Genomic DNA, 56,768 nt, shown 5'->3' with positions numbered 1-56,768 from the left:
CGGGTCGGGGCTCGGCAGAATGCGCGGGAAGGCGGCGCCGCGCAGCGGCCCACCCTCGACGGACGCATGCTTGTAGTGAATCGGCATGCGTTTGCTGGACGGCGTATAGACGACATCATCGCCGGTCCAGCGCAGCGCCAGGGCACGCCGGCGCCGCTCGCGCGAGGCGTTGCCGTAGGAACCATGCAGGGTCAGGGGATGAAAGGCCAGGATGTCGCCAGGCTCCATGTCCCAGTCGAGCAGCTCATACTGGTCCGGGTTGGCGTTGATATCGGGAATGTCTTCCATGTCCTCGTCGATGATGCTGGCCACATAGTCCGGTGAAATGGCTTTGAAGCGCTGTGGCCACCGATGCGAGCCCTTGACGTAAAGCAGCCCGCTGTTTTCCCGGTTGACCGGGTCGCAGGGGATCCAGAAGGAGCAGATCTGCTCACCGCGAATCGGCCAGAAGCTCAGATCCTGATGCCAGGGTGTAGGCGCATCGGTGCCGGGTTCCTTGACGAACATCTGGTCGTAAAAGAAGCGCACTTCCTCCGACTTCATCAGTTGCCGGGCCAACTCTGCGCAGGGGCTGTAGTAAATCAGGTCGCGCAGGATATCGATGCGCTTCCAGAGAAAGATATCCATCTGGTAGCCCTCGACCTTGCGCGACATGAACCTGCCGAGCAGGGAGCTTTTGTTGCGCGCCTCGTCAATACCGGCTTCGACCATGGCCATCCAGTTAGGGTCCAGGGCCCGCTTCAGCATGATGACGCCGTCTTCCTGGTACGTCCTGATCTCTTCTGCCGTCAGTTCACGGCGTGGCTGGGCAACAAACGTCATCGTGCGGCTCTCCTGTTCCTGGCCTGTTCCTGGCCTGTGCTGGACCTGTCATTCAATATTTATGAGATTTAATTCAATATTGAAACAAATGTCAATAAAGAGTAGAAAGGTCATCGTTTCCCTATCCAACGAGACTGCTAGCGAGACTGCGATGACGAACGGATCTGATGGGCTGCCCCGGACGACGGATGTACTGGTGATTGGCTTCGGGCCAGTGGGCGCGGCGCTGTGTGCATTACTGGGCCGCTACGGCGTGACCACTCTGGCGGTGGATAAAGTGGCAGGGGTGATGCTGGCGCCACGCGCCATCGCGCTGGACAACGAGGCGCTGCGTATCCTGCAGATGGCCGGGCTGGGGGAGGGGGCGTTCGAGCGACTCGCCATTCCCGAGGTGCGCATGCATTGCCCCTATCTCGGTCAATTCGGCCAGGCCAATACCAGCGGCACCATCGACGGGCACCCCAAGCTGGTGACCTTTTATCAGCCGGACCTGGAGCATGCCCTGAGGCGACAGGTGGCGGCTTACCCCTGCGTGGCGTTTCACAGCGGCTATGAGCTGGTCAGTTTCACCCAGTCCGACGCGGGGGTGACGGCACAATTGAAGGACGGCGCTGGCGAGCTGCACGAGGTGGCGGCGCGCTATTTGATAGGCGCCGACGGTGCGAGCTCAACCGTGCGCGGTTTGATTGGCCAGGGCTTTGAGGGGCAGACCTACCCGGAAGACTGGCTGATTGTGGATGCGATACGCCGGGAGGAGAAGGCCATCGACCATGTCGAATTCCTCTGTCATCCCGACCGGCCGACGCCGCATATGCCCGCGCCGGGCGGCCGCGAGCGCTGGGAATTCATGCTCAAGCCCGGCGAGACCAAGGAAGAGATGGAGCGGCCGGAAAAAGTCGCCGAGCTGCTCGCTCCCTGGATTGCACCGGAAGACCTGGTGATCGAGCGCAAGGCGGTGTATCGCTTCCATGCCCGCTGCTGCGAAAAATTTCAGCAGGGGCGAGTATTTCTGGTGGGAGATGCCGCGCATATCACGCCGCCCTTCGTCGGCCAGGGGCTGGTGGCCGGGCTGCGCGACGTGGCCAATCTGGGCTGGAAGCTGGCCTGGGTAGTCCGGGGGCAGGCATCGCCCGCGCTGCTGGACAGCTATGACACCGAACGCCGCCCGCATGCCAGGAAGATGATCGGCCTGGCCAAGCTTATGGGGCATCTGGTGATGCCCCGCAATATCTTCAAGGCGCTGGCGGTGCATGGCGCCATGCGCCTGTGCCGGTTCATACCGCTGTTGCGTCGGCAGCTTGAGGAACTGGAAATCAAACCCCCCAACCGCTTCCGCGAGGGTTGCCTGATCAAGGGCCGCGCACGCCAGGGCGTCTGCCGTGGTGCACTGCTGCCCCAGGGGTTTGTGCGGCATCAGGGCCAGATCCGCCCCAGCGACGAGGTACTCGGCGATCATCTGACGCTGGTCGGCTTCGGTATTGATCCGCGCCAGTATCTGGATGGGGCCACCCAGGCCCGCTGGGAAGCCCGCGGCGGCGCCTTCCTGCAGGTCGGCTTGCACGGGCAACGCCCGGGTGCCGACACGGCGTTTGCCGAGGACCTGTCGGACGTGCTGGCGAATAACCGGTCCCGGGGCACCGTGATGGTCAGCCGCCCCGACCGCGTCATCATGCACGATGGCCCGGCACAGACGGCGCAGCGCCTGGTGGACGAATGCCTGCAAGCGCTTTAATGAAGCACTCTCAATATTGATATTTTCCCAGTATGATGAACCCGGTACGAGGAGGTCCACATTCCGTCTGACGGGGCAGTTCATGGCAAAGAAAGCAGCGGCAAATACACTGACGCGTGGTCACAAGAAGAAGGCGCGCACCCGGCAGCAACTTCTGGACGCGGCCCTGCGCATCTATGCCCGCACCGGCGTGGCCGGTCTGGCGCTCAATACGCTGGCGGAGGAAGCAGGGGTGTCCAACGGCACCGTCTACAACTACTTCCGCACGCGCGAGGAGGTGCTGGAAGCGGTGGGCCTGGAACTGGCGGTTCAGCTCTCGCAGCAGATACTGGTCTTCAGTGAGGGCGTCAGCAGCGGTGCCGAGCGCCTGAGCATCGGCGTGCGCACCTTTATGGGCAAGGCCCTGGATGACCCCGAATGGACACGGGCCCTCATCACCGTGGTGCGTTACGCCGAGGGCATGCGTTCTGCCCTGGCCAACTACTTGCGCGCCGATTTGCAGGCCGGGCGCGAGCAGGGCGATTTCGTCTATGCCAACGAAGAAATGGCCATGGCCATGGTGGTGTCCGCCACCACGGGTGCCATGAACCTGGTTGTGGAAGGCTTTGACGTTGAGCACCCGGATCGCATCGCCGCTGAAATGATCCTTCAGTCGCTGGGGGTGAGTGCCAGCAAGGCCAGGAAGATCGCCAGCCTGCCGCTACCCCGGGCTGCGGACTAGCAGCCATTGGATGTTTGCCCATGAGCCGATTAAACGGCAGCGCCTCCCAACTGATCCCCGACACTGGCCGCAAACCACGCCAGAATATCGTTACGCTGATCCGCGCTGTGCGGGTGCGCCAGCAGCCCCTCCACCAGAAAGGTGGCCACCGTCGCCAGGGTGGCGCAGCGTGACGCTTCGATGCCGGCGGTTTTCAGGGCGCAGATCAGCGCGGTTTCCACGAAGTGATGGAACTGGTCATGCCAGGCGCGAATGACCGGTGACTGATCCAGGCGGCCATGGACCGTGGCCACCATCTCGCGGCTCTGTTCGAGTTCGTCCAGTATCCAGGCCATCTGCGCTGTCAACGGCAGGCCCCGCACCGCAGGCAGGCGTTGCAGATTCTGCGACAGCAAACGGTTGAGCACACCGACCAGCAGCTCATCCTTGCTGGCGTAGTACCAGTAGAGCGTATTGGGGGCGACATCCAGTTCGCGGGCGATTTGCTGCATGGAGGTGGCGTCGAAACCCTGTTCCATAAACAGGCGCGCCGCGGTCTCTTCCAGCGCAGCCTTCTTTACCTTTGCCTCCACATCCCGCTTGTTCTTGGCCATAGCGCCAGCTCCAGGAGTAATTCGGGTCATCTTGTATGGCATTCAAGAATGCTAATCTCGCGCCTTGAATAGCATACAAGACAACTCATGCAAGACAACCCCGTCTGGAGAAATGATCCATGGAATCATTGCGATACAGCCCTGCGGATATGACCTGCCACAGCGAACGCACTGGCTTTTATTATCAGGGGACCTGGTGCGCCGTAACGCTGTACCGGCCCGCCGATGCAGGCGACGCCGTGTTGCCTGCGATCCTCATGGTGCATGGCTGGGGCGGCACCCAGGATACGCTGACGCTGCCGTTCTATGAGGAATTTACCCGGGCAGGGTTTGCGGTGATGACCTTCGACTATATCGGTTGGGGCGACAGCGCCGGGCTGCCTCGGCATACCATCTCGGCCCGTGGACGCGTCAGGGAGGCCGATGCCGCGCTGGCGTTTCTGAAATCCCGGCCGGGCGTCAACAAGAACCAGATCGTGGTGTGGGGCTCCTCATTCGGTGGCGGCCACGCAGTGGAACTGGCGGCCGAGCACCCGGAGCTGCTTGGCGCCATTGCCCAGGTGCCGATGCTGGACGGGCTGGCAGCAGTGCGGGCGGTGCCGCTGACACGGTTGTTGCGGTTCGGGCTCTACTATCTGGCCGATCTGATCAAGCCGGGGCAGCCGGTTTATATCCCGGTGGTGAGTGAGCCGGGCGCGTTTTCCACCATGGATCGCGATGATGCGAGCAAGGCGCTGGCCCTGGCCGAGCAGAGTGTCGGGCGGGTTTACGACAACCGCGTGGCCGCCCGCTCCTTGATGACAATGGGGCCGTATCGTCCCTTCAAGCGCCTCAAGGATATCCGCATTCCCACGCTGCTGCTGGGGGCCACCGGCGATACCGTGGCGCCCTTTGTCGCGGATAAAATCCGCCGTGTGGACAATCCGCATCTGACGCTGGATACCGTGGACGCCAATCATTTCGAGCCCTACTTCGAACCGGTGTTCAGCCGTGTCATCAGCAAGCAGTTGGCGTTTCTGAAAAGCCTCGCGCTCTGAGGCTGCGAGGCGTGCGGGGCGGAAAAAGTTTACGGAAAGTACTGCGCCCGCAGTTGCCCCAGTGCCTGCTCGTACTGCTGCTGCCATGCCTGATCCGACAACGTCTCCCGCACGGCAGCCATATCCTGCTGCAAGGCCGCCACGGCCTGCTGATAGTCCAGCACACGCTGGTCGTTCAGTTGCTGCTGGCGGTCGCGCTGTTCCCGTTGTGCCACCACATCCGCGGGATAATAGTGTTGCCGCAGATCGCGGGTGATCTGCGCGCGCGTCGATGCATCGTCGATGCCCGCCAACAGCAAGGCCAGTTCGCGCTGGTAGCGGCCATCAATCCCTTCCACCTGCTGCAGCGCGTCGGCGTAGTCACCGAAGCTGCTGTCACGCAACGCGTTCAGCGCAGCAATGCGATCGGCCGCCGATAACGCGTCGGCGGCCTCCATCAGATCGCCATAGCGAAACTGGTACTCCGCCCAAGCGGCTTCCTGGCCGAACAGGGCTTCCGTGACATCCCGGCCAAGTGTCTGTTCCCGCAGGGCATGAATCGCATCGTAGCGCTCGCGCGGCGGCGTGCTCATCGACATCACCACGTCCTGCATGGCGAGCTCATACAACGGCAGGCGTGTCAGCGCCTGCTCGGCCAGCGCGGCGAATTCGGCATCCGGGTAGCCGGCCAGAGCCGCGCGGATCAGCGCATCGCAATCTTCATCCGGCAGACAATGCTGGCGCAGCTGCTGCAAGGTCATGGCGAGATTGCCCGGCTGGGCTTGTGCTGCCGCCAGCAGGGACTGCATCGCTTCAACACGGACTGTGCGGCGCGCCAGAATACCCATAGCCGCTTCATTTGCGGAGGCATCAGCGGCCCGGTCAGCTGGTGAAAATGCAGTCGTGGCGGGGTTGGAGGCGGGGGGCGGATACAACGATTGCTGAACGCCATCGCCAGCAGGGGAGACCATAAAGACCACGGCTGCCAGGGCAGCCGTGATCAGTAGTGCGGAAGCAGCACGCTTCACGGCGCGAACTCGAACTCACCCATGACCGGGAAGTGATCCGACAGATCCCGGGTGTGGAACAACGGCGCGGTGGCGGCGCGCTTGATGCGCACATCGTTGCGCGACTGCACCGGCTGGCGGTGGTCGTTGGCATAGACCACGTAATCCAGATACTCCACCGTGTCGCCGCCGGACCCGGCCGCCCCGGCCAGCACGTTGATGCGCGGGTCGAACGTGGATGCGGTATAGCCGGTACTTACCGGATCGGTGGCGTTCAGGTTGGTCAGCATGTCGGCGTAATCCTGCGGCCAGATCAGCTTGTTCACATTGAAGTCGCCGCCCATCAGCACCGCATCAAAGGCCGGAATGTTCTGGTTGTCCACCAGCGCGCGAATCTGCTGGAACTGCACCTGGCGCAAGGCGCGGGCCGCTGCGGTATCAAACGATGCCGTATGCGTGGAGGTCAGGTGGTACGCCTTGCCGTCCTTGATCACCTCGGCATAGATCACGCCTTTATCGGCGAAGCAATCGGTGCCGGTGCAGTCGGGGTAGATAAAGTCATCCGTATTCACAATCGGGTAACGGCTGATGATCAGCACGCCGCTGTCGAACACGTTGATGCCACTGTAAGGAATTTTCGGCACATGCGTCTGGTACGGGTATTCCGACGCCAGCGCCAACAGCATGCTGTCGCGGGTGGACGAGAAGGCCTCCTGGAACAGGATGACATCATAGCCGCTCAGGTGGTTCGGCAGTTCGGCCAGACGCTCGCTGATCTTGCTGGCCACCAGGGGCAGGGCATAGATGTTGTAGCTGAGCACTTTCAACGCGTCATCGCCGGACAGCGGTTCCGCCAGTGTGTCGTTGGTAATCACATAATAAAAGTCATCGTAGCCACCGGTGAGCTCCGCCTTGAACGCGGTGCTGGACGGCCGCGTGTCATAACTGTGGCTGTAGGTGTGCACGTTGCGATCGCTGAACCAGGGAGAGGAAAACCCGGGGCCACTGGCGCCGTGCTGGATATTGCTGCCGGTCCAGGTGCCCACCATGGTCTGCTTGAGCACGACGGACGAGGTGCCGGAAGACACGGTGGTGTCGAAATTGAAGATCCTGTTGCGCGTCACGCCCCAGAAGCGGTTATAGCGCAGCACTCTTTTGGTCTCGTAGGGGCCGATGCTGGTGGCTTCCTGTTCCCACTGGCTGCCTTGCGTCAGCGTGGCGGTGCCGTGGTGGTTGACGGAGACCGTGACGGTGTCCGGCGTGCTGTTGGTGACAAAGATATAAGTGTCTGCCACCGCCTGGCTGCCAAGCAGCGCCAGGCACAGCGTCAGCAGAATGCGTAGATTGCGCATGGCTAGGTTGCGCATAGAGAGTCCCCTGATGTTGTTTTTTTAGTTGCCGTTTATTTACATGAACGAGCGTGCCAGATAAAGCGCTATCGGATGACCGGCGGGCCAGTGGACTGTTGTTCACTCGGTGACGGTTGATCGGGGTGAAGAGTAAACGGGGATCGGATAGTTGTGGATTTTCCCGATCGGGTGTGGGCGTGGCCAGAACGAAAGTGCTAGGTTTGCCGCATAATCTCAAGATCCGGTCGGCGACACTTTACCTGTCAGGTCTTTCTGTCAGGCCTTTCTTGTCAGGTTATGGAGGAATCATGCAAGCACCACCCACCCGAGCCATGCCCTGGAAGGCCGTGCAGCGACCGCGTCTGTTGACGCTGGCGGGCAGGTTATTGATGGGCCGCGCCCTGACTCCGTCCCCGGACGAGTGGCAAGCCGTGCTGGCTGCGCTGCAACGCGGCGATCCCGCCATGGATGCCGTGGTCGAGTGGTTGTGCCGCGGCGCCACGGCAGAGAAACGACGCCAGTTCGAGCAGGCCCTCACACAGGGTATCGAGACACTGACCGACCCGCCTGCGGTGTTGCGGGATTTTTTTGCCGGCGTGGAGCAGCCACCTGCCTGGCTGGATCGGGACCTGCTGGCGCAGGGCGCCCAGGCGGCGCATATAGGTGGACAGGTGGGTTTTTACGTGTTGCGAGACATGGCGCTGATGGGCGGCTATGTCTACTTCAACAGCATGAATCAGGTGCTGGCGCCCGCGGGGGAGCTCAGTCGGCATACCTCCCGTCGCCTGGGGGAAACCGGAACCTGGCTTTATGATGTCACCGAACCGGACGGGATGTCGCGCTTCGGCCAGGGCTTTATCACCACCCTGCGTGTACGTCTGGTACACGCGCTGATACGTCGCCATCTCAGCGCCCGCGATGACTGGGATCAGCCGCGCTGGGGCGTGCCGATCAATCAGGTGGACATGCAATCGACGTATCTGGCGTTCGGGCCTGTCGCGCTCAGCGGCGGTCGCCTGTTCGGGGTGTTGCCCAGCCGCCAGGCGTCGGCCGCGTCCATGCACCTGTGGCGCTATATCGGCTGGCTCATGGGGGTGGATGAAGCGCGTCTTGCCGTCACCGAGCGCGACGGCCTGCGCAAGCTGTACCACACCTTCCTGACGCATCGGTGTCCCGATGACAAGATCCATCTGCTCGGCAGTGCCTTGCGGGATGAGCCGTTAGAGCGCCTTCCACCGCCCGCCAGCCGCTGGCCGCGTTTGCTGGCCTGGTGGCGCTACCAGGTGCATCTGAGCAATTCGTCGTTGATTCTGGGCCTGCGCGAGCGGCGCCTGCTGGGCCTGCCCTGGTGGATACTGCCCTGGTTCCCGGCGATTACGGCTCCGTGGCGTTTCCTGCGCGTGCTGATCTGCCGTGTGCGCGGCGCCAAAGCCATCGAGGCGCTGGCTCAGCGGGATCGCTTGCGGCAGCGGCAGCAGTTGCAGGAGTACTTCGGCGACCGGCAGGCGACCATCATTCAGCCGTCGCCGGAGCATCCTGCGCATATCAAATGAAGCGGCGTCAGTAAGGCGGTTTTGACCCTGACCTGACGCAGTGCAATAGGTGCACGCGCGCACACAAAATCCATGTTGTTGTTTCTCTTGCTGTGATCCGGCTTGACCCGCCAGGGGATCTTGCTCAATCATCTGGTACTTCCATGTACCAGAATTGAAAGACAACGATAACCTGATGAGAGGATCTAGCAAGATGGCCAATGTCACCGCAGCGAAAGAGGGCCTGGCGGCGCCCGCCCCCGGGCAGTTTCAGGGCAATGCGCAACGTTTGAGCGCCCTTCGGCGATTGGCGGAAGACCGCCCCGCCGAGGCTGAGGCGCAAGTCTGGGAGTGGCTGAGCGAGTTCAGGTCGCTGGACACCCACCACGCGCTGGGCTGGCTGTTTGCCCAGGGCTATACCCCGGCAGTGGACAGTGTGCAGGGTGATTGCGAGGGCATGGTGCTCGGGCTTTACGGCACCCTGTGGCTGGATGCGGTGGACCGGCTGGTGCGTGTCGGGCGGCTTGCCGGCGGCATCGGCTGGGCGGGCAAGACCTTCGATATGCAGACCCGCCGGGGCTATAACCGGCTCACCCGGGGCGCCAGGCTGCCGATGTTGGCAGTGATGCCCGGCTACCGCTTCGAAAGCAAGGGCGGTGAGCTGATCGGTTTTCATTTTGATATCGCCATCGAGCCTTCGCCGGTCTCGCCGGAGCAGGAGGTGATGTCTATCGCCTATGACAATCCCGCCGACAAGAACCCGATTGTGTTGCCGCGCACGCGGGATGAAATGGTGGAGATCGTGCCTGGTGTCTGCCTGGGCAGAGCCATTCTGCGAGAGAAGAACGGTTTTCGTGTGGTGGGTTACTTCGCCAGTCGTCGGCCACGGGGGTAAGCAATATGGCCATTGATCTGAAGGGCGCCGTGGCATGTGTGACCGGCGGTGCGCGCGGGATTGGCTATGCAACAGCGGAAGCGCTGGCGCAGCGTGGCGCGACGGTGTGGATCGGCGACATCGATGCCGCGGCCGTCAACAAGGCAGCCAAAAGACTGGGCAAACAGGTCAAACCCTGCCAGCTGGATGTCACCCGGGTCGAGGATTTCGAGCGCTTCCTGGCGCAAGCGCGGGAAGACGGCCCGGTGAGAGTGCTGGTCAATAATGCCGGCATCATGCGCACCGGGCGATTTTACGAGCAGGATCTTGCCGGGCTGCATCAGGAAATAGCGGTGAACCTGGTTGGCGTGGTGAATGGCATGCATCTGGTGCTGCCCGAGATGCTCGCACAGGGGCAGGGGCATATCGTCAACCTGTCCTCCATGGCGGGCAAGATCAGTGTGCCGGGGGCGGCGGTGTATTCGGGAACCAAGTTCGCCGTTGCCGCGCTGTCACGGGCCGTCCGCGCAGAAATCCTCGACAGTGATATCACCATCAGCAGCATTTTCCCGGCGGCCGTGCATACGCACATCACACAGCAACTCGATATTCGTGGCGTGCCGACACTGGATGCGGCAGCGGTAGCGGCGGAAATCGTTGCCTCCTGCAAGCACGGCCAGGCGGAAGTTACTTTGCCGCGCTGGGTGAAGCCGGTCGGCGCGCTGGAAGCGTTGATACCTGACCGGTTGGCGGCGCGTATCAAACGCGTGGTCGGCGCCGAGAGGCGGATCACCGCAGGCCTGCGCAAAACCCTGGCATCCGGGTCCGCAACCGACTGAAGCGGTGGCGCGGGCGGGCCTGTCGGCTCGGGATGGCAGCTTGTATCATGCTGTTGTTTCGGGCTCACAGGTCTTGCCATGCCATCAGATACCCGCGCCAACCCGAAAGGGAACGCCATGCAGAGCGATGCCGTACCGGCGCGTGCCTATCAGGGCGCTTCAGCAAAAGAGCGGGCCAGAGGGCGGCGACAGCGCTTGCTGGACGCCGCGTTTGTCATGCTGGCGGATGACGGCTGGCGGCAGATGACCATCGACAAACTGTGCCGGCATGCGGGCCTGAACAAACGTTATTTCTATGAGAGCTTCGCCACCCTGGATGATCTGGCGGCGGCAGTCGTGGACGACATCTGTGAGCAACTGGTCGCCATCGCCTTTGACGCGGCCCGCCGAGCCAACGAGGCAGGGCGCAACGTCAATGAGCTGGCCCACGAGACACTGGATGTGGTGGTGGGCTTCCTGCTTGACGACCCGCGCCGGGCGCGCGTCCTGTTTACCGAAGTGTCCGACAGCCCCCGCGCTGCCGCGCATCGCAAGAATGCGATCAAGGGCCTCGCCAGCGCGCTGGCCGCCTACGGCCATGAGCATCATCAGGCATCCGGCGCACACCCGGTGGCGGACGTGGCGTCCGCCTTGCTGGTGGGCGGCAGCATCGAGGTCATTCTGTCCTGGCTGGATGGCGGCGTGGCGCTGACCCGCCAGGCATTGATCGAAGACCTGGCTGCGCTGTGGGTGTGTGTCGGCGAAGGCGCGGTACTGGCGGGCAAGGCGCGCGCACCACAGGAGTAGCGCAACGGCGACAGCAATGCCGGCGCCATGTCACATCAATAGAGATAACCCAAGCCGCGTGGTTTGACCGGTGGCGGTAGTTCGGTTTCGCCGAGCATTTCACGCAGGTCGATTTCCACCGTGCGCGAGAGATAGTCCATGGGCACATCGTTGACCTGGTTTTCAAACGGTGTCTCGATATAGCGGCCCACGTATTCCAGCATGATGTAGGCGCAGCCGATGATCAGCGAAAATGGCAGGCTCCAGTAGCCCAGATGCCCCGCCAGACTGATCGGCAGCAGGAACAGAAACACCACCAGCGTGTAGCGCATGAACCAGGTGTACTGCATCGGGAAGGGGGTTTTCTTCAGTCGCTCGCAGCTGCCGAGCGCTTCATTGAAGCGGGTCAGCCGTTCGGTCAACGTCACCAGCCGGTAGCTGTCCAGCTGGCCGTCGGCAGCCAGTTGTCGCAGGGTCTGGTTTTGCAGGTCGAGGATCGCCAGCGGCGGGTTCTGCCGGGTTTCGATCTGTGTCGCTTCCTCCTTACCCAGCAGGCCCGCTTCCTCGGCGCCGGCGGGCAGCCGGCGCAGAAAGCGGTTCAGGCGCCAGGCGAAGGCCGCCTGGCGATGCAGCAGTTGCCGTTGGGTGATCGCATCGGCCTGGCTCAGGCTCTGTACCAGCAGGCCGAAGTTGCGGGTTTCATATTTCAGGGCAGACCAGATCTTGTGCGCCTCCCACCAGCGGCCATAGGCGGTGTTGTTGCGAAAGCCGATCAGAAACGCCAGTGCCGTACCCAGAAAGCCGGTGGCAAACGACAGTGCCTTGAGCAGCTCCTGCGGCACCAGCCGGATAGCGCTGCACGCCAGCACGGTAAACACCAGCAGGATCAGCAGTTGCGGCCAGGTAAAGCCGACCAGCTTGCGCAGCGAGATACGGTTGGTGACGATCATGCGGCGCCCACTCCACCAAAGGCCACCCCGGCGAGGTCAGCCATGTCCCGCTTCCAGGTGGTCAGGTCCTCGGCATTGAAGTCGGCCACATGGCGATGACCGCAAGCGCGGGCCATCACCTGCATCAGCTCCGTCGAGGCGTGCAGGAAATTGGCCAGGCGACGGGCGGAGCGTTCCACTTCCAGACGCTGACGCAGGTCGGCTTTCTGGGTGGCGATGCCCACCGGGCAGTTGTTGCTGTTGCAGGCGCGCATGCCCAGGCAGCCGATGGCTTGCAGGGCCGAGTTGGACAGCGCCACCACATCAGCGCCCAGTGCCAGCGCCTTGATGAAGTCTGCGGGCAGTCGCAGGCCGCCGGTGATAATCAGCGTGACGTCCGGGCGCTGGCAGCGGTCCAGATGGCGCCGGGCACGGGCCAGGGCCGGAACGGTGGGGACGGAAATGTTGTCGCGGAACAGTGTCGGCGCCGCACCGGTGCCGCCACCACGGCCATCCAGAATAATGTAGTCCGCCGTGGCTTCCAGGGCCGCGTCGATATCGCGCTCGATATGCTGGGCCGAGAGCTTGAAGCCGATGGGAATGCCGCCGGTGGCCTCGCGCACCTGGTCGGCGAAGTCGCGGTAATCCGCCGGTGTGGTCCAGTCTGGAAAACGCGCCGGGGACACGGCGGCTTCGCCGGGTTGCAGGCCGCGTACCTCAGCGATGCGATCCACTACCTTGTTGCCGGGCAGGTGCCCGCCGGTGCCGGTCTTGGCCGCCTGGCCGCCCTTGAAGTGAAATGCCTGGCAACGCTGCACCTTGTCCATGCTGAAGCCGAAGCGGGCTGAGGCCAGTTCATAAAAGTACCGGCTGTTGGCGGCCTGTTCGCCGTCCAGCATGCCGCCTTCGCCGGAACAGATGCCGGTGCCGGCCAACTCGGCGCCCATGGCGAGGGCCAGCTTGGCTTCCTCTGACAGCGCACCAAAGCTCATGTCAGACACCATCAGCGGTGTCGCCAGGCGCAGGGGCTTGCGACTGTTCGGCCCGATCACCACGTCGGTGCCCACCGGTTCGTCGTCCAGCAGCGGAGGCCGTTGCAACTGGGCGGTGAGCAGTTGCAGATCGTCCCAGCGGGGCAGGGTGTGGGCGGGTACGCCCATGGCCGCCATGGGGCCATGGTGGCCCACTTTTTCCAGGCCGTGCTCGGCCAGGCTCTGAATCATCTTTACATGGGGCTCGTCTTCGGTGCCCTTGAAGTCGGCGTAGTCGCCCAGGTAGGCATCGCGATCATATTTTTGCGGGTTCTTTTGCTCCCAGGCTGCAATTTCCTCTTCATCTACCCAGACCGCGCCGCCCTCGATCCAGGCCTGGAAGCGTTGCAGATCAACGCCCGGATAATGCACATTGCGGCCGCTGCGATAGCGGTAAGTGGAGCCGTGCAAGGTGCATTGCACGGTGTCGCCGCTCACCGCGCCATCCGCCATCAGGGCGCCGCGATGGCGGCAGCGGCCAAACAGCACGGAGACCTCTTCGGCGTCCGGCCAGCGAATCACGATCAGGTCGACATTGGCAACACGGGCACGAAACGGGACTTCCGGTTGCAGTTGCGCCCAGTCGGCGACTTTGACTTTATTCATGGTAGCGATCCTTCCCGGGGTTCAAGCGCAAGCGCCATCGTAAGCCCAGTGCAGCCGGCCGCATGCGCGGCCGGTGCAGGGCATAACGTATAACCTGTCAGCCTTCCAGGTCAGTGGCATGTCAGTCGATACGACCGAAGGCGCCACGTTGGTAATCGTGAATGGCCTGGTTAATTTCCTCAACGCTGTTCATCACGAAGGGGCCGTGACCCACCACAGGTTCGTCCAGCGGCGCGCCGGTCATCACCAGCAGTTTGGCGTCGTTATTGGCTTCCAGCCGTACCGCATCACCGTCACGGCTGAGCTCGATCAGCGACACCTCGCGGGCCAGCTCGCTGTTCACCTGCACGGTGCCTTTGAGCAGGGCGATCATGCTGGTGTGGCCAGCGGGCAGATCGAGCGTGACGTCAGTGCCGGCGGCCAGCGACAGATCCCACAGATTGACCGGCGTAAAGGTGCGTGCCGGACCACGGTGGCCGCTGTACTCCCCGGCAATGATGCGTAGCCGGGCCTGACCTTCGGCCAGCGCCACGCGCGGGATGTCCGCATCCAGCAGGCCCTGATAACCCGCTGGCGTGAGTTTGTCCCGGGCGGGCAGGTTGACCCACAGCTGCACCATTTCCAGATCACCGCCGCTGGCGGTGAAGGCCGGGGAATGGAACTCCTCGTGAACAATGCCGTGGCCGGCGGTCATCCACTGCACATCGCCGGGGCCGATAATGCCGCCCTCGCCAGTGGAGTCGCGATGCGCCACTTCGCCGGCATAGACCACCGTCACCGTCTCGAAACCCCGGTGCGGGTGCTGGCCGACGCCGCGCGGCCGCTCCGCCGCCGGAAACTGCGCCGGGCCCGCATAGTCCAGCAGCAGAAACGGACTTCTGCTGTCGGCGCGCCCCTGATAGTCGAACAGCGAACGCACCGGGAAACCGTCGCCCACCCAATGGCGGCCGGGGGCGGAATAGATACCTTGCACGCGTTTCATGGTGCCCTCCTGGTGAGCAAGTGTGTTGAGAGTCATCCTATTTGCGTTGGTAAAGCCCGTGTAGTATTCGATTTCGGGTATCAGCGTTTCATTTATAGAACAGTGAAAATAGAACAGTGAGTACAGAATGGTGAGCGGCCATGCAGGACCTTAACGACCTCTATTATTACGTACAGGTAGTGGATCACGGGGGCTTTGCGCCCGCCTCAAGGGCGATCTGCGTGCCCAAGTCGAAGTTGAGCCGCCGTATTGCCGCCCTGGAGGAACGCCTGGGTGTGCGCCTGATCCGGCGTTCTACGCGCCACTTTTCCATGACCGATGTCGGGCAGACCTATTATGCCCATTGCAAGGCCATGCTGGTGGAGGCCGAGGCGGCGCAGGAATCCATCGAGGCGGTGCGCGCCGAGCCGCGCGGCGTGATTCGCGTGACCTGCCCGACGAGCTTGCTGCATGTGCATATCAGCGACCTGCTGGCGGCGTTCATGCAGCAGTATCCGCAGGTGACGGTGCATCTGGAGGCCACCAACCGGCGCGTGGATGTGCTGGGTGAAGGCGTGGATGTGGCCCTGCGGGCCCGCCCCGAACTGGAGGACAGCGAGCTGGTGACCCGGGTGCTGTCTGACCGCGGACGTTGCCTGGTGGCCAGTCCGGCACTGGTGTCGCAGTACGGCCCCCTGGTGTCGCCGGATGAGCTGGATCGCTGGCCGACGCTCGGCTGGGGCGTGCCGCAGCAGGAGCATGTCTGGGTGCTGCACGGTCCCGGTGGTGCGCGCGTCGAGGTGCCGCTGCGGCCACGCCTGGTGACCACGGACATGATGGCCTTGTGTCGTGCCGCCGAGGCGGGTCTCGGGCTGATTCACCTGCCGATACTCATCGTTCAGGAGCAACTGCAGCGCGGCAGCCTGCTGCGGGTCATGCCTGACTGGATGCCACAGCGGGATATCATCCACGCCGTTTACCCGTCGCGCCGTGGTCTGTTGCCGTCCGTGCGGGCCTTTCTTGACCAGCTGGTAACGTTCTACGCGTCTTTCGATGAGGATTAATGTCTTCTCACAGGGCACGTATGGAAAGTATGGCAGGCAAATAGCGGAACGCTTACAGGACAACAGGCTGATTTCCTGCATACGCCTCGTGTGGCGCGCGTTATGCTTCAACCCTGTTCGCATCAATGAGGCGTGACGTGTCATGCAACAAGACCTGGCCCGGCGAACCGGGCTTGCACTGAAGACGGCGGGCTGGACAATGGCTACGGCGGAGTCCTGCACCGGCGGCGGTATCGCTGCGGCAATGACGGACATTGCCGGCAGTTCCGAATGGCTTGATTCCGGCTTTGTGACCTATTCCAATGCGGCGAAAATGCGCCTGCTGGGCGTGCCGGCATCTGTGCTGGCTGAGCACGGTGCGGTCAGCGAGGCCACGGTACGGGCCATGGCCGAGGGCGTGCTGGCCCGTAGCCCGGTGAATATTGCCGTGGCGGTCAGCGGCATTGCCGGGCCGGATGGCGGCAGTACCGACAAGCCGGTGGGCACGGTCTGGTTCGCCTGGGCCCGGCGTGAGCAGGGCAGCGATGCTGTGGTGACCGATGTTGCCCGGCATGTGCTTGGCGGCGATCGTGCAGCGGTGCGCGCAGCGACGGTCAAGACGGCTTTGGAAGGCATCCTGGAACGGGTACCCGGGGTGTCACAAGCGTGATTTCAGCAGGGGGGTTGCAGCGCTCCCTGCACACAGGCAGAATACTGTTCATCAGGCCAGTGCTGTCGTTACGGTCAGCGTTACGACCAACCTTACGGTAAGCGTTCCGCACTACGGCCCTGCCTTTCACAGCAGACATTCAGATCAGATGAGGATTCGGAAATGGAAGATAACAAGGCCAAGGCACTCGGCGCCGCACTGTCCCAGATCGAGCGGCAGTTCGGCAAAGGCTCTGTCATGCGTATGGGCGATCAGAAGCGCGAGCGCATGCCGTCCATTTCCACAGGCTCCCTGGGGCTGGATGTGGCACTGGGCATTGGCGGCCTGCCCAAAGGCCGGATCGTCGAGATCTACGGCCCTGAATCCTCCGGTAAAACCACACTGACGCTCTCCACCATTGCCCAGGCCCAGAAGCAGGGTGCCACCTGTGCCTTTATTGATGCCGAGCACGCTCTGGACCCGGATTACGCCGAGAAGCTGGGCGTCAACGTGGCCGATCTGATCGTGTCCCAGCCGGATACCGGTGAGCAGGCTCTGGAAATCACCGACATGCTGGTGCGCTCCGGCGCCGTGGACATGGTGGTGGTGGATTCCGTAGCCGCCCTGGTGCCGAAAGCAGAAATCGAAGGCGAGATGGGCGACCATCACGTCGGCGTGCAGGCCCGTCTGATGAGCCAGGCGCTGCGCAAGATCACCGGCTCGGTGAAGAACGCCAACTGTCTGGTGGTGTTCATCAACCAGATCCGTATGAAGATCGGCGTCATGTTCGGCAACCCCGAAACCACCACCGGCGGTAACGCCCTCAAGTTCTACTCGTCTGTGCGTCTGGACATCCGTCGTATCGGCGCGGTCAAGCAGGGCGACGAAGTGGTTGGCAACGAGACCCGGGTCAAAGTGGTCAAGAACAAGGTGTCGCCCCCGTTCAAGCAAGCCGAATTCCAGATTCTCTACGGCAGCGGCATCAACAATCTGGGTGAAATCCTCGATATGGGCGTGCAGCTGGGCATGATCGACAAATCCGGTGCCTGGTACGCCTACAACGGCGACAAGATCGGCCAGGGCAAGCAGAACGCCTGCGACTTCCTGCGCGAAAACCCGGCCATCACCAACGAAGTCGAAAGCCAGATCCGCGCCAAGCTGTTGCCGCCGCTCGCACCGCGTGAGCCGGCAGCGGAAGCGGCCGAGACTGAAGCCACCGAAGAGTAATATCGGTGGCGGGCTGGCGGGGCGGCAGGGCCGCAGGGCAGGACGAGGCGGCACGCGAGCCGCCCTCTGAAGCCGATCTCCGCAGCACCGCGCTCAATATGCTGGGTCGGCGCGAGTTCGCGCGCGCCGAGCTGGCTCAGCGATTGCGGCGCAAGTTCGGTGACGGTGCTCCGGTGGAGCCCGTGCTGGACTGGCTGGAAGACATGAATTTCCTCAACGATGAACGCTATGCCGGCATGCTGGTGCGCAGCCGCATCGAGCGTGGCCACGGCGCATTGCGCATCCGGCAGACGCTCCAGCAGCAGGGTATTGCCACCGTGCTGGCAGAGCAGGCCATCAGCGAGGCGGAGCAGGGCGGTTGTGACTGGTTCGCCCTGGCCGCCGATCTGCGTCGCCGTCGCTTCGGCGATGCCCCCCCCGCAGACATCAAGGACAAGGCCCGCCAGTTGCGCTTTCTGCAATATCGGGGCTTTACCGGTGACCAATGTTTCGCCGCGCTGGATGCATCCGGTGCCGAGTATGACGAGGACGACGGTCATATCAACTGATCTGGGCACCGAGCCAGACACACAGCCCCAGAAAATCGCCCCAGACAATCCGCACCAGACAATCCGCACCAGACAATCCGCACCAGACAATCGAATCATGGGCCGGTCCCCGGTATACTGCCGGTCCCTGAATCCTTGACACTGTGCTGCGAGACTTATGAAGAGCGCCGACATCCGCCAGGCCTTTCTGGATTACTTCGCCCGCCAGGGCCACGCTATCGTGCCATCCAGCTCGCTGGTGCCCGCTGACGATCCCACCCTGTTGTTCACCAATGCGGGCATGAACCAGTTCAAGGATGTATTCCTCGGCCGTGAGAAGCGGGATTACACCCGCGCGACCAGCAGCCAGCGTTGCGTCCGTGCCGGGGGCAAGCACAACGACCTGGAGAACGTCGGCTACACCGCCCGTCACCACACCTTCTTCGAGATGCTGGGTAACTTCAGCTTCGGCGACTACTTCAAGCGCGAAGCGATAAAGTTTGCCTGGGAATTCCTGACGGTCGAAATGAAGCTGCCGGCGGAACGGCTGTGGGTCACGGTGCACGTGTCCGACGATGAAGCGGCGGATATCTGGCTGAAGGAGATGGGCGTCAGCGCCGAACGCTTCTCGCGCCTGGACGAAGACAACTTCTGGCAGATGGGCGATACCGGCCCCTGCGGTCCCTGCTCCGAAATATTCTATGACCACGGGGCGGACGTGCCCGGTGGCCCGCCGGGTTCCGAGGGCGATGATCTGGATCGCTACATCGAGATCTGGAACCTGGTCTTCATGCAATACGATCGCCAGCCCGACGGCGAGCTCAAGCCGCTGCCGAAACCATCGGTGGACACCGGCATGGGCCTGGAGCGCATCGCAGCGGTATTGCAGGGCGTGCATTCCAACTACGAGATCGACCTGTTCCAGGCGCTGCTCAAAGCGGCTGCGAAAGCGACGGGAACAGACGACCTTGAAGAAAAATCCCTGCGCGTTATCGCCGACCATATCCGCTCATCCAGTTTCCTGATTTGCGACGGCGTGATTCCGTCCAATGAAGGTCGCGGTTATGTATTGCGCCGCATCATTCGCCGCGCACTGCGCCACGGGCACAAACTCGGTTGCGAAAGCCTGTTTTTCCATACGCTGGTTGCTGCACTGGTAGAACAGATGGGTGATGCCTACCCGACACTGCGCGCAGAACAGGCGCGCATCGAGAAAGCACTGAAAGCCGAAGAAGAGCAGTTTGGTCGCACCCTAGCCCAGGGCATGAAAGTGCTGGAGCAGGCCGTGGCCACGCTGGACGGCGATGTGATCCCCGGCGATGTGGTGTTCACCTTGTACGACACCCACGGCTTCCCGCCGGATCTCACCGCCGATGTCGCGCGGGAGAAAAACCTGCGCATCGACCAAGCCGGTTTCGATGTCGCCATGGCAGCACAGCGCGAGCGTGCCCGCGGCGCCGATTCGTTTGCCAGTGATTACAACGACCGTTTGCAGATTGATGCCAGCACCGAGTTTTCCGGTTATGAATTGCTGGATGATCAGGCAGCTGTTGTCGGGCTGTACCGGAACGGCGAGGCTGTTGACCAGTTGAACGCCGGCGAAGATGGCATGGTGGTGCTGGAACGCACACCGTTTTACGCCGAGTCCGGTGGCCAGGTGGGCGACACCGGTGTGCTGTCCGTCGGCGATGCCCGGTTTGTTGTCAGTGATACACGCAAACGCCAGGCGGCTCATGTGCATCTGGGCAAACTCGAAGCCGGCACGCTGAAGACCGGCGACAAGGTCGCAGCCCGCGTAGACACCCGTCGCCGCCAGGCGGTCATGCGCAATCACTCGGCTACGCACTTGATGCACGCCGCACTGCGCAAGGTGCTGGGCAATCACGTTGCACAAAAAGGCTCGCTGGTCGGCCCGGACTATTTGCGTTTCGATTTTTCCCATGGCGGCAGTGTGACGGCCGAGCAGATTGCCGAGATCGAGGGCATCGTCAACGCGCATATTCTGGCGAACCTGCCGGTCAGCACGGAACTGATGGATATTGATGCCGCCCGCGCGGCCGGCGCCATGGCGTTGTTTGGTGAAAAATACGATGACGAAGTGCGCGTATTGACCATGGGCGAAGCGGCATTTTCCAAAGAACTGTGTGGCGGCACCCATGTGGCGCGCACCGGTGACATCGGTCTGTTCCGCATTACGCTGGAAGGCGCCTCGTCGGCGGGCGTACGCCGGATCGAAGCGGTGACCGGCGACAATGCACTGGCGGAGGTGAAGCGCCTTGCCGACACCGTGTCCCGCGTTGCCGCGACGGTCAAGGCATCGCCGGAGCAGGCGGCCGCTCGCGTTGAACAGCTGGTCAGCCGCGCCCGCGAACTGGAAAAGGAAATCGAACGCCTCAAGCAGAAGCTGGCCTCCGGCACCGGCAACGACCTCTCTGCCCAGGCGCAGAACATCGACGGCGTCAATATTGTCGCCAGCCAACTGGACGGCGCCGATGCCAAGACCCTGCGCACGGCCATCGACAAGCTCAAGGACAAGCTCGGTTCTGCGGTTGTCCTGCTGGCAGCGGTGGAGGGCGACAAGATCAGCCTGGTCGCCGGCGTCACCAAAGACCTGGCAGGCGACTATCCGGCTGGTGACCTGGTGCGGTATGTGGCCAGCCAGATCGGCGGCAAAGGCGGTGGCCGGGGCGATATGGCCCAGGGCGGCGGCAGCGACGTGGCGGCACTGCCGGCGGCGCTGGAGAGTGTTGCGGACTGGGCGCGCGCCCGTCAGAAGGGCTGAATCGCCCCCGGCGCGCGTGACATCTGCGCGCGCCCTCATGCAACCTTGCCGGCGAGATGGTAAAGTACGCCGTTCTTTTTTGCGGATTGGTTCCCTTTATGGCCCTTATTGTGCAGAAGTACGGCGGCACCTCCGTGGGTTCCGCCGAGCGTATTCAGGCCGTTGCCGAGAAGGTAGCGGGCTTCCGTGAGCGCGGCGACGACGTTGTCGTGGTCGTCTCCGCCATGAGCGGCGAGACCAACCGCCTGCTCGAGCTGGCATCCAGCATTTCCCAGCAGCCCACCCCGCGCGAGCTCGACGTGCTCGTGTCTACCGGTGAGCAGGTGACCATTGCCCTGTTGAGCATGGCCCTGAACGAGCGCGGCCAGAAAGCGCGCTCCTACACCGGCGCGCAGGTGCGCATCCTCACCGACAGCTACCACAACAAGGCGCGTATCGAGGACATCGATGCTCACCGCATGCGTGCGGATCTGGACGCCGGGCGCGTGGTTGTCGTGGCCGGTTTCCAGGGCGTGGATGCCGAAGGCAACATCACGACCCTCGGCCGTGGTGGCTCCGACACCACCGCCGTGGCCCTCGCGGCTGCCCTGAAAGCGGATGAGTGCCAGATCTACACCGACGTGGACGGGGTCTACACCACCGACCCCCGTGTCGTGGATAACGCCCGTCGCCTGGACACCATCACCTTCGAAGAAATGCTGGAGATGGCCAGCCAGGGTTCCAAGGTGCTGCAAATCCGCTCGGTGGAGTTTGCGGGCAAATACAATGTGCCGTTGCGCGTCCTGTCCAGCTTCAAGGATGGCCCTGGCACGCTGATTACCGTCGAAGACGAGGTTGATATGGAAAAGCCGGTTATTTCCGGGATTGCCTTTACCCGTGATGAAGCCAAGATCATCGTACGTGGCGCGCCGGATACCCCGGGCATCGCTTACAAGATCCTCGGCCCGGTCAGCGCGGCGAATATCGAAGTGGACATGATCGTGCAGAACGTGGGTAAAGACGGCGCTGCCGACTTCACTTTCACCGTACACCGCAATGACTTCAAGCGCGCCCAGGAAGCCCTGCGCAACGCCTCTGAAGAGCTGGGCAACCCCGAGATCATTGGCGATGACAAGATCGCCAAGGTGTCGCTGGTGGGTGTCGGCATGCGTTCCCACGCCGGTGTCGCCAGCAAGATGTTCGAAGCTCTGGCGGTGGAAGGCATCAATATCGAGATGATCTCCACCTCTGAAATCAAGGTGTCTGTGGTCATCGCTGAAAAGTACCTGGAGCTGGCAGTGCGCGCCCTGCACTCCGCCTTTGAGCTGGACAAGGACCCGACAGCCAACGCTTGATTCTCCCTGTCAGTACTGGCTGTCAATACTGGCAGCGAGACATCAGGGGTGGCATATTGCATACTATGCCTCCCGTCCAGAAGGTTTGATGCGGGAACGCCATGCCAAGGAACAAGCATGGCAGCATCAGACCTTCCGGAAACGGATTTGCGCTCATTATTGACCGAAAGGACCCAGGAGGGATTGTTATGCTTATTCTTACCCGGCGAGTAGGTGAGACCCTGATGGTGGGTGACGATGTCACCGTGACCGTCCTCGGGGTAAAAGGAAACCAGGTACGTATTGGTGTCAACGCACCGAAAGAAGTCGCTGTACACCGCGAAGAAATCTACATGCGCATCCAGCATGAAAAGACAACGGATGGCGATCCTGTCTGATTTTCAGGCGGCCCCCTGACCACATTAATGCGGAATGGCATTATTGCTGCTCAGGGGCTGGGATTTCATCACGAAAGTGTTATCATGCGCGCCGTACGACAGCGACACAAAATACGGTGAGGTGGCCGAGTGGCTGAAGGCGCTCCCCTGCTAAGGGAGTATACGTTAATAGCGTATCGAGGGTTCGAATCCCTCCCTCACCGCCAGACACAAAAGAGCCCGCATATTGCGGGCTTTTTTGTGTCTGGCGGTGAGGGAGGGATTCGAACCCTCCGTTCGACAAGCCGCGCAGCGGCGCAGGACGCACACAGTGCGCCCCGAAGGGGTGAGCCCGCAAGCGGGCGAATCAATCCCTCCCTCAGGGGCGCAACGCGCCCCCAAAGCCCTCAGTCTTGCTCACCACTACCCATCACTACCCACCAGCAATCCACCTAACGCCCCCCGCAACCCCTCAGGCATCGCCACCGGCCGCCGCGTCCCACGATCCACAAACACATGGGTAAAATGCCCCTCAGCCGCCGCCGTATCCTCACCTTCCCGAAACACCGCCACGCCATATTCCACCGACGAATTACCCAGCCGATTGACCCGCAGCGCGCCTTCCAGACGGTCCGGATAGGCAAGGGCCGCATGGTAATTGCAGCCCGAACTGACCACCATGCCGATCACCGCACCTTCGTGGATATCCAGCTCGCCCTCGTGGATCAGGAAGTGGTTGGCGACAGAATCGAAGTAACTGTAATAGGTCACATTGTTGATGTGGCCGTAAATGTCGTTGTCATGCCAGCGCGTGGTGATCGGCGTGAAATAGCCGTAGTCCTCGCGGCGGCCGACAGGTTTGCGGGCGGCCGGGCCGTTGTTTGCTGCCGTCATCACCAGGCCGCCTTGTAGATAGCGATGGCATCCGCCTCGCTGACGTCACGGGGATTATTCACCAGCAGCCGTTGCTGCAGCATGGCGTCAGCCGCCAGGCGAGCAATGGCGTCTTCGGGGACGTTCACATCCCGCAGGCGCGGTGGCAGGCCGACCTTGGCGGCCAGCGCCACCAGGTAATCGATCAACTGCTCCACCGGATCATCCGACACCGGCGCGCCTGCCGGCAGGATCAACGGCGCCAGCTCACTGTAGGCTTCCCGGGCGGCAGGGGCGTTGAAGCGCATGACATGGGGCAGCACCAGCGCATTACTCAGGCCGTGGGGGATGTGATAAATCCCGCCAAGCGGGTAGGCCAGCGCGTGTACCGCCGCCACCGGCGCATTGGCGAACGCCTGGCCTGCGAGCATGGCGCCCAGCAGCATGTTCGAGCGCGCGGCGACATTGCTGCCGTCATGCACCGCGATTTCGATGTTGGCAGACAGCAGGCGCAGCGCTTCCCGCGCCAGCATGTCGGAATAGGGGTTCTTGCGATGGCGGCTGGTGTAGGCCTCGATGGCATGCACCATGGCATCTATGCCGGTGGCGGCGGTGACCGGCGCCGGCAAGCCGAGGGTCAGGTTGGCATCCAGTACCGCCAGATCCGGCAGCAGCTGCGGCGCCACGACCCCCTGCTTGGTGGTTTCGCCGGTGGTGACGATGGCGATGGGCGTGACTTCCGAGCCGGTGCCTGCGGTCGTCGGCACCTGGATCAACGGCAGCCGCTGGCCTTTGGCATTGCCCACACCATAGACCTCGGCCAGCGTCTGCTCGCCGGTCAGCAGCAGGGCCACCAGCTTGGCAGTGTCCATCGCGCTGCCGCCGCCGAAGCCGATCACGCCATCGCAATCACCGTCACGGGCGGCGGCCAGCGCCGCCTGCACCACCGATTCCGGCGGATCAGCCACCACGTCCGAAAACAGCGAGACCGGCATGCCGGCGTCCTTGAACGCGGCGTCGATAGGCGTCAGCAGGCCGCTGCCCAGAATGCCCCCGTCCGTGACGATGCAGGGGCGCTGCATGCCCAGTTCAGCGGCCAGCGCTGGCAGGCGCATGCTGGACCCGGGTTCGCAGATCAGGCTGCGCGTGGTGGTAAAACTGAAGGCTGTCATAGCGTGCTCTCTTGTTGTCGCGGCGTGTAGCGGTTGGTCGCAGTTACTCTTCCCGGCGATATTCGCCCTCTATCACGTCGCCCCGGTTGTCCGGGCTGCCGGGGCGCTGAGTGTACGGGCCGCCGCCCTGACTGCCGCCCTGACGCTGCCGCATGGCCTCATGGGCGGCGATCAGTTTACGGCGTATCCACCATACCCGCGCCATCAGCACCAGACCCAGGACCAGGCCCAGCCCCAACAGCACGAGAAAGATCATGGCCCCGAGAAACAGTGACAGGGCCAGCATCACCGTGGCGCCGACGAACATCAGCAGGCGCACGATCGGGTTGGCGGGGGCGGGGTTTTGCAGGTGAGGGCGGTTCATGGGCTGTCCGATACTGGTTGCGGCGGCGTGTCAGTCTGTCCTGTTCAGTCTATCCAACCTGATCATGGAGCGCTAACAGCGGCCAGCAGTGTATGAAACGCCCGGGTGTCGTTCCCGGGCCGTGAGTCCCTCTTACCCAGAGGTGACACTACAACGGCGGCACTATAACGGTGACGCTACCAGCGTAATGGGGGCGACGAATGGATAAGACAACACGCATCGGACGGATACGCGCCGGATCGCTGAACGGACCGTGGCTGAACAGACAGTGGCTGGGCATACCACTGCTGATGCTCAGCGCAGGCGCGGTGTCGGCGCCATCGGACCTGATGGGGTTCTGCCCCGATGGCACCCTGGTGGTCAACGGCACCCTGCACGCCGGGGTGGACGAGCAGGCGCTGCGGCAGGACGAACAGCTGCTGCTGGACGCCTTTGCCGCAGCCGGTATCCGCTTGCCCGGCGATCGCATCTCGGATGACACCCTGCAAGCGGCAGTAACCGGCATCGCCATCAAGGCAGATGGCGTGGAGACCCTGCAGGGCAAAGAGGGCGCCGGCGGCACCCTTACGCTGAGCACACACTGGCGCCACGACGCCCTGGCGTCCGGTAACGCTGACAACCTGCGCCTGTCTTCATTCAGCGTCTCGTTCCAGAACTCGGCGCTCTCCAGCGACGATATCTCCGACCACGCCCAGCTGTCACTGGGCGACATGCCACTGTCTCGCTGGCCGCAGCGGCTGGTCGGCGGCCCACCAACCTGGGGATATGCGGACTGCTACCTGGAGCGGCAATGCCGCAATGAAGCGAAATCAGACAGCGGCCGGGCGGCGCTGGACCTTGTGACAGAACAACTGGCAGACGATCGCGGCCTGATGCTGTCCGATCCGGTGACCGGGCAATTTGCTGTGCTGCACACGGGCAGGCTGGGTGAGCGCATTCGGCAGATGATGGTGACCTGTGGACTGGTGGTGCTGGATTGATTCGCTGGACTAATGCACTGGATCGATAGCGCTGCATCGCAGGTGCGACCTTTGAAGAAATAGTAGTACCCTTGTCAGGTTCCGATGGTATGGATTTGCCGGGAGTTTCAGCATGAAAAGCAGATGGCTTGGTCGGGTAGTGTTGAGCGGCGCGCTCGTGGCAGGCGGCCTGTCATGGCAGGCCCCTGCGCTGGCCTATGATGATGAGGCAGAGCACCCCGAGCGCCTGATCTTTGTGGATGCCGACGTGTTTCTGACGCAGCTGAACACGCAGCTGCATCGCGGCGGCGATTACGAAGTGCTGTTTGTGGGCGGCAAAGTCAGTGCCAATGCCCTGCCGGATCGTATCAATCGCATGCTGAACAGCGTGCGCGATGCCGGTGGCGATATTCGCGTCATGGTCACGGCACCAGAGCCTGATGTGCGGGACCGCGGCCTGGATGCCGTGGTCGGCGGTGTGCGCGATTTCAGCCGCGCCGTGGACGGCCTGGAGCAACTGCTCACCAGCCGCGGCACCGTATCGCGCATGATGCGCGGCAATCCCTACCGCGGCTACGACGTGGAAATGCGCGTGGACCCGGACACCGCAGGCGTGGTGCAACTGCTGTTGGTAGAACGGCAATGAACCGGCTGGCCCTGATCCCGCTGTTGTGCCTGCTGCTGGCAGGTTGTGCTGCCTGGCCCGGGTCCTCATCACACACGCCGCCAGAGGCATCCCCGGAAACCGCCGCAACAGAAGGCCCGGCACGCATCACCTATCTTTTCGCTGGCGACTTCAATGCAGAGTTTTACCGCACACTGCGCCAGCAACCGGACCGATTACTGATCGACTTCCCCGGCCAGGACACCAGCATCAACAAACTCCCCGCCGATATCGCCGCACTGGTAGATGGCGCCGCAGAGCGGGGCAGTGGGGTGAAACTGGTGGCCTGGGATGATTCCGTGCAGATGCGCTCACTGGGCATGCTGGAGATCAAGGCGGTGATCGAAGGCGCGCGCTATCTGAGAGCGCTGGGACAACTGAGCCAGCGCGAAATGCAGCGGCTGCGTCAGCGCCAGCTGGGAGATTACGATATTGATCTACTGTTCGACCCGGAAAGCGGCCGCTTGCTGTACCTGCACCTCAAGCGACATAGCGAATCAGCGCCACCCCGGGCGTAACCCGGGGCCTCTCTGCGAGTATGGCGCGTCGGCGTACGTGTTATCTCGTACATGCCCTGAAGCACTGGCTCCACATGTAATGATCATCACGATGGCGCAGGTTGCACTGGTAGGAACACTGACTGGCACTGCTGCGGCCGCGCATCCGCACGTCGTCGTTTTCCAGCAGTTTCTGGTTTGAAATGTGCTCCTGGTACTCGGCCTTCTTGATCAGCAGCTGTTCTTCCAGTGTGCGGATCTCACTGGCGAGTTGCTGGGCTGTGGGGTCAACAGGTGCCGGGGCGTCGGCCATGCCGGTGGACGCGAGCAGCAGGGAAATCACGGCAAGCAGAATGCTCTGGGTGAGACGTTTCATCGCTAGACTCCTTTTGTGTTGTCAATGCGCCACGAAAATCATGGCCCAACACCTTGGAGGGAGCGATATCACGGATTGAACACTTCGTTGAACGTCAGCGCCCGCTGATGTTGAGAAACAACGCCTCAGCCAGCGGCTGCTCCCGGTGATACCGGGCGATATGCTGCACCGCGCTGAGCCAGTATGACGGCCCGCCGCGCTGCAACAGATACAGCGCCTGATCCGTGGCGGCGATGCCGTCCCCGGGCGCCGCATCCGGCGCCCCCGGCGGCAGCGACGGCGCCTCGGTAAACAGCACCGGATGGCGGCGGCAGTCATCACCGAAGCAGATGGTCAGCGCATACTCACCGGGCGTCACCGGTGGCAACGGCAACAGCGCCAGCTGCAACGCGGGCAGCATGAAGTGCTCGGCGATCAGTGTGCCGTCCTGGTGCAAGCGAATCACATCGGGCGGTGCCGCCCCGCGCCAGACAAAAAACAGCATGTCACCGATCGCCACCTGGCTCGGCTCTGCCGTGGGCAGCCACGGCATCGGGGTATGTTGCGTTGACCGAGACACCGCGCCCACGCTGCGCAATACATCCTCGTCGCGGCCCAGCAGCGACATGGCCCAGCTCACCAGATTACCGCCCACCCCGGGGTTGCTGTCCGGTTCACTGATCAATAACGGGCTGTTGTCCGCACTGACAACCTGCCGGGTGCCGTTGAGATCCAGCGTTGCGCGCGCCTGCCCCGGCGCCACCGTGATGCGCATTCCCGGATACAAGGGCTCCAGTGCCTGCAGCGCCCGCGTCTGGCCCTCATGCACCACCTGCACGGCAGCCGCATTACCCTGAATATCCAGCACATAACCGGCCACCGATGCCGCACTGGCTAATGGCGCTACGCAACACAGCAGCAGCGCCATTAGCCCGCGCCGATACCCGGCGGGATAGCGCTTGCGCCGAGACGTTTCATGCAGGATGGTCATGTTCTTCTCCGTTGACGGTAGTGCTTTGTCACCGACCCAGGCGGAAACGCATTCGCGGTCTTATCGGCGCCGACGGAAGATAAATCCCGGTTGCCGCCAGCCCCCGGAGTCAGGCAGATAAAAGCGCGGCTTCTACTGTTGGATGCAGGATAAAGGTTGGATCAGGCTACTATTGATTCAACACGTTGGAAACGACTTCTTGATAGGGCGTTGTTTTGCGCCCTGTCAAACGGCTCAACTGATGCCCATCGTCAAACAAGGCACCGCGAGACGCTTCTACGTCGCTGTCAGCCAATATGCTCGCCAAGCCCTCAGGTAAGCCCAGGCTGACCAGTACTCCGGCGTATTCAGCTTCTTCCAGGTTCTGATACCGGAAGGGGCGGCCGGACTGACGGCTGACTTCTTCTGCCAGTTCAGACAGCGTAAAAGCGTCATCACCTGCAAGCTCATAAGTACGCCCAGCCTGCTGTTCGGTAGACGTCAGCACAGCGACGGCCGCTTCGGCGTAGTCTGCGCGGGGCGCTGCGGCAATCCGACCGTCCCCGGCGGCGCCCACCAATGCGCCGTGGTCCAGCGATGGAAGGATGTTTTCTGCGTAGTTTTCCGTGTACCAGCCATTTCGCAAAATCACTGACGGCACGCCAGACTTCCGCAGATATGCTTCGGTCTCCTGGTGCTCCTGCGCCAATTGCATAGGGTTGGTATCGGCATGCAATATACTGGTATACGCCAACAAGGAAACCTTTGCCCGAAGTGCAGCATCAATAACATTCTTGTGTTGGCCGGTTCTCTGGCCCACTTCACTGGAGGATATCAACAACAGCTTGTTGACCCCTTCCAAACCGCTATCCAGAGTGTCTGGTTGTGCGTAGTCGAACCGCCGGACCACAACACCCAGCCCGGAAAGCTCTGTCGCTTTTTCAGGGTTCCGGACCCCGGCGATAATTCGAGAAGGGTCCAGGGTTTTTATCAAGTGCTGAATGACCAGACGACCCAGTTGACCAGTCGCACCTGTTATCAGTATCCGCGTAGTAGATTGAGTCATGATTATGATTTCCTGACATTGCACACTATTTTGAAGGTCTTTATCTGGAGCATGGTCTATTATGGAGACCATTAATCGAATCCGGAAGGAGGCAGTTTTTTGTGACCAGGTTACCTCTGAGTAACTCCCCTGCGCGGGAAGCTATTGCTGATCGCCTGAATCGGTGGAGTAGCGCGCCTTTTGACGCCTCGAAGTGTCCGGTGAGGGATGTTCTCGATCATCTCGGCGACAAGTGGACCACATTGATCTTGATGACCCTGGCCGAACAACCCAGGCGCTTCAGCCAGGTTCAGCGTAGGGTGCCTGACATTTCAAAACGGATGCTGACGCAAACATTGCGTCAGCTGGAAAGAGACGGCCTGGCTTTTCGAGAGGTGTTTCCAACCAAACCGCCCAGTGTGGAGTACCAGTTGTCTCCCTTGGGTGAATCCTTGCTGGGGCCCTTGTCGCAACTGGTGGATTGGGCAGAAGCCGCCCATGACAATATCCGGCAAGCGCGCTCGGCGTTTGATGCGTCAAATTGAGTCTGATCAGACGGGTAAGGAACTCATTTTTACCAGAACGGTTAGTCAGGATATCCAGCTAGCCCGGGTCAAACTCTCTTTCGGCCGACTCTATTTCGCCAGGGTGGAAGCGGAACGAGACGATTTCAGCCTGTGTTGTTTTTGCAGGTGCCGGACGCGGCTCACCCAACGGAAGAGCGTTACCGCCACCAGCGGCAACGCGAAATCAAGCCAGACGCCGGCGCGGAACCAGAGCATGCTCAGCGGCACGATAATCGCGACGACAACCAGCAGCGGCAGCACATTGGCCATCATCGGCGGCAGATATACCAGACAAGCCGACAGCACCAGCACCAGCAGCGTCGTCACCAGTAGCGTTTGCCACCACGCGGGCGGACGCGCCTGGCCGAAACGCTCCAGCGAGTGCATGGCATTGATCAGAATCAGCGGCCCGGGCATTTCTCCCAGTGGCGTGACATGCAAATCGCCGGATTCCACATGGCTGGCGCCGATTACCACCGTGCGCGCCCGCGCCAGATGATCGCCCAGCGGCGCTGTGTCCCCCAACAGGCTTTGCAGCGGAATGCGGATCAGGAACGGGCTTTGCTGGCCCAGATGATCATGCCGGAACCAGCCGTCATCAGGTGCGGCGGGCAAGGTATAAAGAATGCGTTCGGAGAGCTTGTCGTCGGCCAGATGCAGCGTCTGTGCGCCCAGCACCAGCGTCGGCAATGCCGGCTGGCGTGCCGCGTCACAGGCTGCCCCCGGCCAGGCAGCCAGCTGCGTGTGCAGCGCCGCGAGCTGCGATTGCTGCCGCGCCAGCGATACCAGTTGCACCGAAGGCAGTAACGCCGTGCGCCCGCCCTGGCAGATGATTTCCACCAGCCGCCAGTGGCGCACCCGGTGATCCGCATCCAGCGCAAAGAAGGGCGCCGCCCAGGTGACCGCGTTGCCCCCTGCGGGCAGGTCCCGGAACAGATCATCCAGCACCGTATCGCGGGGCATGCCGTAATGCGCAGCGCCCCGGGGCGGCGACACTGTGCGCATCAGCGTCAACGGCGGCGCATGCTCCGTCGCCTGCCAACGTGCCAGCACGGCCGCCAGGGGCGCCAGATCACGCAAACTGCGCCGGCTGAAATCAAAATCCACCACCACTTGCCGCGCCTGGCTGTCGATCAGGCGGGAGAGCACCTGCGCCAGCGTATCCGCCGGCGTTAACAACGGCTCGCCCAGTGCCTGCCAGGACGGCGTATCCAGATCAATCAGCAAATAAGGCGTGGCATGCTCGGCGGTGCCGGTGTTGGCGGTGATGCGCATCAGCCAGTCCAGCCCGGCAGATTGCTGGCGCGCCAACAGCGGATGGGACTGGAAAAGATGCAACGCCAACAACACCAGCATGGCAATCAGCAAATTGCCGGAGAACTGGCGCGACAAGGGCGACAGCGCATGCCAGCGCCGCTGCAGCGCTGCCGCTGTCCTGCTCACTCCGGCGTTGAGGCCTTGCCCGGCACGCGTGAACGCACGCTGCAAGCGTCGGCGCTTGGGCGAGGGGGGCGGTGAAGGCGGCGAATTGGCGGTCAAGAGAGCGTTACCATACGCGGGACAAATACCATGCTGGGCACTTACCATTGATAGTACGGGCCATGATAGTACAGGCCATGATAGTACAGGGTGGCCGGATGAGCTTGTTATAACATAAGGGCGTCAAGTCGGTGCCGAAAGTTCGGCGCCGACAGTACAGAGCCCACAAGATAAGAATGCCCGGGGTGCTTGTTTAAACAGGCCCGTGTCCAAACACACCGAGGCGTCCCTCCAAGAATCGATGAACCGTAACAGGGAAGGAGCGTACCCGATGAACATATGGCGATGCAGTGCCGATCATGGCAGTGACCACCGCAGTGGGTGGCAGGGCAGGAGACTTGCAGCTGTTGGGCTGGCAGTGCTGGGCTTGTTGTTCACCGCGATGGCCGCCGAGGCCAGCGCCCCGGCCCAGCATGCGCTGCTGGTCGGCGTTTCCGAGTATCCCGACCTGCACCCGGATCTCGCCCTGGACGGGCCCCGCAAGGACATCCCGCGCCTGCGCAGCCTGCTGCTGCAACAAGGCTTCGATGCCAAACAGATACGCGTGCTGGCAGACGGCGTGGACGGCGCCCACGGCCTGCCCACCCTGGCGGCCATCACCGACGCCATGGAACAACTGATCGACACCGTAAAAGCTGACGATCTGGTGTTCCTGCACTTCGCCGGCCACGGCAGCCAGTCGCCCACCGACGACCTGGAGAAAGAACCCGACGGCCTGAACGAACTGTTCCTGCCCCGTGATGTGAGCAACTGGAATTTCGAACAGAAAGAAATCCCCAACGCCCTCTACGACTACCAGGTAGGCGAATGGCTGGACGCCCTGCGCGGCAAGGGCGCCAATGTCTGGGTGGTGTTCGACAGCTGCCACGCCGGCACCATGACTCGCAGCGTCGCCGATGCCGACGTGCGTATGCGCCAGGTCACACCGGAAGCACTGGGCATTCCCGTTACCCGCACTCGCGGCGCTGCCGCCAGCAACCCGGCCGCTGCCACCCCCAGCTTCATGCAGCCGGGCGCGGGCGGCGAAGAAAGCGATAAGCGCGCCACCGGCGACCTGATCGCCTTCTTCGCCGCCCAGAGCCACGAAACCACCCCGGAAATGCGCCTGCCCCTGGGCGACCCGAACGCCGAATTCAACGGCCTCTTCACCTATACCTTTGCGCGCGTACTGGCCCAGAACCCCAACATCAGCTATCGCCAACTCGCCCAGATGATCATGGTGGAGTACAACGGCCTGCCCTGGCGCTCCAGCACCCCGCTGGTCACCGGCACCAACATGGACCGGCGCGTCTTCCACCGCGACGGCGACATCCCCACCCGCTACACGGTGCGCCGTGATGGCAGCCAACTGATCATGGATGCCGGGCAACTCAACGGCTTCGAGCCGGACGCTGTTGTGGCGCTGTATACCAGCGTCACGGCAACCGAACCCGCCTTCCGCGTTGTGGTGGAGGAGGCCTCCCTTGTCTCCAGCCGCGCCGCCATCCCCGAAGAGTTCGGCCGCGCCAGCGTCTGGGCACAGCTCGAGCGCCCCGCGCTGAGCGTCAGCCACCGGGTGCGCTGGGTGGGCACGCCCCCCGCGCCCTGGGACAAAGCGATCGACGCGCTGGATGAACACGATTTTCTGTCCCGCACGTTGCAATGGGTTGGTCCCGGCGAATCAGCGGATTTGTTATTGCATGTCGCCGACGGGCAGTTGTTCTTTATCGGCCGCGATGACCAGATTTCCTGCGCGCTGTTGAAAACACTTTCCCTGCCCGAAGCGTCAGGTTGCGAAGCCGTTCAGGCCGACCGGCTGCGCGCACTGGCTATCGACGGCGAGCCCGACGCCCGCGCCGCCACCGTGGTGCTGCACAACGGCCTGCAGCGCTGGGTGCGCGCCACTAACTTGCTGCGCACCGCCTCTGTTCTGCGCGGCGGCCGCGGCACCCTCGACACCCGCTTTGAATTCCGGCGCGGCGGCAGCGGCCCCTGGCAACCCTACGACCCGGCCAGCAGCCTGGCGCTGTACGCCGGCGACGAAGTCCGACTGGCCGTGACCAATCGCGGCCGCAGCGACGCCGACATCAGCGTGCTGTTCGTGGACAACGCCCACGGCATCTACCAACTCTGGCCCGAACCCGGCCAGGCCGGCCGCCTGGGCCCCGGCCAGACCGCCCAGGCACTGGCCCCCACCGAAGTCACCAGTGACACCGTCGGCGCCGAACAACTGCTGGTGCTGCACAACCCCGTCAGCCGCGGCGGCCCGCCGGTCAGCTACGCCTGGCTCGAACAATCCGGTATGGAATACAGCGCCCTGCGCGCCGCAGGCACGGACCCCCTGGGCAGCGGCGTCGCCGTGCGCGGCAGCCTCGGCTTGCTGGCCGAAGCCATCGGCGACATGCCCCTGACCCGAGGCCTGGGCACCGCTGCCCGCACCGGCGCCGCAGAAGCCGGCGCAGAAGTGATTCGCTGGGAAACCCGCACGCCCTGATGAATTAAGTAAAAAAAGTGCAGGGCCGTTTGGCCCTGCCTTCCAGTCCCTCCTACAGGACAAGACCCGAAGGTCGCTATCCCTGAGGAGGGCAGCCCCATGCATTCATTCAAGATACCATTCTTCAAGATGCTGTCTCTGGCATTGCTGACACTGCTGCTTGCCGCCTGTGGTGGCAGCAGCAGCGATGACAAGGGCGGCAATGGCTTCGTCAACCCGTCCAGCGTGCCGCTGATGACCAGCAACGCCCAGGGCAACATGACCGTGCTCAACACCACGGATGAAGCCCTGATCGTCAGCACATCACCCACCTTCAAGAACGGCAACGGCCGCATCTGGCGCCTCGCCGGCACCTCGGCTACCGTCGACCTGCGCAGTCTCGGTGGCCCCAATGACATCATCCGTCTGCACGTCATACGCGAGTCCGCCCTGCGGCAAGCCCGCAACGGCACACCGCTGGCAGAACTGGAAGTGATCACATCACCCGTCTTTACCGCCCGCGAAGGCGGCACCTGGAACCCCTATGGCGCACTCTGGGGCAGCCAGCACACCAAGACCGGCACACTGCTGGTGTGCAATTACACCGACGACATCATCGGCATCACCATCGGCAATCCGATGAACGCACTGGAAGGCCTGGTCAATCGCGGCGCCTGCAACGTCCCCCTGCGCCTGCCCGCAGACGGCCTGATGACCGTCTACGCCGTACAAATGCCCTCCCTGGCCGTGGTACGCCAGGCAGAAGTGGCGATCTTCGAAGGCCAGCGCAGCGAACTGGTGGTCGGCGAACAACAACTGCCGCCCGCACAAGCCACCCTGACGTTGACCTCCAACACCCCTTGGCACGTCAACGTGCGTAACGCCCTGACCGGCCAGCCCCTGTACAACAGCGCCTGCAATAACTGCAGCACTGTCATGGCAGGCGGCAGCGGCAACTTCATTATCCCGGCCAACATCGAAGTACAGATCGAAGTCACCACCACCGATGGCGTACACCGTGTACTGTCACCGATCGTCGCTGTAGCCACCGATGGTCGCGTGGATCTGGTGCTGCGGCGCGACGAACAGGGCGACCCGGAAATCATCGAAGCACCGCCCCTGGCCAACGGGATGTGCATGCCGGATGACAGCTACTGGATCAATTACTACTACTGCGGATAACTCATGCACCCGCATGCCGAAAGGCAAGCAGGGGCGGTCGGCCAGGCTGATCGCCCCTGCTGCGTGTTACGGGGTTGCCATCACATTTCCGGCGGGGCAGTATCAGGGCAGGGTTACTGGCATGCCGGACAAGCGCCCACCAACAGAGGTGCCGCCGCCACGCTATCAATATGCTGAAAATCATGATGCTCGCCACGCATGGGATGATGTGTGGGATGTCGGGTAGGGCGGTAGCGTGTTTGGTGTTCTGATCTTGCTTGCCAAGCTTGGGCGTCAGCGTGGCTCAAGGCTATCGTGGTTTGGACAGTGTTATTGGATTGAGAAAAGAAGAAGTCACGCGAACAGGGTATGCTCGATTGGTTTCATCTCTAACATATTGATTTGTATTGACTGTTTGTCATTATAAAAATACATATATTGTGATAGGCCGCGAGCGTCGTTATTGGATATATGCGCCGGCGTCCTAGTACCTGTTAGCTGCTCGGTCAAGGACAGATCATGGATCTCGTAAAAACATTTCTGGCACTGGTGCTTTTCGCCGCCTCTCCTGTATGGGCGAATCAAATCGACGTTGTTCTGCTGGGCGATGACGCCCGCATGAGCGTAATGGAGCAATGCCGTTCGAGCTGTTCGGCGCATGGGAACGTTCTCGGTGCACCAAGCCGGAGCAGCTCAGCCTCAGACGTCGCAAGCTATGCTCAGCATGCAAAACACGCCGTAATTGTTATCGACGCCACTCAGGGCCCGCTACCTATAACGCGAGAACACATTCAGATTGCACGGCAAGCTGGTGTACCTAGCTTGTCTATGATGTTTGTGAATATGCGTGGTCTCGAGGGGATGAGGGACGCCGGCGAGTTGGTCGAGCTAGTTGAGCTTGAGGTAAGAGAACTGATGAACGCCTACGCGATGGATGGCGACTCAGCGATGGTGTTCCACGACTCCAGAATCAGAGTGATCCCTAGCCTTCATACAAACGGCGTTGGACTCCAGCAAGTTCTTGAGCGAGTCTCCGCGACTCCACCGAGGAGACTGTTTGACGTCGCGTACCTTACCGGTACTCGTCTAGACTCCTACGTCTACGTGCTCACACCCGAAGAGTCGCGACTCTCCAGGTCATTGGCCAATGGCTCGGAGGTCGTGCTTTGGGTCAACGGACAGGTAGCAAGAGGAACCGTATCCGCAGGAGCATTAACCCCTGGAGACAACGGAGAGCTGGTGCTGCAGTTAACATCAGCGGTAAAGGCAACCGAGGGCTCGCGCTTCCTTCTGGAGCGAGATGGAAGAGTTGTCGGCATGGGCGTAGTTGTGCGCGTACGCAGCTAACCAGCAGGTGAACCGGACGCTCCGCCGCGTTGCGGCTCCGCGCCGGTTACCTTTTTCGTTATGCGGCATTTAACTGTCGGCGGAGCCGAAGATTGAACGAAAATCGCTATCTGCCATCGCTCGCTCTGGGCAGAAAGTTGGCAGACGCAGGGGGAGCGAGTGAGTAAAGGTACGAAAAAGAAGCGCAAAAAAGCAGGAAAAGGGGGGCGACGCAAGGATTCTCGCTTTTCTTCCCTAAATATCAGCTCGATCGATCAGCACAAGCGCGCCGGAAGCAAGTTAGTGCCTCCGTTGGCACAGATTCCGAATATGAAAACATCGTCTTGGTCGGATCACCATATGCCAGAGATGCTTTGGGCAGTGCTGCTCGCAAGCGTCCTAGAGCGAAGGCATTACCTAGATGTACTGCGGAAGGTGGTGGTGCAGTGCCGGAGTTGGTTCCTGCGAGAAGATGATGGGACCGTCGAAGAGCAGTCGCCAGATCCAGAGGTAGGCCTGAACTTTTCGATTGTCGCCGACCAAACGAAATTGGCGGAGGTTTCAGATGAGGAGTTCCACGATTTCATCAAGATACCTTTAGCTCACCCATTAGGTTATGCAGCCCTTCGACCGATTCTGCTCATTGAGGACCTCCCTGGAATTGCCAGATGGAAAAGATATGTCGATGCGGAACCGACGGAACACGATTGGAACACTCTTGCCCATGCGATTGCTAATGTTCTAGATCATCAATCGGAAGCATCTACCGACATCCGATGGTTTAAGGTCATTGTCGCTATCATGTCGGGTCGAATGCGGTTTCCAGCGTCCTTTGCCGATCGGCTTGAGGAGTTTCGATTGTTTCCTGACAAAGGCGACATGAGATCAGTTCGCCCTTCAATCCGCTCCATGGAAATGAGTCTCCGCCGCAACGACCCGGCGGAATGGACCGAGGGCTTCTGGGCACAGGTACTGCGCGACACAGTTTGTATAGACCCATCAGAAGGTGAAGGCTACACATTCATCGAAACTGGAATTGATCCCAACACCCTGTATGCTGCTCGTGATGGGGTTATACAAAAATTTCGTCGGAATATCCGAGCGGATCGCGTTGATGCTAAGCTGGACTCAGCTTTCGGACTGGTGCTTTACGCGCTTGGAATCTTAGAAGAGATTGGGATGCATCGCATCCACACAAGGATCGTTGGTGCAGTCGCGCTTAGGTCCCTCGCTGAGGTCTCCATAACAATCCATTACCTTGCGAAAACTGATTCGGCGGAAATGTGGCAGTCATACAGAGTCTATGGGGCTGGCCAGGCCAAACTTGCTTTTTTAAAGACCCAGCAGACGCACGGTGACCTACCGAATTTTATCGATGAGTCCATGCTTTACTCGATTGCCAACGAGGATACATGGCAAGAGTTCCTAAACATCGATGTTGGCCATTGGGCGGGCAGCAACTTGCGAAAACTTGCAATGGACTCAGGTGCAAAGGATATCTATGACAAATATTATGATTGGTCTTCGAGCTACATTCACGGAAACTGGGCAGCGGTACGTGACACAAACTTCGTGACTTGCCACAACCCGCTGCATCGGCTGCACCGGATACCAAGGGTGGCTCACCGTAGTTTGAGGTCGGTGGAGCCGGATGCAGTCAAACTGGTAAATGAAATGATTGGCATTCTAGAAGGGTTATTCCCCAGCGATGAGATAATTCCTCGCGTCGCTTTAGGAGAGCCGGAATCAAGCGCTACAGCGCCCAATACCGATCAGGATAATGAGTCATCGAGTTAGTAAGCACCGACTGGGTCAGAAAAAAGACGGTAGCCCCCCGATTTAACGTGGATGCCGCATAACAATCGCATGCACCTGACCAGCTACAGCGAGCTTTGCCCGCTTCCGCCGGCAGGTGATGCGGAGCGAGCCCAGCACAAACAGGAGTGGCCAGAAAAATGAAGCGAGACATGGACCTTGTTAGAAAGCTGCTCTTCTACTTCGAGGAAAAGCCTGATTCTGGCCATGTGAAGGTCCCCTCGATTGACGGATATGAAGAACCCCTGATCAAGTACCACTGCAATCTGCTGTATGACGCAGGCCTCTTGAACTGCGAACCGATCAAATCGAGCACCAGTGATAGGGTTATCTCGGTTGTTCCATTTGACCTAACCTGGGCTGGGCATGAGTTCCTAGACAAAGTGCGTGCTGACACCACATGGAATCGGATCAAGACGCTGGCGCAGGAAATGAGCCTCAGCCTGTCCTTCAACATTGTTAACGAGTTGGCGCAACGTCTGGCTCTGTCGGAAATTACCGGTTAGGCCCAACAATTCGCTGCAGGCGCGACGCCCCTGACGGGCCGCTGCGCGAGCTCAAACGTTAGGCTAAAAAATATGCCAGTTATTTACGAAGGGAGAACTGACGGAAGCAATGGGGTTAGATATGTGCATATCTCACTCGTGCGCTTTTATTTGGATCAAGCACATGAGAATGCTCTTAGCGCAAAGCTCGAGCACCAAGATGGCATTGTTCTTTCAACAAGTATCGTGGGAATTCTGTTTTCCGCTATGTCTATCGAAGCTTTTGTAAATGAGATATGCGAAGATATAATCCATGCAGATGAAATAAATGATTTCATTCATTTGAGAAAAAAATACAAGAAGATCAATGGCGAGTCCTCGGTTGGTGCGAAAGTGAGAATACTTCTCGCGTAAAAATTCGATCAAGCAGTCCCTGATGATATAAGGTCTGACATTGAAGAAACGGTATCTCTTAGAAATAATCTATCTCATTACAAGCTAAGAATTATATACCCATCAGGCAGAGATGTGGGCGTAAAGAATATAAAGTTATCGATAGATTCTATTATAAAATTGTCTGTTAGTCCTTGGGCGCCAGATGCTTTTTTTGAGGTTATAAAAGATGCAATAAAAAATATTGATAAGTGCAAAGATATTAAGATAGGGAAATCCTCACTTATAGATAACGAGGAATGGCGGAATATAGGTGATCGGATTGCATAACAATGCCGTGCATGCGACAAGCGCATGATGGCGGGCGTTGGCGGTACACTTTGACTTCCAGCGGCGCTTCGTCCAGATGGAGCAAGAATGTGTTTTAGGGTGAGAACATGGCAGATGTAGAATCGCGAAGCAGCGACAGCTTTAGCAGCACAGACAGTTTCCAAATGGCTCTCGAATACCTTCGGCAGAACAGATTGCTGGCTGAGGCTGAATTTCTGCATTTTACCCGTAAATGCGGGCTTCCTATAAAAGGAGTTGTCCGAGGAGATCCGGGAGATTTCCTTCAGCGTGGGTGGCTCAATACAGATGGAGTAAGGGGCGACGGTGAACCTCTGTTTCACCCTTTTCGGATATATGTTGCTCATAAGCTCCTTTGCATATTACGGCCTGTATCAGAGGAGGTTGATGCGGTCGCCTCAAGCTGTAATCGTATTGTAGATATTGCGGTGCTTCTGGAACCGCTTTACTGGCCCTTGATCACTGACAAGGTTACTTGGCCTGGAGCCGTATCCGAGGACGAGCACGCGACTCACTTGCAGGAATACCGTCCGAAAGTGCTAGAGTTAGTTCGAGCGCTCAACCCAGAAGAGTGGAAAGTGCTGCACGAAAATCTAAGGCAGGATGCGGCTAGCGTAGACGACAACCCGGATCTCTACTTGCTTCTGCGACTCTCTACTTGGTCTGCTAGGGAAAATCTCAAAGGAAAGGTAGCTGCTGGTGTATGGTTTCGGCACATGGCAGAAGTACTACGGAGGGCTTTTGAGGAAGTCCACGGTGCAAGTTGGCCCGAGGAGGACAATGCCTTTGGCGTCTGGATGAAAGGAGCACGAACGCTGGCCTACGGCTCAGAGACTCCACTAGAGAACCTCGCTGAAGCGAGGCATCATGTCGCGGTGAACTTTGGTCTTATTACTGGCAGCGTGGTGCGTTGGTATGTTGAAGGCGACACGGAATACCACGCGGTTCTAACTCTTTTGCCAGAACCTGGGCGTTGTAACATTGAGCTCGTTAATCTTAAAGGAAACCTCGCCAGCGGTAAGGGCAACATAGCTTTGAAGCTGGAGGATGGCCTTTTCCAAGACAGAAAGCTCCGCCGCTTCAGTTTCCTTTCTTTCGATATGGACGTAGCCGCGAACGTAAAGTTGGTACGCCGACAGGTGGAGCAAGGTCGGATTGTTGGCCATATAGCAGCGCACCAGCCTGATTTTGAGTTTGCTAATTTCGATCTGAAAGAATTATTAGAGGTGGCTGCTAGAATCGACGAGAAAGCTGGCTTCTCCGCTGACGACTTGCGCCGCGCGACCTGGAGCGATGTTTCAGGAGGAAGGCAGTTTGAGAGACGTTACATGGAAGTTTCAAAACGACGTCAATCCCTTAAAGGGGAGGAGTGGGGCAAGGCGTTAGCTGAGTACGCTGCCGATCAACCAGAGCGGGATGGAAGTGAGCGTCCGTTTCTGGCCGAGCTGAAGGCGGCCCTGCGTGCCAGGCAGGTTAAGTATGATCAACACCGAGACGAATACTCCTACGATCCAGCATCTTTCAAGATTGTGCCTAAGAGGAAATCTTAAGAGGAATAGAGCGACGCTAGCAAGGCTAAGCACAGCGACAGTCTTTTCGTTACGGCTTTGCCTCCACTACAAAGCTGCGCGTGTTAGCAGCCTTAGCAGAAGGGAAGGAAATGAGTCACATGGACAAGTTGGTGAGTCTATTAACGCTGGGGAAACAGGAACGTACATTCGCTGAGGTGCACTCGATCTTCTTGGTCCTGCTCGGAGCGTTGTCTTTTATTGTTGCGGGGTATTGGGGGCTGGCTTTATCCACTGTCATCCTTGATCTCATTGAAAAGACTAACAAATATGGGTTGCCGCCGCTGGCGGTTGGCTTGTGGTTTCTGGTCGGAATATATGCAGCAATTACTTGGTGCTTTGGCTGTATTGCATCGCGCTGCCATGCGGTTCTCTACGAAAAGTGGTTTAAGTGATTTTTTCGGCTAACAAGTGGCGCCAGTCTGACCAAGCCTTCGCTCCTTCGTCGCTACAGTTTGCCCGCTGCGCCGGTCGTTAGCTCGAATACAAGGTCTGCCTACGCTGTGTGCTTGACATTGATTTAAGGGCGAATAGAGAAATTATGAATGCTTAGCTTACTATCAAAATTGTTCGGAAAAGGAAGAGCCCCAGATGCCCAAAGTTCCACGGGATTGACGCGTACTGCCCGAAGCTCAAATAGAGAATCCGGTAGGCGGGAACCCCCGAGGGAGCTCGATTGGTCCCAAGCTAAGTATGTCCCGCTGCCACCATCACCGCCGACCTGGGAGGTGGACGGGCGTGATGAGTTTCACCGTGAGTGCAATGACCCATCGATTGGTCCTGTGTTTCAGGCTGGATTCAAGAATCAGCACACTAAGGTCGTGAAGCTCGCGGGTGATTTACCTCCAAAGCAACGGCAGGGACGAGTCGGGGAGGTTATAGCCAAAGCGTATGGCAAACTGATTATGCAGCGGGTGAAGTCTGGGCAGCTAGCGGCGGCGGCAAAGCAATCTGTTGAAATGTTCGAACGTGTCCCTGATCACGTCAAGGACGTTGATTTACGTCGCTTCAATCGTATCTTGCAAGAGATGGGGAAGTCGGGCACAAAGCATGGCTACGAACCGGTGGATGTCGCAAGCTCCTCATCATTACCGCTGTTTGAAGCATCGGAAGATGCCCCTTGGACGCTTGTAGGCGAGCGAAAGCTGAAGAGTGACGAGCGGCCAGATCCTGCCTTTACTATTGCTGTCATCGATGCCAGAGGGACTTGGTTGATCGACCGTTCCGGGGCCAGTGCGCCCTCATCAGGGGTGAAGAGCGTACTTCGTAGAATGGATCGACATGGGGCGCTAGTTGGTGAAAAAACTCTGTACCATGATGCCTATCGAACCGGAATCGGTGCCGCTGGTTCCGGTATAGCGATCATGGATTCCAGCGGATTGCTCCATGCCTACGACGAGGAGCTGAACATCATAACCGAGTCAAATTTGTGCGAGGACTCCCGTGTCGTTGACCACTTCCGGACAATCGACACAGATTACTGGGGTGAGTTTAAGTCCCAGGTTCGTGCCGTGGATGTTGCTCCTGAGGGTGATCGGTATCTTTTTACGCTAGCCGACGAAGCTTGGTGCTGCACGGTCTCTGGCGATGCAGTCTGGGGGCTCGTTATGCCACTGAAGGAAGGTTGGAAGCGTGTTGTGGGACGCAGCGAACGCTTTGGCGTGGCTCAAGACGTTGAGGAGGCGCTACAGCTTTTCGGGCTGTCTCTACCCGTTGATCCAACGGATATCAAGCAAAAATACCGTAGGTTGGCGCAGGCTCACCACCCGGACCGCAATGCTGGGGATCCGTCTGCTACCGAGAGAATGAAAGCTTTGAACGCTGCGTTCGAAATTTTGACCGGTGTCGATCCGAACACGCTTGGATACGAAGAATCTGATGTTACGTATTTTTCCCGGACCGGTCCCGACTACGTTATGGAGATCGAGGGCCTTCGACTCGAGATCACCATGACAGGAGGAGTGCCGCAAGATTGGGTCTACGCGGCAAGTTTTGCTGCTGTGGATGGTGGCGCTTATCTGGCTACATACTCTGGCAAAGTCATCCGAGTTTCTAGAAAGGGGCAGCCCGAGGTGGTGTACGACATTGGGGCCTGCCCGAAGGAAATCGTTGATGTTGGCCGGTATACCTACTTCCTTACACCAACTCGATTATACATCATAGAAGATAGCGCGAAGCTTGCAGCATTTCTTGACGTCTTCCAGCAGGGACGGTTGCTGGTAACGCAAGCGGGATTTGGCTTGCTCACAGGAAAACAGTTCCAGTGGTTCGCGCATGATGGACTGAAAGCTGGCGAACTGACGACGAGAGACCCTATAAGGGCAATTTACGCCACCGATAGTGGGGTGGTTGTCCAAACTCGACAGCATCAAGTCGAAATTCAGGGGCTTTTGATGTGAAACCCATGACGTCAGAGGTCATTGGTGACGTCACCGAGGAGCTAACAACAGCGTCAACCCGGACCGGCTTTTCCGCTGATCCTCCAAACCCGCCTGATCTGTAACCACTTTCTCGAACAGATATTTCTGTTCATGAGAGAGGTGCAGCATGGGACACACCCGGAAGAGAGACTACGACTGCTATACTCTGGCCTACAAACTCCAGGCCGTTAAGCTGGCCAATCATCCTGACGTTAGATCGAAGGATTTGGCCGAGTTCCTTGGCATCCAGCCGGCGATGCTATACCGGTGGCAGATGGAGTATCGTCGAGGGGAGCTGAAGGAGAACAAGCATATGAAGCCTATTGCCCCGTCTCCCAAGCGGCGTCCTGATCGCGCAGATCCTGTGCGTGAGGCCGAGGACAAGCTCGCCGCTGCAAAGAAGAAGGTCAAGAAGTTGGAACGAGAGCAGGCCAGACGCAGCGAGGAGATCGATCTGCTAAAAAAGGCCGAGCGGTTCTTCCAGCGAAGAAAGCAGAGCTCAGCGAGCTGGCAGAGAAGAACTGCGAGTTTGCCCTTAAAGTGGTAAGGAATCACCCGTTGTTGGCAGTGTTAGGCTTTTGAGAGGGAAGCTATGAGTCATCCAGAGCTCTGGCAGATGCACTTTTCTCTGTACCCAGAGAAAGTGCGTTGGGCGTTGGACTACAAGCGTGTGCCGCACATCCGGCACTCGCTGCTTCCTGGGCCGCATGCTGTGCGGTTGATCGCCCGCTTTGGCCAGAAAGCAATGCCAATATTGCGTCATGAAGGCAACGTGCTGAAGACTTCGGCTGCCGTGCTTGACTATGTGGAGCAGACTTGGCCCGAGTTGCCACTGTACCCGGAAGATCCCGACTCGCGTGCACAAGCGTTGGCGCTGCAGAAATGGTTTGATGACAAGATCGGCCCTGCCGTACGACGCGCCGGGTTCTATGAAATGTTGCCGCATACCGAATATAGCGCGCGTCGTATCGCCACAGGCTTGCCTGAATGGCAGCAGAGACTGTATGTGTCTGCATTTCCGGCTATCCGAGCGATCATGATGCTTGATATGCAGATCAATGCGGCTGGCGCTGAAGCCGGTTGTACGTTGACCCAGGAAGCATTGGATTTTGTTGCGCGAAATTCTGAGCGGACGGGTTACCTGGTCGGTGATCGCTTCAGCGTTGCAGACCTCACCGCCGCCACCATTTTGTTCCCCACCTGCTTGCCGTCAGAGTACCCGGTTGATATTCCAAGGCCACTACCGTCCGGGTGGGAGCACTGGCTGGAACGTTGGCGGAATCACCCAGGCTGCGAATACGTAAGGCGCATCTACCGTGAGCATCGTGGAGTAAGCGCGGCGGTCGGTGGGTAAGTGTTGGACTTGCCTCATTGCAGTGGCCACTTCCAGGTCAGGGCATGGCTAAAGTATCCACGGAAGTGATAGCAGATAAGGTAGATATGCTTCCGGCGCTCGGCTATCTGAGGCCGGTGGAGTGCCAGAAAATGACAGGGTGAAATGAAGCATGCCCATTTGATTTAGGCGAACCAGCGCTGGCCAGCCAGCGGGCGGAGAGGTAGTAAACTATGATGGCTCTATATATTGCTGCGGTGTTGATCTTCATGCTCGGTTTGGCGCATTCGGTGCTGGGCGAGCGCTTTATCCTTACTCGCTTGTTCCGCCGGGACGCGTTGCCCAAGCTCTTCGGTGGCACCGAGTTCACGGCTCGTACCCTTCGCTTTGCGTGGCACATTACCACCGTCGCCTGGTGGGGTATTGCGTTGCTGCTCTGGTTGGCGGCGTCCGGCGATCTGACGACGGAGTCAGTCCTGGTCGTCCTGGGTTACACGGTGGTTATTTCAGGAATCCTCCCGTTAGTGATTACCCGTGGCCGGCATCTGTCCTGGGTTGTCCTGTTTTTGGCGGGAGGTTTAGTGCTGTGGTACGCAGGCGCCTGACACATCACTCAGGTTAGCTCAGGCCCTTCCGCGCCGCTCCCTATGCGCCGCTGGCTCCACCCGGTGCCAAGCGAAGTGATGGAAAGAGTCCCGCCACACCGGGGCATCGCAGTTGAGCAGGCGGCGCGCTGGGGAGGAGTCCTCACGGGCCACTCAGTGCGCCAGTGCCTGGCAGGAATGTTAGACTGCCGCCCATCATCCACTAGCCATCCGAGTTACCCAGGAAAAGTAGACACCTGATTTCCACTTTACGCGGCTGGGACGGCTTCCGGTTCATCCCTCCCTGGGCAGAGCAGATAGGGTCTTGTGCCGGGACAAGCAGGGGCGGTCAGCCAAGCTGACCGCCCCTGCTGCGTTTTACGGGGTTGCCATCACATTTCTGGTGGGCAGCACCAGTGCAACGTTACGGCGATCAGACCCGCTGTCACGCACCCACCGGCCTGCGATGGAAGATGCCAATCACCGGCGCGCCATGGGCGCGCATGACGGGCTCGATCTCGCGGAACAGGGCGTGGTAGTGATAGAACGGCACGCGAGGAAATGCGTGGTGGATCGAGTGCAGGTTCTGACCAAACCAGAACCATTCGAGAGGCTTCATCCAGACCGGCATGATCAGGCTGTTGGTGTTGCGATAGCGCGCCGGCTCTTCGTATGGCAGGTGCGGGCGGTAGGCGAACCAGTAGGCGGTGAATAAGCCGCCGGGCAGGAAGCCTGCGATCAGCAACACGAGGGTCGACACAGCCGGGAAGAACGCAAAGAAAGCCAGGCGCCAACCGATCGCCAGCGCCACTTCGGCGAAGTAGATGGCACGTTCGCGCCGCGGCATTGTCGCCCAGTGGTCGCGAAACAGGAAGGTGTTCTGTGTCCACAGAAACTTGAAGCCGTAGACGATGAAGGCCACAAAGCCGTGACGCATCCCGCTGACGATGAAGTCCGGGTCTTTGTCCGGTTGGTTGGTATAGCGATGGTGGGTGAAGTGCTCCACCTTGTGCGTGGAGTAGGGCACCATGATCAGCGGCGCGACGAGGTAGCCACAGAGATTGTTGAGCCATTGCAGTCGCTGGTGGCTGCCGTGAATGTTGCCATGGGCGGCCTCGTGCAGCGGCGTGTACGACATATACGTCAGCGCGGCATAGATCAGCGTCGCTGCCCACAGGGGAGTCACGCCGGCCACGAACAGCCAGAGGTTGGCGACAAAGGCCATCAGCACGAGCGCCACCATGATGACTGTCGGCCACGCCAGTCCACCTGTATACTTTTTCGAGATGGCAATTGCCTGCTTGTTCAGCGCATTCAGGTCCTGCTCCATGGGGCACTCCGAGCTTATATTGACGAGCTTCCAATCTAGGGGGCGCTGGCGATGCGCGACAGCGCATTCGCGGCCTTCGGCAGGGCATATCCGGCCAACCAGCAGTAATAAGTAGCGGTGGCGGTTAATAAGAGCGGTGTACTTCCGTAGGGGGCATGTCAGTGCAGACGAGTGTTCTACATCCGATCGCCATTGCTCAGGTGATGGTCAACTTCGCGGCGCGTTACGGCGTCGACGCCGAGACCTGTCTGCTGGGTACTGACATCACAGTGGCACAGCTGCGCGACGCGGATGCACTGATCTCGCGGGAGCAGGAAATGCGTCTGATCGAGAATCTGATCCTGGCGCTGCCTCAGGTGCCGGCATTGGGCTTCGAACTGGGCATGCAATACAACGTTGCTACGTTCGGCATCTGGGGATTCGCGCTGCGCACGAGCCGCACGCTGCGCGAGGGGATCGAGCGATCCCTGCGCTACCTGCCGTTGAGCACGGCCTACTGTCGCTTCTGGTCTGTGATCGACGAACACGAGCTCGCTTTTTGTGCCGATCCCGGCGCTATTCCGCAGCACCTGCGCCAGTTTCTGCTGGAGCGTGATACCGGGACATCGGTCAATCTGCTCACGGAACTCAGCCTGTCCGGTATTCGCGCGCTTGGTCTGGAGTATGAAGGACCGGCGCCGGCGCACGCCGCACGCATCGAGGCCTTGTGCGGTATTGCGCCGCGCTATGGCAGCACTCGCAACGCCATTGTACTGCGGCGGGAGGATGTCGAGATCCCGTTGCCGATGTACGACGCCCATCTGGTGTGCCTGTTGGAAGATCAGTGTCGCGCCCAGCTCAAGCGGCGCCAGGTCGGCGGCGTGGCCGGTCAGGTTCGCCAGCTTGTCCTGGGGTCGCTGGGCCTGGTCGCGTCGATCGAAGATGTCGCGCAGCATATATCCATGGCGCCGCGCAGCCTGCGGCGCAGGCTCGAAGAAGAAGGCACCAGCTTTCGCGACATCGTCGAAGCAGAGCGCCGGCAGTTGGCCGTGCAGCTTCTGGAAAGCACCCAGATGAAGCTCGACGAGATCGCGCTGCAGCTGGGCTACGGCGACACGGCCAGTTTCACCCGTGCCTTCCGGCGCTGGTTCGGGCAGGCGCCGGGGGAGTACCGCAAGTTGTCCGGCAAGTGAGAGCGCCTGAAGGCGCTCAGCTTAATGGCGACGCACAACAACAGTGTGGCAGTTCATCCATTCATCGCGCGTGATAAAAAAGCCTGGTGCAGCCAGCGCGGCGTCGCCCAGGTAAGGATGACAAGCGCCTTGTTCGCCCAACCTGGCACGACGCTGATGCGCCCGGCCTGCAGGGCACGGATTCCGGTGCGCACCACAGGGGCAGGTTGCATCATCAGCTGCTTCAATACGGGCGTGACCTTCTGCTGCGCCGCCGTGGCAAAGCCGGTTTCTGATATGCCGGGGCAGAGTGTTGTCACGGTGACGCCGTCGCGCTTGAGCTCGCGATGCAGCGCCTCGCCCAGACGCAATACATAGGCCTTGGCCGCGGCATAAACAGCAAAGTTTTCCACACCCTGATAGGCCAGCAAGCTTGCCACCAACAATATTTTGCCGTGCCCGCGTGTTCGCATGTCTTGTGCAAAGAGGTGCGTGACGGCAGTCAGGCTCGTCACATCCAGTTGTAGCATCGCCAGCGTCGAATCCAGCGTGCTATCCACGAACGGGCCTTGCAATCCATGACCGGCATTGTTGATCAGGGTGGAGATTTCGATGCCCATTTCGTGGAGGCGCTGATGTAACCGGGTAACCGCAGCAATGTCTGAGAGATCAACCTGCTGCGTCACAACTTCAATGCTGTGCTGTTGGCGGAGTGTCTCGGCGAGCGCTTGAAGTCGATCCAGCCGACGCGCCACCAGCACCAGTGAGTGGCCTTGCGCGGCATACTGGCGGGCGAACTCTTCGCCGAAGCCGCTCGACGCCCCCGTGATGAGCACCCATGAAGTGTCTGTCAAAGTCATGTCCAAGGTCATGTCGCTTACCTGTCGTTATCGGGGAGTAGAGAGGCTGCCGTAAAGGTCCTCGCCGGCAGCATGCGATGCGTCCCACCCGCCTCCCAACGCCCTGAAGGAGGCAATGGCAGCACGCGCGGTGTTGGTTTGTGCCTGTGCTTTCGTGTCGCTGATCTGCAGCAAGTTGGCGTCGGCATTGAGCACTTCGATCAGGCTGACGACACCACTTTCATAGGCGGCCAGTGAGTTTTCGCGGGCACGGGCGAGCGAGGATTCGCCCCGCGCCAGAATGTCGACCTGGGCCTCGCGTCTAACCAGCGCGGAAAAGGCGTTCTCCACCTCTTCCGTTGCGCGCAACACGGCCAGACGGTAGGCGGCAAGTGCTTCTGCGTCCTGGCCGCGCGCGGCGGCAATCTGTGCTTCGACGCGGCCAAAGTCGAACAGGCGCCAGCGAAGGCCGAGCACGCCTTGGGCTTGATGGGTATCGCTGGAGAACAGGTTGCTACCCGATACCGTGGTGGCACTGCCCAGCAGTGCGCCGAGCGAGAACTTGGGGTAGTACTCTGAAACCGCCATGCCAATGCGCGCATTCGTCGCAACGAGTCGCTGTTCAGCCACGATGAGATCCGGGCGCCGCCGAATCATCTCGGCCGGCGTGCCGGTTTCGGCCAGGCCTGGCGCAATGGGGATCGGCGCCACCTGGCTCACTTCGGCGCGGTAGGTGCCAGGCTGTACGCCGAGAAGCACGTCCAGCGCGTTCATCGCCGAGGTGAGACCGGCCTCAAGCACCGGAATCTGTGCTTCGACTTGAGCGAGCGCCCCCTCGGCCTGGTTCACCTGAAGCTCGGCAGCAATCCCCTTTTCGTACTGGAATCTGATCGTGTCGAGCAGTTCGCGACGGGTCTCAGCTTGCTGTTCAGCAATCGTGATACGCGCCTGCAAGCCCCGGATCATGACGTATACGTCCGCCGTCTGGGCGGCGACGGCCAGACGTGTTGCGACGGTGCCCGCTTCAGATGCCACATACTCCGCGCGCGCAGCCTCCCGTCCTCGTCGCAGGCCACCAAACACATCCATTTCCCAGCTCGCACCAAGATTGGCCTCAAAGGCGCTGCCTCGGCGGTCGAAGCCGGGTGTGGCGGCAAGCACCTGTCCCAGTGGGGTCTCGAGCGATTGATATACTTCGGCCCCGTAGGCGCTCACGTTGGCCGCTGGCAACAGCGCTGCATCGGCGTGATGTAATGAGGCACGCGCCTGGGTGACACGGGTTGCCGCCTGGGCGATATCCAGATTCTGCTCAAGGGCGCGCATAACGAATTGCGCTAACATGGGATCATCAAAAGCGGCCCACCAGGCCTGCAGGTTTGCCACGCTCTGCACTTCACGCTCTTCAACGTCGTCCTGCCCAAGGAAACGAGGCGATAAGACGGTCTCGGGTGAGCTATAGTCAGGGCCGACCGCACATCCTGTTAACAGACTGCCCGTTAACAGACTGGCACTCATCAGGCTGGTGCTCATCAGAAAGGCGAGAGAGCGTGGGCGGGTGAGCATGAGGGTCTCCGGAGCGCAAAATTGTTAAAGTGACTATAATCCATTATGGTCACTAACTGTCAAGCTAAAGAATACGAGGTCACACGAGCGATGATTGAACCCCCATCTGCTACACCGCAGTCACGAGGGCCGGCCGAACACAGTGTTCGCGAACAGATCGTGGCGGCGGCCGAAGAGCACTTCAGCCACTACGGCTACGAGAAAACCACAGTCTCTGACCTGGCCAAATCGATTGGCTTTTCAAAGGCTTATATCTACAAGTTTTTCGATTCCAAACAGACCATTGGCGAGGCCATCTGCGCCAAAGTCTTGAACGCTATGGTCGAGGCGGTTGAAGAAGCTGTAGTGAGCGCATCCACGCCAACGGATAAATTCAGGAGAATTTTCAAGGTGTTAGTGGAGACGGGCTCTGGCCTTTTCTTCAATGACCGCAAGCTGTATGACATCGCCGCCCACTCTGCCGGCGAGGGCTGGCCCTCTGCTCGCGCCTATGGGGAGCACATCAGGCAGATGCTGCTGGAGATCATCCGCGAAGGGCGTGAGAGTGGTGAATTCGAGCGCAAAACCCCGTTGGACGAGACGGTGAGTTCAATCTTTCTGGTCATGCAGCCCTATGTGAACCCTCTTCTTCTTCAATACAACCTGGATCTCGTCGAGGAGGGCCCCGCGCAGCTTTCGAACCTGGTATTGCGTAGCCTGGCACCCTGAAAGGCGTGTTTATGCATGGTGACTATTGACAGAATTAGTCACTAGTCGGAATATAAAGGCCTCTTTCCCTTGGAGGTCGCCATGCTTCAGCGCCGCAATATTCATTCCCTCGTCTTCATCGGTCTGCTGCCCCTGGTTCTGGTGGCGTGCAGTGACGACAGTGCTTCCACCGACCCTCGCACGCTGAGCCCCTATGTCCGGGTAGCCGAGGTAGAGGTTGATGGGCAGGCCGAGCGTTCCTTTACCGGTGTGGTTGCCGCGCGGGTGCAAAGCGACCTCGGCTTTCGCGTGCCCGGCAAGGTACAGGCGCGTTTAGTCGATACAGGCCAGGCCGTCGAGCGCGGCCAGCCCCTCATGCGCATCGATCCCTCGGACCTGAAACTCGCCGCGCGAGCCTATGAGCAGGCCGTGGTTGCCGCCAGGGCGCGCGTGCGTCAAACCGCGGAGGACGAGGCGCGATACCGTGATCTGGTCTCTCGAGGCGCGGTGTCAGCATCGGCCTACGACAGCGCCCGCACAGCCGTCGAGACGGCTCGGGCGGACCTCATGGCGGCCGAGGCTCGGGCCGACGTTGCGCGCAACGAGACCGATTATGCGGTGCTCCTCGCCGATGCTGACGGAGTGGTCGTGGAAACGCTGGCAGAACCCGGCCAAGTCGTTGCTGCCGGCCAAACCGTGGTGCGGGTGGCCCATGCCGGGCCCCGCGAGGCACTCATCGACCTCCCCGAAACGCTCCGACCGACGATCGGGTCCACAGGGCGTGCAACCTTGTATGCCCGCGGGCTGACCGACTCAGCAACGCTTCGCCAGTTGTCGGATGCTGCAAGCCCGTTGACGCGCACTTTCGCGGCCCGCTACGTACTCGAGGGCAATCTTGCAGATGCGCCGCTGGGCTCCACCGTTTCCATCGACATCCAGATGGATTCTTCCGCTTCCGCATTGCAGGTGCCGATAGGCGCACTCTTCGATCCGGGGAAAGGGCCCGGGGTATGGCTGATCGAAGGGGAGACGCCTCGGGTCACCTGGCAGGCTGTGCAGGTGGTCGGCCTCAGAGAGGAAACGGCCTCGGTTGTTGGCGACCTTGAAACGGGCGATCGCGTCGTGGCGCTCGGCGTTCACCTCCTGCAGGAGGGCGAGCACGTGCAGTTCGATGAACGCGCAGTTGCTGCAGGCTTGGCCGCCAATCGCGGAGATCAGCCATGAACGGCTTCAACCTCTCCGCCCTCGCCGTACGCGAGAGCTCGGTCACTCTTTTTTTGATGCTGGCGATTTTCATTGCCGGCATCGTGGCTTTCCTGATGCTCGGCCGGGCTGAAGACCCTGCGTTTACCGTCAAGCAAATGACTGTGGTCACCGCCTGGCCCGGCGCGACAGCGCAGGAGATGGAAGAGCTGGTCGCCGAGCCCCTGGAAAAACGCATGCAGGAACTCGACTGGTATGACCGGACGGAGACCTTTACGCGACCAGGCCTGGCCCTGACCACGGTGTATCTGCTTGATAGCGCGCCACCCGCCGAGGTCCCCGATCAGTTCTATCAGGCGCGTAAAAAGCTTGGCGATGAGGCCGGCAGCCTGCCCAGGGGCGTCATTGGTCCCATGGTGAACGACGAATACGCTGACGTGACCTTTGCGCTTTATGCGTTGAAGGCAAAAGGCGAGCCTCATCGTCACCTCGTTCGCCAGGCGGAAAGCCTGCGCCAGCGCCTGCTTCACGTGCCGGGCGTGAAGAAGGTGAATATCATCGGCGAGCAGTCTGAAAGGATTTTTGTCGAGTTCTCACATGATCGCCTGGCGACGCTTGGTGTTTCGCCGCACAACCTTTTCGCTGCACTGAACGGGCGTAATGCGATGATGCCCGGCGGCTCGATTGATGCCAGCGGGCCCCAGGTTTTCATTCGGCTGGATGGCGCGATTGATGACCTTGAGGCGATACGCAATACGCCGGTCAATGCCCAGGGCAATACGCTGAAGCTCGGCGATATTGCCGAGGTGAAGCGCGGCTACGAAGACCCGGCCACCTTTCTGATTCGCAACAATGGTGAGCCGGCTCTGCTGCTCGGTGTCGTCATGCGGGCGGGCTGGAACGGCCTTGATCTCGGTAAAGGGCTGGAAGAGGAAGCTGCTGCGATCAACGCCGAGATGCCGCTCGGCATGACGTTCTCCAAGGTCACCGACCAATCTGACAATATTCGTTCGGCGGTCGACGAGTTCATGCTCAAGTTCTTCGCCGCCCTCATTGTGGTGATGCTGATTGGCTTCCTCAGTATGGGGTGGCGCGCCGGCATGGTGGTCTCGGCGGCTGTTCCCCTGACGCTTGCCGCCGTCTTTATCGTCATGGCAGCCACCGGCAAGGATTTCGATCGCATCACGCTCGGCTCGTTGATCCTGGCACTGGGGCTCCTGGTCGACGATGCGATCATCGCCATCGAGATGATGGTGGTGAAGATGGAGGAAGGCTACGACCGTATTCGTGCCGCGGCTTATGCGTGGAGCCATACCGCTGCACCCATGCTCTCCGGAACGCTGGTGACAGCGATCGGCTTCATGCCGAATGGCTTTGCCCGATCGACGGCGGGTGAATACGCCGGCGATATGTTCTGGATCGTCGGCATTGCATTGATTGCGTCCTGGGTCGTCGCTGTCGTGTTCACACCTTACCTGGGTGTGAAACTGCTCCCGCACTTTGAGCCCCGTGAAGGTGGGCATGACGCTATTTACGCGACGCCGCACTACGAGCGCTTCCGTCGGCTTCTTGGTTCAGTGATTCGTTACAAATGGCATGTGGCGGCAGGCGTGGTCAGTCTGTTCATTGCCGCGCTTCTGGGTATGAGCGTAGTGAACAAGCAGTTCTTCCCAACGTCTGATCGGCCTGAGGTGCTGGTCGAAGTGCAAATGCCCTATGGCACCTCAATCGAGCAGACGAGCGTGGCGACCGCCAAGGTCGAGGCCTGGCTGGCCGAGCAGCCGGAGGCGACGATTATGACGGCCTACGTGGGGCAAGGGGCGCCGCGTTTTTATCTCGCCATGGCACCGGAGCTGCCCGATCCTTCGTTCGCCAAAATTGTTGTCCTCACGGATGATCCGGCGGCACGCGAGGCACTCACGCTCAGGTTGCGCCAGGCGGTAGCCGATGGCCTCGCGCCAGAGGCGCGCGTGCGGGCGAGCCAGCTGGTATTCGGCCCGTACTCACCTTTTCCTGTGGCGTTTCGTGTAATGGGCCCCGATCCCGATGCGCTGCGCGACATCGCGGCTCAGGTCCGTGCGGTCATGCAGGCTTCTCCCCAGATGCGAACGGTTAATACCGACTGGGGCGCACGCGTACCCGCACTGCGTTTCTCGCTGGATCAGGATCGGCTGCAGAGCTTTGGCTTGACCTCGAACGATGTCGCCCAACAGCTGCAGTTCCTGTTGAGTGGCATCCCTGTTACCGAAGTGCGCGAGGATATCCGCTCAGTGCAGGTTGTGGCTCGTTCGGCCGGCAGCACAAGGCTTGATCCGAGCCGGATCGCAGATTTCACCCTGACAGGCGCATCCGGCCAGCGGATTCCGGTATCACAGATTGGAACGGTGGATGTCCAGATGGAAGATCCCATCCTGCGCCGCTTCGACCGCACGCCGACGATCACCGTGCGCGGTGATATCGCTGAGGGCTTGCAGCCGCCCGACGTCTCCAATGCCATCTGGAAAGAGCTACAGCCGATCATCGCCACACTGCCAGCGGGTTACCGCATAGAGCTGGGTGGTTCTATCGAGGAATCCGGCAAAGCAAATCGCGCCATGGCGCCGCTCTTTCCCATCATGATCGCCCTGATGCTGATCACGATCATCTTCCAGGTTCGCTCGATCTCCGCGATGACAATGGTATTCGCCACCGCGCCACTGGGCCTTATCGGGGTCGTGCCCACCTTGCTGTTGTTTCAGCAGCCATTTGGTATTAACGCACTGGTTGGATTGATTGCACTGTCCGGCATCCTGATGCGCAACACGCTCATTCTGATCGGGCAAATCCATAGCAATACGCAGGATGGATTGGCACCTTTCGACGCGGTGGTCGAGGCGACGGTACAGCGTGCGCGCCCGGTTATCTTGACCGCGCTCGCTGCCATTCTGGCGTTCATACCGCTCACCCAATCGGTGTTTTGGGGAACGCTGGCCTACACGCTGATCGGCGGCACGTTGGCCGGTACCATTCTGACGCTCGTGTTCTTGCCCGCAATGTACGCCATCTGGTTCAAGATCAAGCCGTCACCCGGTAAGGGGCACTATGCCCATGAAGAACTGAACATCAGCAATAGCTGATCAGGAATCAAGTATGCGCAGAGTTGTTGTGACCGGACTCGGGTTGGTTTCCCCTTTAGCTGTTGGGGTAGAAGCCAGCTGGGCAAGACTTTTGAATGGCCAGTCAGGTATCAGGCGACTGCCTGAAGAGATGGTGGATGACCTGGCGGTTAAAATTGCCGGGGTTATTCCCGATCACCTGGAAGACCCAGAGGCCGGATTCAACGCCGACAGGTTTGTCCCGGTCAAGGATCAGCGCAAAATGGATCGCTTTATGCTGCTTGCGCTGGCAGCGGCGGAGGAAGCCGGTACTCAGGCCGGGTGGCATCCCGGGCACGCCGGAGAGCAAGAACGCACCGCAACGGTTATTGCATCCGGGGTGGGTGGCTTTCCCGCCATTGCGCAAGCCGTCCGCACGACTGACACCCGAGGCGTACGCCGCCTGTCTCCTTTTACGGTGCCCTCATTTCTGGTCAATCTGGCGGCGGGTCATGTCTCGATTCGATATGGGTACAAAGGGCCTATCGGAGCGCCAGTCACCGCTTGCGCAGCCAGCGTCCAGGCGATTGGTGATGCAGCGAGGATGATTCGAGCCGATGAAGTGGATGTCGCGATCTGCGGTGGCGCCGAGGCCTGCATTGACACAGTAAGTTTGGGGGGCTTCCTGGCAGCTCGCGCGCTTTCCACGAATTTCAACGATACGCCGGCGCAGGCCTCTCGTCCTTTTGATACCGCCCGCGACGGATTTGTCATGGGGGAGGGCGCAGGACTTCTTGTTATTGAAGAGCTGGAACATGCGCTTGCCCGCGGTGCAACGCCTATCGCTGAAATCGTCGGTTACGGCACGACGGCCGATGCCTACCATATAACATCCGGTCCCGAAGACGGCAGTGGTGCCCGGCGAGCGATGTCCAACGCGCTAGCGCAGGCAAAGTTGAGTCCCGGTGATATTCAGCATCTCAATGCCCACGCCACCTCCACACCCTTGGGAGACAGGGGAGAGCTTGCGGCCATCAAGGCCACCTTCGGCGACGGGGTGGCCGTGAGTGCTACCAAGTCGGCCACTGGGCATTTGCTCGGGGCGGCCGGCGGCCTGGAGGCGATTCTGACGATCCTGGCGCTGCGTGACCAGATTGCACCCCCCACGCTCAATCTCGAGAATCCGGACCCCGCCAGCGAAGGGCTTGATCTGGTGCGGGGTACAGCACGTCGAATGCCGATGGAGCACGCTATGTCCAATGGCTTCGGCTTTGGCGGCGTCAACGCCAGCGTCATTTTCCGAGCCTGGCGTTGATGCCGGGGAAGGCCACTATGCC

53 protein-coding genes and 1 tRNA gene (2 of these 54 cut by a window edge) are annotated in these 56,768 nt (G+C 60.4%); 37 read left to right on the top strand and 17 right to left on the bottom strand.

Annotated features, from left to right (window positions below; translation table 11 throughout):
* Positions 1 to 822, bottom strand: the 5' portion of a protein-coding gene (locus tag K8B33_RS04175; RefSeq protein ID WP_223423650.1) for a phytanoyl-CoA dioxygenase family protein. 156 nt of this gene lie to the left of the window's left edge; the window shows 822 of its 978 coding nt (coding positions 1-822); the start codon lies at positions 820 to 822; its stop codon lies beyond the left edge, outside the window.
* A gap of 151 nt (positions 823 to 973) precedes the next feature.
* Here K8B33_RS04175 and K8B33_RS04170 point away from each other — a divergent pair, with 151 nt between their 5' ends.
* Both K8B33_RS04170 and K8B33_RS04165 read left to right on the top strand, forming a co-directional pair.
* The gene (locus K8B33_RS04170) at positions 974 to 2,554 is read left to right on the top strand and encodes a bifunctional 3-(3-hydroxy-phenyl)propionate/3-hydroxycinnamic acid hydroxylase (protein WP_223423648.1); all 1,581 of its coding nucleotides are present in this window, start codon (positions 974 to 976) and stop codon (positions 2,552 to 2,554) included.
* Between the two features lie 82 nt (positions 2,555 to 2,636).
* Positions 2,637 to 3,275 carry a TetR/AcrR family transcriptional regulator gene (locus tag K8B33_RS04165; RefSeq protein WP_223423646.1) on the top strand — a complete coding sequence of 213 codons (639 nt, stop codon included), beginning with the start codon at positions 2,637 to 2,639 and terminating at the stop codon, positions 3,273 to 3,275.
* Between the two features lie 29 nt (positions 3,276 to 3,304).
* Here the strand turns inward: K8B33_RS04165 and K8B33_RS04160 are convergent, their stop codons facing one another.
* On the bottom strand, positions 3,305 to 3,868 hold the full coding sequence (locus K8B33_RS04160) for a TetR/AcrR family transcriptional regulator (RefSeq protein WP_223423644.1): 564 nt from the start codon (positions 3,866 to 3,868) through the stop codon (positions 3,305 to 3,307).
* Positions 3,869 to 3,987: 119 nt separating this feature from the next.
* Here K8B33_RS04160 and K8B33_RS04155 point away from each other — a divergent pair, with 119 nt between their 5' ends.
* Positions 3,988 to 4,905, top strand: coding sequence for an alpha/beta hydrolase (locus tag K8B33_RS04155; RefSeq protein ID WP_223423642.1), 918 nt, complete (start codon positions 3,988 to 3,990; stop codon positions 4,903 to 4,905).
* A gap of 29 nt (positions 4,906 to 4,934) precedes the next feature.
* Here K8B33_RS04155 and K8B33_RS04150 read toward each other — a convergent pair whose 3' ends face one another.
* Positions 4,935 to 5,732 carry a lipase chaperone gene (locus K8B33_RS04150; protein WP_223423640.1) on the bottom strand — a complete coding sequence of 266 codons (798 nt, stop codon included), beginning with the start codon at positions 5,730 to 5,732 and terminating at the stop codon, positions 4,935 to 4,937.
* A 176-nt stretch (positions 5,733 to 5,908) separates the two neighbouring features.
* Positions 5,909 to 7,258, bottom strand: a complete 1,350-nt coding sequence (locus tag K8B33_RS04145) for a sphingomyelin phosphodiesterase (RefSeq protein ID WP_223423637.1) — start codon at positions 7,256 to 7,258, stop codon at positions 5,909 to 5,911.
* Between the two features lie 290 nt (positions 7,259 to 7,548).
* Between K8B33_RS04145 and K8B33_RS04140 the strand changes: the two genes are divergently transcribed.
* The 4 genes from K8B33_RS04140 (at position 7,549) to K8B33_RS04125 (ending at position 11,271) form a co-directional block, all read left to right on the top strand.
* A complete protein-coding gene (locus K8B33_RS04140; RefSeq protein ID WP_223423635.1) occupies positions 7,549 to 8,793 on the top strand; it encodes an oxygenase MpaB family protein in 1,245 nt (414 codons plus the stop codon).
* Positions 8,794 to 8,968: 175 nt separating this feature from the next.
* Positions 8,969 to 9,667, top strand: coding sequence for a hypothetical protein (locus K8B33_RS04135; protein WP_223423632.1), 699 nt, complete (start codon positions 8,969 to 8,971; stop codon positions 9,665 to 9,667).
* 5 nt (positions 9,668 to 9,672) lie between these two features.
* Positions 9,673 to 10,485: an SDR family NAD(P)-dependent oxidoreductase gene (locus tag K8B33_RS04130; protein WP_223423630.1), complete on the top strand. Its 813-nt coding sequence runs from the start codon at positions 9,673 to 9,675 to the stop codon at positions 10,483 to 10,485.
* Positions 10,486 to 10,563: 78 nt separating this feature from the next.
* Entirely contained in the window at positions 10,564 to 11,271 is a 708-nt protein-coding gene (locus tag K8B33_RS04125; RefSeq protein WP_223423628.1) for a TetR/AcrR family transcriptional regulator, read from the top strand.
* A gap of 35 nt (positions 11,272 to 11,306) precedes the next feature.
* Here K8B33_RS04125 and K8B33_RS04120 read toward each other — a convergent pair whose 3' ends face one another.
* The 3 genes from K8B33_RS04120 to K8B33_RS04110 all read right to left on the bottom strand — a co-directional run bounded on the left by K8B33_RS04120 (position 11,307) and on the right by K8B33_RS04110 (position 14,798).
* Positions 11,307 to 12,200, bottom strand: a complete 894-nt coding sequence (locus K8B33_RS04120; RefSeq protein ID WP_223423626.1) for a bestrophin family protein — start codon at positions 12,198 to 12,200, stop codon at positions 11,307 to 11,309.
* Positions 12,197 to 13,816, bottom strand: coding sequence for a glutamate synthase-related protein (locus K8B33_RS04115; RefSeq protein ID WP_223423624.1), 1,620 nt, complete (start codon positions 13,814 to 13,816; stop codon positions 12,197 to 12,199). The genes K8B33_RS04120 and K8B33_RS04115 overlap by 4 nt, the downstream gene beginning before the upstream one ends.
* A 121-nt stretch (positions 13,817 to 13,937) precedes the next feature.
* Complete coding sequence (locus K8B33_RS04110) at positions 13,938 to 14,798, bottom strand: pirin family protein (protein ID WP_223423622.1); 861 nt, start codon at positions 14,796 to 14,798, stop codon at positions 13,938 to 13,940.
* Positions 14,799 to 14,938: 140 nt separating this feature from the next.
* Between K8B33_RS04110 and K8B33_RS04105 the strand changes: the two genes are divergently transcribed.
* The 8 genes from K8B33_RS04105 to K8B33_RS04070 all read left to right on the top strand — a co-directional run bounded on the left by K8B33_RS04105 (position 14,939) and on the right by K8B33_RS04070 (position 22,922).
* Entirely contained in the window at positions 14,939 to 15,841 is a 903-nt protein-coding gene (locus K8B33_RS04105; protein ID WP_223423618.1) for a LysR family transcriptional regulator, read from the top strand.
* 142 nt (positions 15,842 to 15,983) lie between these two features.
* The gene (locus K8B33_RS04100) at positions 15,984 to 16,490 is read left to right on the top strand and encodes a CinA family protein (protein WP_223423615.1); all 507 of its coding nucleotides are present in this window, start codon (positions 15,984 to 15,986) and stop codon (positions 16,488 to 16,490) included.
* Positions 16,491 to 16,652: 162 nt separating this feature from the next.
* A complete protein-coding gene (gene recA, locus K8B33_RS04095; protein ID WP_223423613.1) occupies positions 16,653 to 17,696 on the top strand; it encodes a recombinase RecA in 1,044 nt (347 codons plus the stop codon).
* 5 nt (positions 17,697 to 17,701) lie between these two features.
* Positions 17,702 to 18,244: a regulatory protein RecX gene (locus tag K8B33_RS04090; RefSeq protein ID WP_223423610.1), complete on the top strand. Its 543-nt coding sequence runs from the start codon at positions 17,702 to 17,704 to the stop codon at positions 18,242 to 18,244.
* Positions 18,245 to 18,401: 157 nt separating this feature from the next.
* A complete protein-coding gene (alaS, locus tag K8B33_RS04085; protein WP_223423608.1) occupies positions 18,402 to 21,005 on the top strand; it encodes an alanine--tRNA ligase in 2,604 nt (867 codons plus the stop codon).
* 98 nt (positions 21,006 to 21,103) lie between these two features.
* On the top strand, positions 21,104 to 22,339 hold the full coding sequence (locus K8B33_RS04080) for an aspartate kinase (protein ID WP_223423606.1): 1,236 nt from the start codon (positions 21,104 to 21,106) through the stop codon (positions 22,337 to 22,339).
* A 188-nt stretch (positions 22,340 to 22,527) separates the two neighbouring features.
* Positions 22,528 to 22,716: a carbon storage regulator CsrA gene (gene csrA / locus K8B33_RS04075; protein ID WP_223423603.1), complete on the top strand. Its 189-nt coding sequence runs from the start codon at positions 22,528 to 22,530 to the stop codon at positions 22,714 to 22,716.
* Between the two features lie 115 nt (positions 22,717 to 22,831).
* Positions 22,832 to 22,922, top strand: a tRNA-Ser gene (locus tag K8B33_RS04070).
* A gap of 196 nt (positions 22,923 to 23,118) precedes the next feature.
* Here the strand turns inward: K8B33_RS04070 and K8B33_RS04065 are convergent.
* Genes K8B33_RS04065 through K8B33_RS04055 form a run of 3 tightly spaced genes read right to left on the bottom strand, consistent with a single transcriptional unit; the run spans position 23,119 to position 25,104 of the window.
* Positions 23,119 to 23,589: an acyl-CoA thioesterase gene (locus K8B33_RS04065; RefSeq protein WP_223423601.1), complete on the bottom strand. Its 471-nt coding sequence runs from the start codon at positions 23,587 to 23,589 to the stop codon at positions 23,119 to 23,121.
* Positions 23,589 to 24,740, bottom strand: coding sequence for an iron-containing alcohol dehydrogenase (locus K8B33_RS04060; protein WP_223423599.1), 1,152 nt, complete (start codon positions 24,738 to 24,740; stop codon positions 23,589 to 23,591). The genes K8B33_RS04065 and K8B33_RS04060 overlap by 1 nt, the downstream gene beginning before the upstream one ends.
* A gap of 43 nt (positions 24,741 to 24,783) precedes the next feature.
* On the bottom strand, positions 24,784 to 25,104 hold the full coding sequence (locus K8B33_RS04055) for a hypothetical protein (RefSeq protein WP_223423597.1): 321 nt from the start codon (positions 25,102 to 25,104) through the stop codon (positions 24,784 to 24,786).
* Between the two features lie 200 nt (positions 25,105 to 25,304).
* Between K8B33_RS04055 and K8B33_RS04050 the strand changes: the two genes are divergently transcribed.
* The 3 genes from K8B33_RS04050 to K8B33_RS04040 all read left to right on the top strand — a co-directional run bounded on the left by K8B33_RS04050 (position 25,305) and on the right by K8B33_RS04040 (position 27,245).
* Positions 25,305 to 26,084 (top strand): hypothetical protein, encoded by a 780-nt coding sequence (locus tag K8B33_RS04050; protein ID WP_223423595.1) that lies wholly within the window; start codon positions 25,305 to 25,307, stop codon positions 26,082 to 26,084.
* A 112-nt stretch (positions 26,085 to 26,196) separates the two neighbouring features.
* The gene (locus K8B33_RS04045) at positions 26,197 to 26,709 is read left to right on the top strand and encodes a hypothetical protein (RefSeq protein ID WP_223423593.1); all 513 of its coding nucleotides are present in this window, start codon (positions 26,197 to 26,199) and stop codon (positions 26,707 to 26,709) included.
* Positions 26,706 to 27,245 carry a hypothetical protein gene (locus tag K8B33_RS04040; protein WP_223423591.1) on the top strand — a complete coding sequence of 180 codons (540 nt, stop codon included), beginning with the start codon at positions 26,706 to 26,708 and terminating at the stop codon, positions 27,243 to 27,245. Before K8B33_RS04045 ends, K8B33_RS04040 begins: the two co-directional genes overlap by 4 nt.
* 40 nt (positions 27,246 to 27,285) lie before the next feature.
* Here K8B33_RS04040 and K8B33_RS04035 read toward each other — a convergent pair whose 3' ends face one another.
* The 3 genes from K8B33_RS04035 to K8B33_RS04025 all read right to left on the bottom strand — a co-directional run bounded on the left by K8B33_RS04035 (position 27,286) and on the right by K8B33_RS04025 (position 29,615).
* Complete coding sequence (locus K8B33_RS04035; RefSeq protein WP_223423589.1) at positions 27,286 to 27,600, bottom strand: hypothetical protein; 315 nt, start codon at positions 27,598 to 27,600, stop codon at positions 27,286 to 27,288.
* A 94-nt stretch (positions 27,601 to 27,694) separates the two neighbouring features.
* Positions 27,695 to 28,570: a hypothetical protein gene (locus K8B33_RS04030; RefSeq protein ID WP_223423586.1), complete on the bottom strand. Its 876-nt coding sequence runs from the start codon at positions 28,568 to 28,570 to the stop codon at positions 27,695 to 27,697.
* Between the two features lie 169 nt (positions 28,571 to 28,739).
* Positions 28,740 to 29,615 (bottom strand): SDR family oxidoreductase, encoded by an 876-nt coding sequence (locus K8B33_RS04025; RefSeq protein ID WP_223423583.1) that lies wholly within the window; start codon positions 29,613 to 29,615, stop codon positions 28,740 to 28,742.
* A 101-nt stretch (positions 29,616 to 29,716) separates the two neighbouring features.
* On the opposite strand from K8B33_RS04025, the gene K8B33_RS04020 reads away from it, so the two are divergent.
* A complete protein-coding gene (locus K8B33_RS04020) occupies positions 29,717 to 30,139 on the top strand; it encodes a winged helix-turn-helix transcriptional regulator (RefSeq protein ID WP_223423581.1) in 423 nt (140 codons plus the stop codon).
* Positions 30,140 to 30,229: 90 nt separating this feature from the next.
* On the opposite strand, the gene K8B33_RS04015 is transcribed toward K8B33_RS04020, so the two are convergent.
* Positions 30,230 to 31,603: a CHASE2 domain-containing protein gene (locus K8B33_RS04015; RefSeq protein WP_223423579.1), complete on the bottom strand. Its 1,374-nt coding sequence runs from the start codon at positions 31,601 to 31,603 to the stop codon at positions 30,230 to 30,232.
* 367 nt (positions 31,604 to 31,970) lie between these two features.
* On the opposite strand from K8B33_RS04015, the gene K8B33_RS04010 reads away from it, so the two are divergent.
* The 12 genes from K8B33_RS04010 to K8B33_RS03955 all read left to right on the top strand — a co-directional run bounded on the left by K8B33_RS04010 (position 31,971) and on the right by K8B33_RS03955 (position 45,605).
* Complete coding sequence (locus K8B33_RS04010) at positions 31,971 to 34,172, top strand: caspase family protein (protein WP_223423577.1); 2,202 nt, start codon at positions 31,971 to 31,973, stop codon at positions 34,170 to 34,172.
* 99 nt (positions 34,173 to 34,271) lie between these two features.
* Complete coding sequence (locus K8B33_RS04005; protein WP_223423574.1) at positions 34,272 to 35,333, top strand: hypothetical protein; 1,062 nt, start codon at positions 34,272 to 34,274, stop codon at positions 35,331 to 35,333.
* Positions 35,334 to 35,831: 498 nt separating this feature from the next.
* Positions 35,832 to 36,659 (top strand): GTP-binding protein, encoded by an 828-nt coding sequence (locus tag K8B33_RS04000; protein ID WP_223423572.1) that lies wholly within the window; start codon positions 35,832 to 35,834, stop codon positions 36,657 to 36,659.
* A 159-nt stretch (positions 36,660 to 36,818) separates the two neighbouring features.
* Entirely contained in the window at positions 36,819 to 38,435 is a 1,617-nt protein-coding gene (locus K8B33_RS16195; protein WP_223423569.1) for a DUF5677 domain-containing protein, read from the top strand.
* A gap of 158 nt (positions 38,436 to 38,593) precedes the next feature.
* On the top strand, positions 38,594 to 38,959 hold the full coding sequence (locus K8B33_RS03990) for a DUF2513 domain-containing protein (protein ID WP_223423565.1): 366 nt from the start codon (positions 38,594 to 38,596) through the stop codon (positions 38,957 to 38,959).
* Positions 38,960 to 39,031: 72 nt separating this feature from the next.
* Complete coding sequence (locus K8B33_RS03985; protein WP_223423562.1) at positions 39,032 to 39,352, top strand: hypothetical protein; 321 nt, start codon at positions 39,032 to 39,034, stop codon at positions 39,350 to 39,352.
* Positions 39,353 to 39,768: 416 nt separating this feature from the next.
* Positions 39,769 to 41,229, top strand: a complete 1,461-nt coding sequence (locus K8B33_RS03980; protein WP_223423560.1) for a hypothetical protein — start codon at positions 39,769 to 39,771, stop codon at positions 41,227 to 41,229.
* Between the two features lie 119 nt (positions 41,230 to 41,348).
* On the top strand, positions 41,349 to 41,642 hold the full coding sequence (locus tag K8B33_RS03975; protein ID WP_223423557.1) for a hypothetical protein: 294 nt from the start codon (positions 41,349 to 41,351) through the stop codon (positions 41,640 to 41,642).
* Positions 41,643 to 41,975: 333 nt separating this feature from the next.
* On the top strand, positions 41,976 to 43,646 hold the full coding sequence (locus K8B33_RS16190) for a J domain-containing protein (protein WP_223423555.1): 1,671 nt from the start codon (positions 41,976 to 41,978) through the stop codon (positions 43,644 to 43,646).
* 148 nt (positions 43,647 to 43,794) lie between these two features.
* Positions 43,795 to 44,214 (top strand): transposase, encoded by a 420-nt coding sequence (locus K8B33_RS03965; protein WP_223423553.1) that lies wholly within the window; start codon positions 43,795 to 43,797, stop codon positions 44,212 to 44,214.
* A gap of 45 nt (positions 44,215 to 44,259) precedes the next feature.
* Positions 44,260 to 45,021, top strand: a complete 762-nt coding sequence (locus K8B33_RS03960) for a glutathione S-transferase family protein (protein ID WP_223423551.1) — start codon at positions 44,260 to 44,262, stop codon at positions 45,019 to 45,021.
* A gap of 212 nt (positions 45,022 to 45,233) precedes the next feature.
* Complete coding sequence (locus K8B33_RS03955) at positions 45,234 to 45,605, top strand: hypothetical protein (protein WP_111656277.1); 372 nt, start codon at positions 45,234 to 45,236, stop codon at positions 45,603 to 45,605.
* Between the two features lie 424 nt (positions 45,606 to 46,029).
* Here the strand turns inward: K8B33_RS03955 and K8B33_RS03950 are convergent, their stop codons facing one another.
* A complete protein-coding gene (locus tag K8B33_RS03950) occupies positions 46,030 to 46,914 on the bottom strand; it encodes a fatty acid desaturase family protein (RefSeq protein WP_223423549.1) in 885 nt (294 codons plus the stop codon).
* A 161-nt stretch (positions 46,915 to 47,075) separates the two neighbouring features.
* On the opposite strand from K8B33_RS03950, the gene K8B33_RS03945 reads away from it, so the two are divergent.
* Complete coding sequence (locus tag K8B33_RS03945) at positions 47,076 to 48,086, top strand: AraC family transcriptional regulator (protein WP_223423547.1); 1,011 nt, start codon at positions 47,076 to 47,078, stop codon at positions 48,084 to 48,086.
* Between the two features lie 53 nt (positions 48,087 to 48,139).
* Here the strand turns inward: K8B33_RS03945 and K8B33_RS03940 are convergent, their stop codons facing one another.
* Both K8B33_RS03940 and K8B33_RS03935 read right to left on the bottom strand, forming a co-directional pair.
* Positions 48,140 to 48,937, bottom strand: coding sequence for an SDR family NAD(P)-dependent oxidoreductase (locus K8B33_RS03940; RefSeq protein ID WP_223423545.1), 798 nt, complete (start codon positions 48,935 to 48,937; stop codon positions 48,140 to 48,142).
* A gap of 15 nt (positions 48,938 to 48,952) precedes the next feature.
* The gene (locus tag K8B33_RS03935; protein WP_223423543.1) at positions 48,953 to 50,467 is read right to left on the bottom strand and encodes an efflux transporter outer membrane subunit; all 1,515 of its coding nucleotides are present in this window, start codon (positions 50,465 to 50,467) and stop codon (positions 48,953 to 48,955) included.
* A 90-nt stretch (positions 50,468 to 50,557) separates the two neighbouring features.
* Between K8B33_RS03935 and K8B33_RS03930 the strand changes: the two genes are divergently transcribed.
* The 5 genes from K8B33_RS03930 to K8B33_RS03910 all read left to right on the top strand — a co-directional run.
* The gene (locus K8B33_RS03930) at positions 50,558 to 51,175 is read left to right on the top strand and encodes a TetR/AcrR family transcriptional regulator (RefSeq protein ID WP_223423541.1); all 618 of its coding nucleotides are present in this window, start codon (positions 50,558 to 50,560) and stop codon (positions 51,173 to 51,175) included.
* Positions 51,176 to 51,256: 81 nt separating this feature from the next.
* On the top strand, positions 51,257 to 52,378 hold the full coding sequence (locus K8B33_RS03925) for an efflux RND transporter periplasmic adaptor subunit (protein WP_223423539.1): 1,122 nt from the start codon (positions 51,257 to 51,259) through the stop codon (positions 52,376 to 52,378).
* Positions 52,375 to 55,473, top strand: coding sequence for an efflux RND transporter permease subunit (locus K8B33_RS03920; RefSeq protein ID WP_223423537.1), 3,099 nt, complete (start codon positions 52,375 to 52,377; stop codon positions 55,471 to 55,473). Before K8B33_RS03925 ends, K8B33_RS03920 begins: the two co-directional genes overlap by 4 nt.
* 13 nt (positions 55,474 to 55,486) lie before the next feature.
* A complete protein-coding gene (gene fabF / locus K8B33_RS03915; protein WP_223423535.1) occupies positions 55,487 to 56,746 on the top strand; it encodes a beta-ketoacyl-ACP synthase II in 1,260 nt (419 codons plus the stop codon).
* Between the two features lie 17 nt (positions 56,747 to 56,763).
* Positions 56,764 to 56,768 carry the 5' portion of a multidrug effflux MFS transporter gene (locus K8B33_RS03910; RefSeq protein ID WP_223423533.1) on the top strand. The gene runs 1,231 nt beyond the window's last position, so 5 of the gene's 1,236 nt are visible here — the first part of the coding sequence; its start codon is at positions 56,764 to 56,766; the stop codon falls past the right edge of the window.

This window comes from Alcanivorax limicola, from assembly GCF_019931215.1.
Taxonomy (GTDB): Bacteria; Pseudomonadota; Gammaproteobacteria; order Pseudomonadales; family Alcanivoracaceae; genus Isoalcanivorax; species Isoalcanivorax limicola.
The sequence above is the reverse complement of the archived record's forward strand: the minus strand, read 5'-3'. Positions and strand labels throughout refer to the sequence as shown.

Bases quoted from the DNA above. Each gene is read 5' to 3' on its own strand.
- K8B33_RS04170 (WP_223423648.1), top strand. From the start codon at position 974: ATGACGAACGGATCTGATGGGCTGCCCCGGACGACGGATGTACTGGTG.
- K8B33_RS04165 (WP_223423646.1), top strand. From the start codon at position 2,637: ATGGCAAAGAAAGCAGCGGCAAATACACTGACGCGTGGTCACAAGAAG.
- K8B33_RS04160 (WP_223423644.1), bottom strand. From the start codon at position 3,868: ATGGCCAAGAACAAGCGGGATGTGGAGGCAAAGGTAAAGAAGGCTGCG.
- K8B33_RS04155 (WP_223423642.1), top strand. From the start codon at position 3,988: ATGGAATCATTGCGATACAGCCCTGCGGATATGACCTGCCACAGCGAA.
- K8B33_RS04150 (WP_223423640.1), bottom strand. From the start codon at position 5,732: ATGGGTATTCTGGCGCGCCGCACAGTCCGTGTTGAAGCGATGCAGTCC.
- K8B33_RS04145 (WP_223423637.1), bottom strand. From the start codon at position 7,258: ATGCGCAACCTAGCCATGCGCAATCTACGCATTCTGCTGACGCTGTGC.
- K8B33_RS04140 (WP_223423635.1), top strand. From the start codon at position 7,549: ATGCAAGCACCACCCACCCGAGCCATGCCCTGGAAGGCCGTGCAGCGA.
- K8B33_RS04135 (WP_223423632.1), top strand. From the start codon at position 8,969: ATGAGAGGATCTAGCAAGATGGCCAATGTCACCGCAGCGAAAGAGGGC.
- K8B33_RS04130 (WP_223423630.1), top strand. From the start codon at position 9,673: ATGGCCATTGATCTGAAGGGCGCCGTGGCATGTGTGACCGGCGGTGCG.
- K8B33_RS04125 (WP_223423628.1), top strand. From the start codon at position 10,564: ATGCCATCAGATACCCGCGCCAACCCGAAAGGGAACGCCATGCAGAGC.
- K8B33_RS04120 (WP_223423626.1), bottom strand. From the start codon at position 12,200: ATGATCGTCACCAACCGTATCTCGCTGCGCAAGCTGGTCGGCTTTACC.
- K8B33_RS04115 (WP_223423624.1), bottom strand. From the start codon at position 13,816: ATGAATAAAGTCAAAGTCGCCGACTGGGCGCAACTGCAACCGGAAGTC.
- K8B33_RS04110 (WP_223423622.1), bottom strand. From the start codon at position 14,798: ATGAAACGCGTGCAAGGTATCTATTCCGCCCCCGGCCGCCATTGGGTG.
- K8B33_RS04105 (WP_223423618.1), top strand. From the start codon at position 14,939: ATGCAGGACCTTAACGACCTCTATTATTACGTACAGGTAGTGGATCAC.
- K8B33_RS04100 (WP_223423615.1), top strand. From the start codon at position 15,984: ATGCAACAAGACCTGGCCCGGCGAACCGGGCTTGCACTGAAGACGGCG.
- recA (WP_223423613.1), top strand. From the start codon at position 16,653: ATGGAAGATAACAAGGCCAAGGCACTCGGCGCCGCACTGTCCCAGATC.
- alaS (WP_223423608.1), top strand. From the start codon at position 18,402: ATGAAGAGCGCCGACATCCGCCAGGCCTTTCTGGATTACTTCGCCCGC.
- K8B33_RS04080 (WP_223423606.1), top strand. From the start codon at position 21,104: ATGGCCCTTATTGTGCAGAAGTACGGCGGCACCTCCGTGGGTTCCGCC.
- csrA (WP_223423603.1), top strand. From the start codon at position 22,528: ATGCTTATTCTTACCCGGCGAGTAGGTGAGACCCTGATGGTGGGTGAC.
- K8B33_RS04065 (WP_223423601.1), bottom strand. From the start codon at position 23,589: ATGACGGCAGCAAACAACGGCCCGGCCGCCCGCAAACCTGTCGGCCGC.
- K8B33_RS04060 (WP_223423599.1), bottom strand. From the start codon at position 24,740: ATGACAGCCTTCAGTTTTACCACCACGCGCAGCCTGATCTGCGAACCC.
- K8B33_RS04055 (WP_223423597.1), bottom strand. From the start codon at position 25,104: ATGAACCGCCCTCACCTGCAAAACCCCGCCCCCGCCAACCCGATCGTG.
- K8B33_RS04050 (WP_223423595.1), top strand. From the start codon at position 25,305: ATGGATAAGACAACACGCATCGGACGGATACGCGCCGGATCGCTGAAC.
- K8B33_RS04045 (WP_223423593.1), top strand. From the start codon at position 26,197: ATGAAAAGCAGATGGCTTGGTCGGGTAGTGTTGAGCGGCGCGCTCGTG.
- K8B33_RS04040 (WP_223423591.1), top strand. From the start codon at position 26,706: ATGAACCGGCTGGCCCTGATCCCGCTGTTGTGCCTGCTGCTGGCAGGT.
- K8B33_RS04035 (WP_223423589.1), bottom strand. From the start codon at position 27,600: ATGAAACGTCTCACCCAGAGCATTCTGCTTGCCGTGATTTCCCTGCTG.
- K8B33_RS04030 (WP_223423586.1), bottom strand. From the start codon at position 28,570: ATGACCATCCTGCATGAAACGTCTCGGCGCAAGCGCTATCCCGCCGGG.
- K8B33_RS04025 (WP_223423583.1), bottom strand. From the start codon at position 29,615: ATGACTCAATCTACTACGCGGATACTGATAACAGGTGCGACTGGTCAA.
- K8B33_RS04010 (WP_223423577.1), top strand. From the start codon at position 31,971: ATGAACATATGGCGATGCAGTGCCGATCATGGCAGTGACCACCGCAGT.
- K8B33_RS04005 (WP_223423574.1), top strand. From the start codon at position 34,272: ATGCATTCATTCAAGATACCATTCTTCAAGATGCTGTCTCTGGCATTG.
- K8B33_RS04000 (WP_223423572.1), top strand. From the start codon at position 35,832: ATGGATCTCGTAAAAACATTTCTGGCACTGGTGCTTTTCGCCGCCTCT.
- K8B33_RS03990 (WP_223423565.1), top strand. From the start codon at position 38,594: ATGAAGCGAGACATGGACCTTGTTAGAAAGCTGCTCTTCTACTTCGAG.
- K8B33_RS03985 (WP_223423562.1), top strand. From the start codon at position 39,032: ATGCCAGTTATTTACGAAGGGAGAACTGACGGAAGCAATGGGGTTAGA.
- K8B33_RS03980 (WP_223423560.1), top strand. From the start codon at position 39,769: ATGGCAGATGTAGAATCGCGAAGCAGCGACAGCTTTAGCAGCACAGAC.
- K8B33_RS03975 (WP_223423557.1), top strand. From the start codon at position 41,349: ATGGACAAGTTGGTGAGTCTATTAACGCTGGGGAAACAGGAACGTACA.
- K8B33_RS03965 (WP_223423553.1), top strand. From the start codon at position 43,795: ATGGGACACACCCGGAAGAGAGACTACGACTGCTATACTCTGGCCTAC.
- K8B33_RS03960 (WP_223423551.1), top strand. From the start codon at position 44,260: ATGAGTCATCCAGAGCTCTGGCAGATGCACTTTTCTCTGTACCCAGAG.
- K8B33_RS03955 (WP_111656277.1), top strand. From the start codon at position 45,234: ATGATGGCTCTATATATTGCTGCGGTGTTGATCTTCATGCTCGGTTTG.
- K8B33_RS03950 (WP_223423549.1), bottom strand. From the start codon at position 46,914: ATGGAGCAGGACCTGAATGCGCTGAACAAGCAGGCAATTGCCATCTCG.
- K8B33_RS03940 (WP_223423545.1), bottom strand. From the start codon at position 48,937: ATGACCTTGGACATGACTTTGACAGACACTTCATGGGTGCTCATCACG.
- K8B33_RS03935 (WP_223423543.1), bottom strand. From the start codon at position 50,467: ATGCTCACCCGCCCACGCTCTCTCGCCTTTCTGATGAGCACCAGCCTG.
- K8B33_RS03930 (WP_223423541.1), top strand. From the start codon at position 50,558: ATGATTGAACCCCCATCTGCTACACCGCAGTCACGAGGGCCGGCCGAA.
- K8B33_RS03925 (WP_223423539.1), top strand. From the start codon at position 51,257: ATGCTTCAGCGCCGCAATATTCATTCCCTCGTCTTCATCGGTCTGCTG.
- K8B33_RS03920 (WP_223423537.1), top strand. From the start codon at position 52,375: ATGAACGGCTTCAACCTCTCCGCCCTCGCCGTACGCGAGAGCTCGGTC.
- fabF (WP_223423535.1), top strand. From the start codon at position 55,487: ATGCGCAGAGTTGTTGTGACCGGACTCGGGTTGGTTTCCCCTTTAGCT.